Genomic DNA, 45,582 nt, shown 5'->3' with positions numbered 1-45,582 from the left:
TCGGGGAGTGTCCCCTTTCTAAGGTGTCCGTCAAACCCGGGGTAGCTCAGGTCTTTTTTTGTGCGCAAGGACGGAAGACACCCTGTGAACACGTCCGTACGACTGTATCAGATTCAAGGCCCCACCGAAACGCGCCTGCGCCCTACAGATCCCGATCCCCTACAGCCCAGGGCTCGAGGATCACGTGTTTCCGGAGCGCAACCGGATTGTGGCGGGGGTGCGGGAGGTGATGGGGGGTTGAGGGGCAACGCCGGTTCTCCACTGCCCAAATTGTATTGACATTGTATATACATTAATTCATACTTTCGGTATGATCAAGACTCACGATGCCACACCCGAAACCACCCGCTCCGCGACTGGGGCGAAGGGCAGCATCAACCTGCGGATCGAGACCGGCACCCGCCAGCTCATCGACGATGCAGCGGCGGTTCTGGGCAAGACGCGCACGGAGTTCATGGTCGAGAGCGCCCGGCGGCAGGCGGTCGATGTGCTGCTGGATCAACGGCTGTTCGTGCTCGATTCCGGGCGCTACGACGCGTTCCTGCAAGCGCTCGACAATCCGCCCGCGCCGGGACCGAAGCTCAGGTCGCTGCTGCGCCGGACCCCGGCATGGCGGAAATAGACGACGCACCGGATCGTCGCGAACCGCGCCTGTCGGACCCCGCCCCCCTCACGGCCGAGCATGACCTTTCCGTTTTCGACTGCGGCGACCCCGTGCTGAACGACTGGTTGCGCCTTCGGGCCCTGAAGAATGAAAGCCGGTTTTCGCGCACCTACGTCGTATGCGCGGGCAATCGGGTCGTCGCCTATTTCTGCATCTCGGCCGGCGCGGTGGACCGTGCGGCGGCGCCCGGCAGAATGCGGCGCAATGCGCCCGACACGATCCCGGTATCGGTGATCGGGAGACTGGCGGTCAGCCGCGACCATGCGGGCAAGGGGCTCGGCGCGGACCTGCTTTCGGATGCGCTGCGCCGGATCGCGATGGCGTCGCAGAGCATCGGCATCGGTGCGGTTCTGATCCATGCCAGGGACGATGCGGCGAAGCGCTTCTATCTGCACTGCGCGGAGTTCATCGAATATCCCGAGGACAGCCGGACGCTGTTCCTGTCCATCGAAACCGTGGTCGCAGCCTTCAGTTAGGTTAGGGGAGTGAACGATGGGAGAAGCCAATATCCGGGGTCACCAATATCCGGGGTCAGGTCTTTTTTTGTGCGTGGCACTGAACGGAGATCAAGGCTGGGCATTGAGTTTCGGTGCGATGGCGCAACCTGGATTCGGAACGCGGCGCCAAGGAAAGCCGCTGCGATATCACTTTCCGCATGGCAGGATTGTCCCATGGACATCGACACCGACAAGATCGACGAGGCGATACTGGCGTTGCTGTGGCTGACCCTGCATGACGGCAATCGCGCGTGGAAGGGGTTCGACTGGGACGCGCTGGACCGCCTGCACCGCAAGGGCATGATCGGCAATCCGGCCGGGAAGGCGAAGTCGGTTCTGCGCACCGAAGCGGGGCGGCAACGCGCCGAGGACCTGTTCCGCGCGCTGTTCACGCGGACACCGTGAATGGGCTGGACTGCGATTGGCGCTCACTTTTCAAGCGTCCCGCCGTCCCTCCTCATCCCGACCTTCTCCTCCCTGGAGGAGAAGGGGCATAATCTTCTTGGGAGCATATCGCGGCGTCGGCCCCCCGCCCTTCCTCTCTTCCTTCAGGAGGAGAGGATCGAGGTGAGGAGGTGGCTGCCCTTGCCGCCTCGCCACCGTCAAACACAGAGACGAACCTCCTACTCCGCCGCCGCCCCCGCATCCAGCCCGCCCTTTTCCACGATGAACCGGGCGATTTCCTCCACGCCCTGGTTGTCCTTCAGGTTGGCGAACAGGAAGGGGCGGTCGCCGCGCATTCTTTTCGAATCCCGTTCCATCACGCCAAGGTCGGCGCCGACCAGCGGGGCGAGGTCGGTCTTGTTGATGACCAGCAGGTCGGAGCGGGTGATGCCCGGGCCGCCCTTGCGCGGGATCTTGTCGCCGGCCGACACGTCGATGACATAGATCGTGATATCGGCCAGTTCGGGCGAGAAGGTGGCGGCCAGGTTGTCGCCGCCGGACTCGATGAAGATCGCCTCCAGCGCCGGGAAGCGTTCCCACATGTCGCGGACGGCGGCGAGGTTGGCCGAGGCGTCCTCGCGGATCGCCGTGTGCGGGCAGCCGCCGGTTTCCACCCCCATGATCCGGTCGGGCGCGAGCGCGCCGGAGCGGGTGAGGAATTCCGCGTCTTCCCTTGTGTAGATGTCATTGGTGATCGCGGCGATGTCGTAGGTATCGCGCAGGCGCTTGCACAGCCGGTCCAGCAGCGCGGTCTTGCCGGTGCCGACGGGACCGCCGACGCCGATGCGGAGGGGTGATTTCATGATCGGAACAACCTCGTATATTGGGTTTCGTGTTGCATGGAACACCAGTCGACCATCGGCGCGGCGGCGCCGAAATCGTCCGGGTCGCGGGAAAGCGATGCCGCAACGGCGGCAATGATGGCGGGCTCCAGACCGGCCAGCGCGCGCTGCCCGTCGCTCTGCCCCAGCGGCACGATCCGCACCGCCGCCGAAACCAGGTTCGCCGCCAGCGCGTGCAGGAAGGCGGTCAGCGCCGGGCGCAGCGGCACGCGGATCGACGCCGCCGCGACCGCGACGGCCACCGCGTAGGCCGGCCTGCGGTCGATGGCGGACAGGTGCCGCATGGCGTCCAGCACGGCGGGATCCGCCGCCGTGCCCAGCACCGTGTCGAGGAAGGCCGTGCCCTGCGCCGTGCTTTCCAGCGCCATCTCCCGGCTGCCGCGCGTGGCGTTCGCCCGTTCGACGGTCGGCGCCAGATCGCCCGCGCCGGCGACCGCCCGCCAGGTGTCGCGGAACAGGTCGGCATCGATGCGTCCCGCGCCATGGCCGACGATGCCCTCGATCCAGCGCCGCAGCCCCGCGCCGTCGGCGACGAGCCCGGCTTCGATGGCGTATTCGACGCCGTGGGAATAGCCGAACGCACCGACCGGGAAGCCCGGCGACAGCCAGGTCATCAGCCGGTACAGGCCGGATTCGCCGAGCGCGCCGTCAGCGGTCATGGGGGTGATCGTGGCTGTGGGAATGGCCATGATCGTGATCGTGGTCATGGTCATCGGCGTGATCGTGGTCGTGGTCGTGATGGCCATGCCCGCCGGGGGATTCATAGGCGCCGGGTTCGGGCGTGAAGGGCCCGTCCCGTTCCGTCACCGTCGCGCCGATGCCGCGCAGCATGGCGACCAGCACATGGTCGCGCCGGATCCGCACCCGCCCGTCGGGCAGCACCTGGATCGGCGTGTGCCGGTTGCCGAGATGCCAGGCGATGCGCGCCGTCTGCGCCGGGGTGTCGCCGCGGGCGTCGGCGACCGGTTCGTCGGCGGCGCGCACCGCGATGATGCCGCCACCCTCGATCCGCAGCCCGTCGCCGTCGTCCAGCCGCGTCGCATCCGCCAAGTCGAGCAGGAAGGGCGCGCCGGCATCGTCGGTCAGGCGGATGCGGCGGCGGTAGCGGTCGTCGAAATCCAGCGTGACACTCGCCACCGCGTCGTCCCGCGACCACTGCCCCGCCGCCAGTTTTTCGACCGCCCGGCGCATGGTCAGAACAGGAAGTAGCGCTGGGCCATGGCGAGTTCCGTCGCCGGCTCGCAGACCAGCGATACCCCATCGGCCCGCACCTCGTAGGTTTCCGGGTCGACCTCCATCGTCGGCGTATAGTCGTTCAGCACCATGTCCTTCTTGGCGATGCCGCGAATGCCGTGCACCGGCAGGATCATCTTCTGCAGGCCGAGCATCTCCGCCGTGCCGTTGGCGACGGCCGCGGCGGACAGGAAGGTCGCCGAGCTTTGCGTCATCGCGCGGCCGAAGCTGGCGAACATCGGGCGGTAATGCACCGGCTGCGGCGTCGGGATCGAGGCGTTCGGGTCGCCCATCGCGGCGGCGGCGATGGAGCCGCATTTCAGCACCAGGTCGGGCTTCACGCCGAAGAACATCGGCTTCCACAGCACCAGGTCGGCCAGCCTGCCGACCGCGACCGACCCCACATGATCGGCCATGCCGTGGGTCAGCGCCGGATTGATCGTGTATTTCGCGATATAGCGCCGGGCGCGCAGGTTGTCGTTGTCGCCCTTCTCGCCCGGCAGCCGGCCGCGCTGCTTCTTCATCTTGTCGGCGGTCTGCCAGGTGCGCATGATCACCTCGCCGACCCGGCCCATCGCCTGGCTGTCCGAGGCGATAATCGAGAACGCGCCGAGATCGTGCAGGATGTCCTCCGCCGCGATGGTTTCGCGCCGGATGCGGCTTTCGGCGAAGGACACGTCCTCGGGAATCCGCGCATCGAGATGATGGCAGACCATCAGCATGTCGAGATGTTCGTCCACCGTGTTGATCGTGAACGGCCGCGTCGGATTGGTGCTGGACGGCAGCACATTGGCTTCTCCGCACAGCTTGATGATGTCCGGCGCATGGCCGCCGCCCGCGCCCTCGGTGTGGAAGGCATGGATGCTGCGCCCCTTGAAGGCGGCGGTGGTGTTTTCCACGAAGCCGGATTCGTTCAGCGTGTCGGTATGGATCGCGACCTGGACGTCCATGTCCTCGGCCACCGACAGGCAGGTATCGATGGCCGCCGGGGTGGTGCCCCAGTCCTCGTGCAGCTTCAGCCCGCAGGCGCCCGCATTGACCTGTTCGACCAGCGCTTCCGGCCGCGAGGCATTGCCCTTGCCGAAGAAACCGATATTGACCGGCAGCCCCTCCGCCGCCTGCATCATCCGCCCCATATGCCAGGGGCCGGGGGTGCAGGTGGTGGCGTTGGTGCCGTCCGCCGGGCCGGTGCCGCCGCCCAGCATCGTGGTAATGCCGGAATAGAGCGCGTCGTCGACCAGTTGCGGGCAGATCCAGTGGATATGCGCGTCGATCCCGCCGGCGGTGACGATGCGCCCTTCCCCGGCGATGGCTTCGGTGCCGGGGCCGATGACGATGTCCACGCCCGGCTGCGTATCCGGGTTGCCCGCCTTGCCGATACCGACGATGCGGCCGTCGCGGATGCCGATATCGGCCTTGATGACGCCCCAGTGGTCGAGGATCAGCGCGTTGGTGATGACCGTATCGACGGCGCCGCCCGCCCGGCTGACCTGCGACTGGCCCATGCCGTCGCGGATCACCTTGCCGCCGCCGAACTTCACTTCCTCGCCGTAAATGGTGCGGTCTTCCTCGACCTCGATGATCAGGTCCGTATCGGCCAGCCGAACCCTGTCGCCGATGGTCGGCCCGTACATGGCGGCATAGGCGCCGCGTTCGATCCTGTATGGCATCGTCCTATCCTTCCAGCCTGCCCTGAACGGCGGCGTTGAACCCGTATACGATCCGGTCGCCGCCATAGGGGATCAGCGACACCTCACGCGTCTGGCCCGGCTCGAACCGCACCGCCGTGCCCGCCGGGATATCGAGCCGCTGGCCGCGCGCCGCGGCCCGGTCGAATTCCAGCGCGCCGTTGACTTCGAAGAAATGGTAGTGCGAGCCGACCTGCACCGGCCGGTCGCCGGTATTGGCTACTTTCAGGGTGGTGACCGGGCGGCCCGCGTTCAGTTCGATCTCGCCAACGGCGGTGATGATTTCTCCGGGGATCATGTCAGGCCTTTCTCAGCGGATCGGGTCATGGACGGTGACCAGCTTGGTCCCGTCGGGGAAGGTCGCCTCGACCTGGATGTCGTGGATCATCTCGGCGATGCCGTCCATCACCTGGTCGCGGGTCAGCACGGTGCCGCCCGCCTGCATCAGTTCTGCGACGGAGCGGCCGTCGCGCGCGCCCTCGACCACGAAATCGCTGATCAGCGCGATGGCTTCGGGGTAGTTCAGCTTGACCCCGCGTTCCAGCCGGCGGCGCGCGACCATCGCGGCGGTCGCGACCAGCAGCTTGTCCTTTTCTCGTGGCGTCAGATGCACGGCTTCATCCTCCCCTATCGGTTACATATGCCAGAGGCGCGGCAGGGCGGCGGGCAGTCCCGCCGTTTCCTGCCGGAAGGCTGACCAGAAATTACCGAATGCGCGGCGCAATGTGAACGCATCCCGGCCCAGCCAGCGCATAATCAATACCCCGTTCACCAGCGTCGCGCCGCCGCGCAGGCTGTCGCCTTCCGCGCCCAGCGCCGCGCGGGCGAATTCGAGCCGTTCGGCGGCGTCATCGCCGGCGTATACCACCGTCGCGCAGGCGATTGCACCGTCGAACCCGGCCGGATGCGCCAGCACCGCCGCCAGCGGGGTTTGCATGTGCAGCGCATCGGCCCAGACCAGCCTGCCGTCGCGGCGGATTTCCCAGACGTCGCGGACCAGCCCGCCGGTGACGGTTTCGCCGCGCGCGATCCGGCCGAAGACCAGCATTTCCCCGGCCAGCACCCGCGCGCCCGTTACGGTATCGATCCGCGTCCGCCGGCGCATCCGCGTGCCCTCGAACAGGATGGTTTCCTGCGGCAGGTATTCCAGCCAGGACCCCGCATCCGCGCGCAGCGCGACCTCGATCCGGCAATCCGTCCCGGCGGAGCGGTAAACCTTCTCCGCCGCCTGGCCGAGCACCATCGCCAGCGCGTCCGCTTCCAGCGTTACGTCCACATCCAGCCGGTCGCCGCCGACCAGCCCGCCCGACGTGGTCACCAGCACCGCCAGTGGCGGCTCCCCCGGCGCCGGGTTCGGAAAGACGACCCGCAGCGGGTCATGGTGGTAAAGATCGGCAAGGCGCGTCACGCGACCGTCATGGCGGAAGGCGATCCGCGCCGCGCCATGCGACAGGTTGACGGGATCAGACCGTAAGGTAGCGACGGACATCCGCTTCCACCATGTCGTCCTTCCTGCCCGACAGCACGACCTCGCCACGATCCATGACGACGAAGGCGTCGGCGAGATCGCGCGCGAATTCGAAATACTGCTCGACCAGCACGATGGCCATTTCGCCCTGATCGGCGAGAAGGCGGATGATGCGTTCGATATCCTTGATGATCGACGGCTGGATGCCTTCGGTCGGCTCGTCCAGCAGCAACAGGCGCGGCCGGGTCACCAGCGCCCGCGCGATGGCAAGCTGCTGCTGCTGGCCGCCGGACAGGTCCCCGCCACGGCGGCCCAGCATGTCGCGCAGCACCGGGAACAGCTGGTAGATATCGTCGGGGACGTGGCGCAGGGCGCGCGGCACGGCGGCATAGCCGGTTTCCAGGTTTTCCTCGACCGTCAGCAGCGGGAAGATTTCCCGGCCCTGCGGCACATAGGCGATGCCACGGGCGGCGCGGTCATAGGGCGCCAGCGTCGTCACGTCGGATTCCTCCCAGACCATCGACCCGCCGGCGACGCCCTGCTGCCCGGCGATGGCGCGCAGCAGGCTGGTCTTGCCGACGCCGTTGCGACCCATGACGCAGGTGACAGCGCCCTTTTCCGCCGTCAGGTCGACACTGCGCAGCGCCTGGCTGGCGCCGTAGAAGAGATCCAGCCCGGTTACCTGCAACATCGCTCAGCGCCCCAGATACACTTCGACAACCCGTTCATCCTTCTGCACGCTGGCCAGCGAGCCTTCGGCCAGCACCGTCCCTTCATGCAGCACCGTAACCCGGCAGTCCAGCGCGCGCACGAATTCCATGTCGTGCTCGACCACGACGACCGACCGGTCGCCGGCGATATTCTGCAGCAGGATCGCCGTCTGCTCGGTTTCCGCGTCGGTCATGCCGGCGGCCGGTTCGTCGACCAGCAGCAGTTCCGGTTCCTGCATCAGCAGCATGCCGATTTCGAGCCATTGCTTCTGGCCGTGCGACAGGTTCCCCGCGATCATGTCCCGCTGTTCGATCAGCATGATGGTTTCCAGCACCGCGTCGATCCGGTCGCGCTGTTCGCCGTTCAGCCTGAACAGCAGCGAGGCCAGCACCCTGCGATTGCCCGCCAGCGCCAGTTCCAGGTTATCGAAGACGCTCTGGCGTTCAAAGACGGTCGGCTTCTGGAACTTCCGGCCGATCCCCAGATTGGCGATCCTGGCTTCGTCCATCCGGGTCAGGTCGATATTGCCGCGGAAAAACACCTGCCCCTCATCGGGCCGGGTCTTGCCGGTGACCACATCCATCATCGTCGTCTTGCCCGCGCCGTTCGGGCCGATGATGGCGCGCAATTCGCCGGTATCGACATAGAAGCTGAGGCTGTTCAGCGCCTTGAACCCGTCGAAGCTGACCGACACGCCGTCCAGGTAGAGGACGGTATCGGATCGGGAAATATCCGCGACAGGATTCATGCCGTTTTCTCCTCGATGCGGGAATCCCGCGCGACGCGGCCCGGCAGTTTGAAGCTGGGCAACGCGCCCACCAGCCCCTTCGGCAGGAACAGCGTCGAGAGAATGAAGATGCCGCCCAGCATGAACAGCCACAGTTCGGGCAGCGCGCCGGTGAAATAGGTCCGGGCATAATTGATCAGGATCGCGCCAAGCACCGCGCCATACAGCGAGCCGCGCCCGCCGACCGCGACCCAGATGACGATCTCAATCGAATTGGCCGGGGAAAATTCGCTGGGGTTGATGATCCCGACCTGGGGCACGTAGAGCGCGCCTGCGACCCCCGCCAGCATCGCCGACACGGTAAAGACGAACAGCTTGTAGTATTCGACCCTGTAGCCGAGGAAGCGGACCCGGCTTTCCGCATCGCGGATCGCAACCAGCACGCGCCCGGTGCGCGAACAGATGATGAAACGGCAGATCAGGTAGGCGCCGGCGACCGCCATCGCCGACATGACGAACAGCCACAGCCGCGTGCTGTCCGCCTGCAGGTCGAAGCCGAGCACGTCCTTGAAGTCGGTCAGCCCGTTATTGCCGCCGAATCCCATGTCGTTGCGGAAGAACGCCAGCAGCAGCGCATAGGTCATCGCCTGGGTGATGATCGAGAGGTACACGCCGGTCACCCGGGAACGGAAGGCAAACCAGCCGAACAGCAGCGCCAGCAGACCCGGCACCACCATCGCCATGATCGCGGCGAAGGCGAAACTGTCGAAGCCGTACCAGTACCAGGGCAGCTCCTTCCAGTTCAGGAAGACCATGAAATCCGGCAGTTCCGCGTTGCCGTAATTTCCCCGGTCGCCGATTTCCCGCATCATGTGCATGCCCATGGCATAACCGCCCAGCGCGAAGAACGCGCCATGGCCGAGGCTGAGAATGCCGCAATAGCCCCAGATCAGGTCGACGCTGAGCGCCAGCAGCGCGAAGGTCATGTATTTGCCGAGCAGGCTGACGATATAAGTCGGCACATGCACCGCCGACCCTGGATCGGTCATGGTGTTCAGCAACGGCACCGCGACGGCGGCGACGACAAGCAGGGCCAGCATGATCTGTCCGCCGCGATCGCCGCGGATAAAGCCGAATGGCGTATCGTTGCGCATCATGATTCAATCGCCCGGCCACGCAGCGCGAACAGCCCGCGCGGTCGTTTCTGGATGAAGAGGATGATGGCGACCAGCACCAGGATCTTGGCCAGCACCGCGCCCACTTCGGGTTCGAGCAGCTTGTTGACGATGCCCAGCGTGAAGGCGCCGACCAGCGTGCCCCAAAGGTTCCCGACACCGCCGAAGACAACGACCATGAAGGAGTCGATGATGTAAGCCTGCCCCAGGTTGGGGCTGACATTGTCGATCTGGCTGAGCGCCACCCCGGCCATGCCCGCGATGCCGGAGCCAAGCCCGAAGGTCATGGCGTCGGTCATGCCGGTGCGGATGCCCATGGAGGCAGCCATCTCGCGGTTCTGCGTCACCGCGCGGATACGCAGCCCGAAGGTCGTGCGCTTGAGCAGCAGGGCGATAAGCCCCAGCACCAGCAGGCTGAAGACGATGATCCATATCCGGTTATAGGTCAGCAGCAGCCCGTTGGTGATTTCGAGCGAGCCGCTCATCCATGACGGATTGCCGACCTCGCGGTTGGTCGGACCGAAAATCGTCCGCACCGTCTGTTGCAGGACCAGGCTGATCCCCCATGTGGCGAGCAGGGTTTCCAGCGGCCGGCCATAGAGATAGCGGATGACGCCGCGTTCGATTCCAACCCCCGCCAGCGCCGACACCAGGAAGGCGGCGGGAATTGCGACGAGCAGCGAATAGTCGAACAGGCCAGGGAAACTGTTGCGGAAGACTTCCTGCACCGCGAAGGTCGTATAGGCGCCGAGCATGACCAGTTCGCCATGCGCCATGTTGATGACCCCCATGACGCCGAACGTGATCGCCAGCCCGACGGCCGCCAGCAGCAGCACCGAACCGAGGCTGATTCCCTGGAAGATGCCCTCGACGCCATGCAGGAAGGCGAGCCGGCTTTCGAGTTCGTCCAGCGCTTCCACGACAGCCTCGCGAACCGCCGCGTCGGCCTCGACCGGTTTGCCGTCGCCATCGACGGCGGCAATCTGGCTCAACAGCGCGCGCGTATCGGGACCGGCGTCCAGCGCCAGCGTTTTCACCGCGTCGATCCGCACGGCGGAATCCGTGGCATGGGTCAGGTTGACCGCCGCGAGCGCCCGTTCCATCGCGGTCCGGACAGTGGCGTCGCTTTCCCGCGCCAGGGCCTTGTCGAGCATTGGCCCCATTTCCATGGTCCGCGCCTTGAAGACATCGTCAGCCGCCCGCCGCCGGGCCGCAGGGTCGTCGCTCATCAGCACCAGCCCGCCAAGCGCGCCGCGGATGATGCCGCGCAGCCGGTTGTTGACCCGGATTTTGGTAATGTCCTGCGACGACACTTCGGCCACCGGCGCCAGCGTCAGCGGCGCCCGCAGGATATAGACATTGCCCTTGCGCTCGCCAATGACGACGGAATTATCGGATTTGACGGTATAGAGATTACCCTCGACCATTGCCTCCAGGACCGGTCCGGCGCGCTTGTCGCCGCTGGCGCCCAGCGCCTCGATCGCGGATATCTTGTCGTCGAAGCCATTCGCCGCCAGCCCGGCGACAGTCTTTTCCAGCGTCGCCTCATCGGCCGCCAGCGCCGGCAACCCGCCAAATCCGGAAAGGAGCATCGACAGGACAAGGCATATCCTGAGCCTCCCAAGGTACGTGATCATTTTTATGCCGCCAGGATTGCTTCCGTGGATGAGGAAGTCAGAACTCGGTACGGGAAAGTACTTCAAACAGCGCCGTATCGTCCGCCGGGTCACGGGCCTTGTCGTGACCCGGCGGATGATGACGGATCAGCCCTACTGCATCATCATGCCGTATTTCGGCTTCTCGCAGTTGCCGCAGACCCAGGGATAGGTCCAGTCGGCGGTCAGTTTCGCGCTTTCCGGAATGAAATCCGACCAGGCGTCGCCAATGACTTCGCCATCGGTCTTCCAGACCGTATCGAATTGGCCATTGTCCTGGATCTCGCCGATCAGCACCGGCTTGGACAGGTGGTGGTTGGTGTTCATCACCGCGACGCCGCCGGTCAGGTTGGGGACCGTCTGGCCGTACATGGCCTGGCGAACCGCATCCACATCGGTGGTGCCGGCCTGCTTGACCGCCTGCACCCACATCTGGAAGCCGATATAGGTCGCTTCCATCGGATCGTTGGTCACGCGCTTCGGATCCTTGATGAAGGCGTGCCATTTCTTGATGAAGGCCGAATTGGCTTCGCCTTCGACGCTCATGAAGTAGTTCCAGGCGGCGAGATGGCCGACCAGCGGGCCCGTGTCGAGACCGGCGAGTTCTTCCTCACCGACCGAGAAGGCGACGACCGGGATATCCTCGGCCTTGATGCCCTGGTTGCCCAGTTCCTTGTAGAACGGCACGTTGGCATCGCCATTGATAGTCGATACGACGGCGGTCTTCTTGCCGGCGGACGCGAATTTCTTCACATCGGCGACGATGGTCTGCCAGTCGGAATGACCGAACGGGGTGTAGTTTTCCATGATGTCGTCATCGCTGACGCCCTTGGAATGCAGGAATGCCCGCAGGATCTTGTTGGTCGTGCGCGGGTAGACGTAATCCGTGCCGAGCAGGACCCAGCGCTTGGCGGCGCCGCCTTCCTCGCCCATCAGGTATTCCACGGCCGGGATGGCCTGCTGGTTCGGCGCCGCGCCGGTATAGAACACGTTGCGCGAACTTTCCTCGCCTTCATACTGCACCGGATAAAACAGCATGCTGTTCAGTTCCTCGAACACCGGCAGCACGGATTTGCGGGACACGGATGTCCAGCAGCCGAAAACCGCCTGGACCTTCTCCTTTTCGATCAGTTCGCGCGCCTTCTCGGCGAACAGCGGCCAGTTGGATGCGGGATCGACGACAACCGCCTCGACCTTCTTGCCGAGCAGCCCGCCATTCTTGTTGAGGTCGTCGACGAGCATCAGGACGGTGTCCTTCAGGGTCGTTTCACTGATCGCCATGGTTCCCGAAAGCGAGTGCAGGACGCCAACCTTGATCGTGTCCTGCGCCTGCGCGGGCGCCGCAAGCGTTACTCCGGCCAGGGCGCCCGCAATTGTGGCTCCCTTGATATACCGGCTGATTTTCCCCATTGCTTAATCCTCCAAAGGTTATATTCACGGAGCACAGGGTAGCAACGCTCGTGCCAAGCAACGGGCCCGGTTCAAATTTTAAAGTAACGTATTGTTTACAAATACTATTTTATGACCAAAATTGATTTGGCAATCCTCAAAACCTTCATGTCTGCCTAAAAAACAGACATGTGCGCCACCGCACATTTTATGTGCTGCGCCAAACGGGAACGTAAAGCATTGATTGAAATAGCAAATAAAAATTGCATAGTTTTTAACCATTAAAGTTTTTTGCCTGCTTTTTATACAATCAAGCGGCCGAAGACACCTACAATCGATCGTTGCGGTAATCGAAGATGACCGGAATTACATTCGGTCGTCCGATTTTTTCGGCCCGGATCGCCGGTGCGTCCTGCGGCCGTTTCCGGGACCCGTCCGCCGGGAACCACGGAAAGTTGTCATGTTCGACTGATGCGGCGCCGTCAACATCCGATCCGCACAGCAAAAAAAGCGGCAAGTTTATTTACCATTACTGTTATTCGTGCATTCATGTTGAATTACGATTATAGTAATATACGTCGACTAGACTAAAAGGCGGCTAGAGTCAGAGGTTTGGCATGGCGCGCAGTACAAACAGAAGCCTGAGCGGTCCGGAAAAAGCCGCTGTCATGATGCTTGCCCTGGGCGAGGAACGCGCCGGTCCGCTGCTGGAGCGGCTCGACAGCGAGGAAATCCGCGACCTCAGCCAGGCCATGGTCACGCTCGGCACCATTGAATCCAATACGGTCGAACAGATCTTCGTCGAGTTCACCGAGAGCCTGTCCTCCACGGGATCGCTGCACGGCTCCTATGACAGCACCGAACGGCTGCTGACCTCGATCCTGCCTGAAGACAAGGTCAAGGGCATCATGGAGGAAATCCGCGGCCCCGCCGGCCGCACGATGTGGGACAAGCTGGGCAATGTGAACGAATCCGTCCTGGCCAACTACCTGAAGAACGAATACCCGCAAACCGTCGCAGTGGTGCTGACGAAGATCCGCCATGAGCATGCGTCGCGCGTGCTGGGCGCATTGCCGGAATCCTTCGCCATGGAAGTCGTCATGCGGATGCTGCGCATGGAATCGGTGCAGCGCGAAGTCATCGACGATATCGAACGCACCCTGCGCAACGAATTCATGGCCAACCTGTCCGCGACCTCGCAGGCGGACAGTCATGAGATGATGGCGGAAATCTTCAACAGCCTGGACCGGCCGACGGAGAACCGCTTCATGACCCTGCTGGAGGAGCGCAACCGGGATTCGGCGGAGAAGATCAAGGCGCTGATGTTTACCTTCGAGGATCTGGCGCGGCTCGACCCGGGCGGCGTTCAGACGCTGTTGCGCGCCGTCGACAAGGACAAGCTGGGCATCGCCCTGAAGGGCGCATCGGATTCGCTCAAGGACCTGTTCTTCTCCAACATGTCGGAGCGTGCGGCCAAGATCATGCGCGAGGACATGGCCGCGATGGGCCCGGTCCGGCTGTCGGATGTCGACGAGGCTCAGCTGGAGATCGTCAATGCCGCCAAACAGCTTGCCGAACAGGGCGAACTCATCCTCAGCGAGAGCAACGACGAAGACGAACTCGTCTACTGATCTACTGATCCCTGCCGCCCGCGTTACCGCGAGAACCGCCCGATCAGCGGCGCCCCCGTCCACAGCGTCACCGGATGCGCCAGCGCCAGGAAAATGGCGAGCATCGCGGCGAAATGGATGCCCGTATAGGGCACCCATCGTATGACGCCGTCTTCCTTCGGCTGCCGGCCCGCCAGAAGGCAAAGGCAAGGACCGCAACGGCCGCCGCCAGAACCAGGAGGGTCTGCGTCAACCGGCGGCCTGTCCCAGCCAGATCCGGACCGCCTGCGCCGCCGCATCCGCGCCGCGGTCCGAGATTTCCTCATCCGACAGGGTGCTGAGCGGATGCTGGATCACGACCGGCACGAGACCCTCCATGCCCAGCGCGGCGCGCTGGACTTCGGCTTCATGTTTGAATTCGGTCGTCACGACCACCGCGGTCGCCCGGTCCTGGCCTTCGAGGCTGATGGCGTCATGCATACAGCACGACGTACAGGAGCCTCAGTCGCCGATGGCGGTCAGCACAATATCGCTGTCCGCTATGATCTCCCCGAGCAGGTGCGGGTCGGCGTTCTTCGAGAAGCTTTCCTTCTCGTAGAAGGTGACGCTGGCGAATTCCGTATCGGCTTCCAGCGCCTTCACGGTCGCGCGCAGCAGTTTGTTGCCGTTCCATTTGCGATTGCTCAGCACGCCGAGCCGCAAGCCGGCCAGGGTATTGTGGCGGCGGCCGATCGGAATCGCCTCCGCCTCGACCACGCCGCGCGGGTCGAACACGGCAATACCGCTGTTGGGGGTATCGAGTGGCATGGTATCTCCCGTCTGATCGTTACAGGTAACAGGTTCCGTCAACGCATTGCGGTCCGCCGCCCGGCGGCGACTTGCCGTTGATTTCACGCAGCACCGGGCTGGCCATATGGCCCCAGCCGGGAATGAAGGCGGAAAACCGCCCGGCTTCGCCGCCGGCGCAGAAGAGATGGATGTGATCCGGCGTCGGCACCACCGGAATCCGGTCGCCATCGCGGCGGCTGTACCATTTCGGCAGGCTCCGGTTATAGACCTTGCCGTAGCGGTGCTGGAACGCGACATCGCCGAATTTGTTATGCGCCTGGTACCACAGATAATGCCGGATATCGTGGCGTTTCCATTCGTATTTCGCCATCACCCGGGCATGTTCCGGTCCCAGCACGACGGCGCAATGGCCGGAACTGACCGCGTTGTTGTGCGCGATGGTGCTCATCGCCGAAACGATGCTGTCGAGGATGCCCTCGGGATCGTTGGCGACATGGTTGGTGACACTGTGCGGCGGTTCCGCCGGCATCACGAAGACGGTTGAATCCGTTTCCTCGAACCCCTTGTCGACGTGATAGGGCGCGATGCAGCCTACCTCCTCGTTCTCGGCGATGCAGTAAGTGTATTTGCCGGGATGACCCAGGGTGCTCTTGTCCAGTTCACCCGGCCAACCGCCGCCGGCATTCAGCAGGATCATTCGGATCGCCCGGCCGATGGTCGCATTGGCGCGGTTGCCCGAACCGAAGACGTTATGGCCCGAATTCATGCCGATTGCATTGCGGATCGGGCCGTTCACCACCAGCAGCGGCGCCGCCATATGGGTCGTCGCCTGCACCCCGTGCAGGTTGAACGCCTGCGAAGTCAGCGCCAGCATCGCCGCGCGCACCACCGGCGCATAGGACGGCAGGCAGCCGGCCATCACCATATTGACCGCCAGCACCTGCCGGGTCAGCCCGCCCCAGCGCGGCGGCACCCGGCATTCCAGGTAGTCGGGATCGCCGCCCAGCGCTTCCAGCATCGCCTCGACCTTGTCCGGCGTCGGCGGCACGACGGGAAACCCGTCGGAAAAACCCTGCGCATAATACCATTCAACCAGGTCGGTATCGTCGGCGACGCGCCCGTTCGACGGAAACGCCTGTGTGGTGACTGCCGCATCGCTGCTCATGACTTCCATCCCCGGCCGGTTGGTCTGGTAAAATCCGAGGGCGCAGTATGCGTCACGGGATATCTTATTATCAATACTTTATGTATAACGATTATTATTCCATAATTGTTATTAATCTTAATTTCCATCGGAGCCGTCACATGGACTCAGGCCCCCCGGAACTCGGCACCCGCCAGTTGCGCGCCGTCACCACCCTGGCGCAGTTCGGCAGTTTCGTGGCGGCGGCCAGCCATCTGGACATATCGCAACCCGCGCTGACGCGGACGATCAAACAGGTCGAGGCGGCGCTGGGGGTCGACCTGTTCGCCCGCACGACCCGCCATGTGGCGCTGACGGCCGCGGGGCGGGAATTCGTCCCCGTCGCCGAACGCCTGCTCGGCGACCTGACCCTGGGCATCCGCAACATGCAGGACCTGGCGGGGCGGCAGCGCGGCCAGTTGATCGTCGCATCGCTGATGTCGGTCGCCTACAGCGTGCTGCCGCCGGTCATCGCCGCCTACCGGACACGCTATCCCGCCATCCAGATCCAGCTGCGCGAAAACGTCCAGGCGCTGGTGCATGAGGACGTCCGGACCGGAATCGCGGATTTCGGCATCGGCGATGTCGATACCCTGCACGGCGCTGTCGCCGGGGAGTTGCTGCGCAGCGAAACCTTTACCGTCGTCATGCCCCGGAATCACCGGTTGTCCGGTCGGAAAAGCATCGCCATGGCGCAGTTGCGCGGCGAAACGGTGATATCGCTGACCCCGGAGGCGGGCATTCGGCGGATAATCGATACCGCCGCGGTCGCGGCCGAGGTGTCCACCGCCTATGATATCACGGTCAACCAGTTCGCGACGCTGTACCGTTTCATCCGCGAGGGGCTGGGAGTCGCCATCGTCCCGGCCGGCGCGGCCCCGGCGGCGGACGACCCGGCGCTGGGCGCCGCGCCGCTGGCCGAGCCCGGAATCACCCGGCGGGTGGGCCTGCTGACCAGCCGGGACCGCGCCCTGTCGCCGGCCGCGCAGGGATTCCTGGACCTGCTGCGGCCCGCCTTCGCGGGAAAATGAATTGGCGGAAGAGCGTGGGAGTCGAACCCACCAGGCACGTTGAACGCCCCTCAACGGTTTTGAAGACCGAGCGCCCCACCGGGGAACGATGCTCCTCCACCGCTGGTTTTATTGCGTTATATCGAAACAGTCACGCGGCAAAATCGCTTGCCAACCACAAAGGCGCCCCGTCTCCGGAAAAAAGCCGCCCGGTTTTTGCTGAAATACCTGCCGTAGGTGTTCCCTGCCGCCCCATCGGCACCCGGAGCGCGCCCGAGGTCGACGCTTATACCAGACACTTTCTGGTTCCGTTTGACTTCGATTGACACGATGCCCGAAACCGGGGCAGTCTTCCCGTATTAACGGCAGGATGGACAGCTTTTAGAAGCCTGCAGTCTGAACGCAGCATGATACTTGGGGGAGTAACTGAGATGCTCAAGCCGGTTCTTCGTTTCGTATTCGCAACCGTTGCAATCGCCGCTTTACCGGTGACTGCAACCTTCGCGCAAAGCGGCAATGCCATTCCGGACTTGCCCAAGTCGACCTGGAAGCCTGATCGCGCCGTGGAATTTGTCGTCCAGGCAGCGCCTGGCGGCGGCAGCGATCTGTTCGCCCGCACCATGGCCAGCATCTTGGCAAAGGAAGGTCTGGTCGATGTACCGATCAATGTCGTCAACAAACCGGGCGGCAGCGGCGCGGTCGCTTATTCGTATGTGAATACCAAGAAGGGCGATCCGCATGTCATTGCGACCGCGACTAGTTCCTACCTCACGACTCCCATCCAGGGACATTCGCCGGTCAGTTACAAGGATTTCATCAACGTCGCTGTCCTGTGCGTCGAGGATTACGTGGCTGTCGTGCGCACCGAGTCTCCCTACAAGACGCTGAAGGATCTCGTTGAAGCGGCGAAGCAGAAACCGAACGGCATCCGCATCGGCGGCAGCAGCGTCGGTTCATCCGACAATATCATCGAAAATCGCCTGGAAAAGGCCGCGGGAATTCAGCTCAACTATATCGTATTCAACAGCGGCGGCGAAGCGAACGCGGCCCTGCTGGGCGGCAGCGTCGACATGGCAGGCCCGAATCCCAGCGAGGCCGCGCAGTTGGTTGCCGCCGGAAGGCTGCGGCCGCTGGCCATGCTGTCACCGGAACGGCTGGAGAACTGGCCCGATGTGCCGACGGCCCGCGAACAGGGTTACGATGTAACGCTGGAACAGCATCGCGGCGCGATCCTTCCGGCGGGTCTGACAGACCAGCAATCGCTGTTCTGGCAGAATGTCATGGTCGGCCTGTTCAAATCCGAAGGTTTCAAAAAATACATGGACGATAATGGTCTGCGCCCGCTGTTGCGGATCGGCGAGGATGCCGAAAAGTATATCGCCAATCAGCACCAGTATTATACCGAGATTCTCACGGAACTCGGCATCGCCAAGAAGCAGTAGGCAAAATGTCACAGCACAGGGCGCGCGGCGCGGGCATACGTTCATGACTCGCGCCGACGTCATTGCCGGCCTCCTGCTCGGGCTCGGATTCAGTGCCGTCATTTGGGAGGCAAGCAGCTTCCAGTACGGTACCGAGTTCGCGCCCGGGCCCGGCTTCGCGCCGATATGGCTCAGCGTCATCGGCCTGATCCTTACCGCACTGATGGTGGGCGTTGCGTTGACCAGCGCGCGGAAACCACAGCCGGCGGATGAAGGGGAAAATCCGGATGCGCTTGAACCGCATGGCCTGTTGCGCGTGGCGTTGGCTCTGGTCGGCCTTGTCGGATTCCTGATCCTCGTGCCCTGGGTCGGTCTCGCGATAGCACTCTTCTTCTTTCTGTTATTCCTTACGCTCGGCGTACAACGGCTGTCCTACACCGCGGCAATCGGAACAAGCGCGGCCACGGTCTGCTTCGTTTATCTGGTATTCGTCCTGTTTCTGGACGTGCCTGTGCCGAGCGGCCCCCTGGGCTTTTAAACCACCGGGAAGCTGGAATTCGCCATGGATTTGTTTAACGATCTGTTTCTCGGCTTTTCTATTGCGTTTACGCCGACCAACCTGATGTTCGCCTTCGCCGGCGTTTTTTTGGGCACCCTGATCGGCGCCCTGCCCGGAATCGGCCCGTCTGCCGGCGTTGCGGTGCTGCTGCCGGTGACGTTCGGCATGCCACCTGTCACCGCAATGATCATGCTGGCCGGCATCTATTACGGCGCAATGTACGGGGGCACCATAACGTCCGTCCTGATCAACACGCCCGGTGAATCGGCGTCGGTGATGACCACACTGGACGGGTATCAGATGGCGCTGAAAGGACGCGCCGGTGCAGCCCTTGGGATGGCCGCGATCGGTTCGTTCATTGCCGGCACCGTAGGCGTGGTTCTGCTGATGATTGCGGCGCCGCCCCTTGCCGAGTTTGCAATCACCTTCGGTCCACCGGAGTATTTTGCACTCATGCTGCTCGGACTTACGACGCTCGCGAGCCTGACAGGCGGGTCCATGATCAAGGGCCTGCTCATGGCGGTCGTCGGACTGACTCTCGGTACGATCGGCATCGACCTTATGATCGGCGCCCCCCGTTTTACCTTCGACAACGTAAACCTTCTGGACGGGCTTGATTTTCTCCCGGTCGCCGTCGGGCTTTTCGCCGTGGGCGAACTTCTCTTCAATATTTATCGTCCGATCCGTTCAAAGCCGATCAAGGCGAAATTAAGCGGGTTGCTCCCCACGCGGCAGGACTGGCGCGATTCAAGCGGCGCTATTACCCGCGGCACGGCTATCGGTTTCTTCGTGGGCATGCTGCCGGGCGCGGGCGCTACAATCTCCTCGTTCCTTGCCTATGCTACCGAAAAGCGGGTTTCCAAACGGCCCGAGAAGTTCGGTACCGGCGTCATAGAAGGCGTCGCCGCGCCGGAATCCGCGAACAACGCGGCATCCACCGGCGCGCTGATCCCCCTGATGGCGCTCGGCATTCCCGGGTCCGGCACGACCGCGGTAATGCTGGGTGCGCTTACATTATACGGCATGCAGCCCGGACCGCTGCTGATGAGCACCCATCCCGACGTGTTCTGGGGGCTTGTCGCCAGCATGTATATCGGCAACGTGATGTTGCTGATCCTGAACCTGCCGCTGGCCCCGATGTTCGCCAGTATCCTTCGGGTTCCCTACAGCATTCTGATTCCCATCATCATCGGCATTGCACTGTTCGGCGTCTACAGCGTGGAGAACAGTCTCTTCAACGTGGGCGTGACGATCGTCTTCGGCGGTATTGGTTTCGTCATGCGCCTGTACGGCTATCCGCCCGCGCCGCTGGTCCTTGCGCTGGTGCTTGGACCGATGCTTGAAAGAGCGATGCGGCAATCGTTGCAGATGTCGCTGGGCGAACTGGATATATTCGTGACCCGGCCGATCAGCGCCACGATCCTGGCGTTCGCGTTGGCCGCCGTCCTGTTTCCGTTCTTCGTCTGGCTGCGCCGGCTGCGTCGGGAGCGCCGCGGCGACGCGTAATTTGTCACAAGGAAGTATTCCGCCATACTGTCCGCCCGGAATGGCAAAGCCGCGTTCTGAGGCACATTACCTCCCGATGACACCCGACCGGTGGCGTATGCAGCACTCAACAAGTTCAGCAAACGCGACAGGAGCAACCGAACCATGAAAATCTGCATTTTCGGCATGGGCGCCGTCGGCGGGCATTATGCCGCCAAACTGGCCGCGGCCGGTCATGACGTCTCCGCCGTGGCGCGCGGCGCGAACCTCGAAAAGATCAAAAAGAACGACGTCGTGCTGCGCAGCGGCGACGACGTCCTCAGCGGCCCGGTGCGGGCATCGGACAACCCGGCCGACCTGGGCGCCCAGGATGTCGTGATATCGACCCTGAAGGCGAATTCGCTGGGCAGCCTCGCGGCCGGAATCGGTCCCCTGCTGGGGCCGGACACGCCGGTCATTTTCGCCCAGAACGGGATTCCCTGGTGGTACGATATGGGCCTGCCCGGCGATCGGCTGACGCCGCCCGACCTCGGCAGCCTGGACCCCGGCGGCGCGCTGCACAAGGCGGTGGCGCGCGAACGGATCATCGGCGCGGTCATCAATTCGCCGAACGAAATGGTCGAGCCGGGCGTCATCGTCCACACGAATCCGAAGCGCAACGCCCTGCTGCTCGGCGAAGTCGACAACCGCCAGACCGACCGGCTGGCCGAATTGCGCGGCGTGCTGGAAGGGGCAAGGATCGGGTCGCCGGTGGTGCCGGACCTGCGGTTCGAACTATGGTCGAAGCTGATGCTCAACATGACCGGTTCGATCCTGTCGCTGCTCACCGGTCACCAGGTCAGCGTCGTGCGCAAGCAACCGGCCATCGGCGAGGTTTTCCGTCGTCTGGCCGAGGAGGCCAAATCCATCGCCGGCGCCCACGGCGTCGATCTCAGCGGGACGTTCAATCCGGACACATTCATCGAGAATTCGCCGGACCATACCCCGTCGATCCGCCAGGACTACGATCTCGGCCGTCCGATGGAACTGGACGCCATACTGCTGATACCGATGCAGTTTGCCCGCGTCGCCGGCCTGGACACGCCCTGCCTCGATACGATTACGGCGCTCGCCGTACTGCAGGCGCAGGACAAGGGGCTGTACCCGAAACCGGCCTGACCGGCGGCCGCGGTCGCCCGCGAGCATGAACGCGGGTGGCGCGGCTATGCCGCCTGTTCGACGGTTTGCGAGTCGCCGGCGATGGTGGTGCGCCGCATGTCCCGCACCTCGGTCGTGTCGTTGTAGCGCCGCGCGCGGTGCATGACCTGCCGGTTGTCCCACATCACCAGGTCGAACTGCCGCCATTTGTGGCTGAAGACGAATTCGCGCCGGGTCGCATCCTCGTTCAGGTCGCGCAGCAGGATACGCGCCTCCGGCGTCGGCCAGCCGACGATCGCGCCCGCATGGGCGGACAGGTAAATGGACTTGCGGCCGGTCACGGGATGGGTCCGGACGAGCCGCTGGCGGGCCGGACGGAACCCGGCCTTTTCCTGCTCGCTCAATTCGTCGAAGCCGAGCGACCCGCGCGAGTACAGCAGCGAGTGCTCGCAGACCAGATCCTCGATCAGCGCCTTCATGTCGTCGTCCAGCGCGTCGTAGGCCGCGCGCATGTCGGCGAACTCGGTGTTGCCGCCGGTCGCGGGGATGACCCGCGCCGACAGCAGCGAGTACTTCGCCGGCACCACGCGGAACGAGCTGTCCGAATGCCACAGCATGTTGCCGAGGGCGAACAGGCGCCGCCGGTCATCCGCCGCCCGCACCCGGTTTTGCCTGTCGAGGTTCGAGATGTCGGCAATTTCCGGCCCCAGCCGGCCGAGCCCGTCGGCAATGTTGCTGACCGAATCCGGCCGCTCCAGGGGGCCGAAATTACGGCTGAACGCCTGCTGCTGTTCGTCGGTAATGTCCTGCCCGTGAAAGACCAGCACGGCGTATCTGTCCATGCCCGCCTCGATCGCCGCCACGTCTTCGGCTGATAGCGGCCGGCGCAGGTCGACGCCGTCGACTTCGCCGCCCAGGACCGGATGCAATGGCCGAATGGTCACACTCATGATATCGCGCGCTCCCCCGTCGCTTTCCCGTGATCCCGACGGATCAAGTCAAGCATTCCGCGGCGCCGTCCGCAAGACCGGATCAGTCCTGTTCCAGCCACGTCGCCGACCGGCCCTGATCGATCGGCATCACCGCGCCGGTCATGTCGAAGGACGAATCCTGGCACAGGAATACCGCCAGTTTCGCCACCCGATCCGGTTCGATGAATCCCATCGTCTGGCCCCGCATGCGCAGGAATTCCGTGACGGCTTCCTCGCGGGGCAGGCCCGATTCCGCGATGAATTCGGCGATCTTGATTTCCGTATTGGGGGTCAGCACGGAGCCGGGGCAGATCGCATTGCAGGTGACATTCCGGTCCAGCCGGGTTTCGGCGGCAATGGCGCGGGTCAGCCCGATCAGCCCGGTCTTGGCCGTAACGTAATCCGCCCGGCCGGACCGCGCGGCCAGCCCCATCACCGACGCGATGTTGACGATCCGGCCCCAGCCGCCGGCGCGCATGCCGGGCAGAACCCGCTGGATCAGGTAGAACGGCGCGGTAAGGTTGACCGCCAGCGCCTTGCGCCATTCGTCGCGCGGAAAATCCACCGCCGTATGAAAGTGCCGGATCACCGCATTGTTGACCAGGATATCGACCGAACCGAATGCCGCCAGCGTTGCGTCAGCCAGCGCATCGACCTCGTCCTCCCGCGACAGGTCGGCGCCGTGATAGCGCACCCGGACGCCCGTCGCCGCTTCCAGCGCCGCGCGGTCGCGTTCGATTTCGGCCGCATCGCCGAACCCGTTCAGCATCACGTCGCAGCCTTCGCCGGCCAGCGCCCGGGCAATCGCCTGGCCCAGCCCGCGGGTCGATCCCGTCACCAGCGCATGTCTGCCCGTCAGCATCGCTTCGTCCCCCCTATTGCGCCGCTGTGCCGGGCGCGATGAATTCGACCCTCAACCCCGCCCGGGATCGCGCACATCATGTGCCGGAAGGGGATCTCGCCAAGTGGTTCCGGCGCGATTCTCCGGCATCATGGAACGGGCGGCGCCGAGCGGCAAGCTCCGCCGGACCGGTGGCGACGGGCGAGACTCCTTACCGGTTGGTAGGATTTTACATAATTTATATTCAAGTTTTTTAATATGTTTATTCAATTAAATAAGTAATTATATACGATATTTGTTGACGTTACTTATATGCATTGTAATATTTACTTGTTATTTCCTCCTCCATTGAAATGATTCTGCTCTCTCCTGTCTCCTGCCCCGGCGCGCCATCAACTCCCCTCTCCTGATATATCGCGCCGGGGGTTTTTCCGTCCGGAATCACTGAATTGTCATCCTCCGGTCACGGCGGTTTCATGCGCCGGTGGCTTTATCCCCGCGACAAGAACCACTTCGCACGGGATACAGGCATCATGGCATTCATCGACGGATCAACGGATACCTTCAAGGTCTGGGTCGAATTCGACGGGTTCGGCGACCCGCAGCGCGCTGCCTGGGGCGTGCGTCCCCCGGAAAGCAGCGTCATCCAGATCGAAACCCCCGACATGTCGACCGCGCGCCGGGCGACCGCGGCCCTGAAGGCCACCATCCGCCACAGGCACAGCCTGTCGCCGGCGCTCGGCGCCTGCCTCAGCGGCGAATACTGACTACCGGATTGACAAGCCGCGTCCCGCCGGGCTCCCTTATGGCTGACTTTCATCGGGAGACGGACATATGGGTGCTGCATTTGACGAAATCATGGCCGTGCGCGGCCTCGGCATGCCGGAAAGCGGCGAGGTCGAAATTACGGGGGCGGACCCGGTCTATTCCACCAGGTTCAGGATCGGCGAAACCTGCGCCAATGTCGTCGCCGGGGTCGGCGTCGCGGTGAACGATATCTGGGAGCTGAAGACCGGGCGGCGGCAGAAGGCGACGGTTGACACCCGCCACGCCGCCGCCTCGCTGCGCAGCTCGCACAACCTCGTCAGGCAGCAGGACGACGGCAGTTGGACCGCACTGAACAGCCCCTCCATGATCCATATGGCGTCCATCACCCAGCCCTGGGAAACGAAGGACGGCCGCCACTTCCTGCCGCATTTCAACCTGCCGCACCTGCGCGACCGGGTGCAGGCTGTGCTGGGTTGCGAACTGACGCCGGAATCCGTCGCCGCCGCCGTCCGGACCTGGGATGCGATGGACCTGGAAGCCGCCATCGACGAGGCCCGCGCCTGCGGCGGCATGGTGCGCAGCAACGCGGAATGGCTCGATTGCGACCACGGCAGGGTGCTGACCGGCAAACCCATCGTCGAAATCATCAGGATCGGCGACAGCGACCCGGAACCTTTCCCGGAGGGCGGCCGGCCCCTTTCCGGCATCCGGGCGCTGGACCTGACCCGCATCCTGGCCGGCCCGATCGCCGGGCGGACCCTGGCGGAAAATGGCGCAGATGTGCTGATGGTCGCGGCCGGGCACCTGCCCCAGGTGCCGGAACACGTGCTGGATACCAGCCACGGCAAGCGCAGCTGTTTCCTGGACCTGAACGATCCGGACGAGAATGCAAAGCTGAAGCAACTGGCCGGCCAGGCGGACGTGTTTTCACAGGGCTACCGCCCCGGCGTGATGGCGAAATTCGGCTTCTCGCCCGAAGAGCTGGCGGAACGGCGGCCCGGCATCGTCTGCATGTCGGCGAGCTGCTTTGGCGCGGATGGCCCGTTCAGCCACCGCGCGGGCTGGGAACAGGTCGCGCAGACCGTGACCGGAATCTGCATGGAAGGATCGCCGGAACGGCCGAAGCTGCTGCCGGCGGCGGCGAACGACTACACCACCGGCTATCTCGGCGCCTATGGCGTGCTGCTGGCGCTGGCCCGCCGCGCGCGCGAGGGCGGCAGCTACCATGTCCGCGTCTCGCTGTGCCAGTCGGGCATGTTCATCTACCGCCAGGGCAAGGTTGATTTCGACCGGCCCGACATGGACCTATCCCCCGAAGAGCTGGATGGATTGCGGACAAGGTCCGAACCGAAGCAGGGCCCGGTGAAGCACCTGCGTCCGGTGCTGCAACTCTCCGAAACCCAGCCCTATTGGGAACGGCCGACGCCGGTGCTGGGGGGTGATGCGCCGGAATGGCTGAATTAGGTCGGGCCTGCCGCTGCGATACCGGCAGCGGAAAGCCCGGACGTTAGGCCTTTTCGCCCCTGGAAACGGCCAAAGAACCCAGGTCTGTTCCTGCCTATGATGCCATAATCCTGGGTGTCTCCGGGTTCCTCGCCAACGGTACGATCGAAGGAGACCCGAGCACTTTCCGGAAATAGTCGATCGTTTTCTCCAGTCCGATGTCCAAACTTATCGATGCGCCCCATGTCAACCTTTCACGTGCCAAGTCGACATTCGGGCGACGCCGGCAGGGATCGTCTTCCGGAAGCGGCAGGAATTCGATCGTTGAACGGGAGCCGGTTATTTCGATCACTTTTTCCGCCAGTTCCAGGACGGTGTTTTCGAAAGGACTGCCCAGGTTCAGCGGTCCGGGACCAGCGCCGGGCGTCTCCATGAATTTCACCAGGCCTTCTATCAAATCATCCACATAGCAAAACGATCTGGTCTGACTGCCGCTGCCAAAGATGGTAATTGGCTCTCCACGAAGCGCCTGCAATATAAAATTGGAAACTACGCGCCCGTCGTCAGGATCCATGCGCGGTCCATAGGTATTGAATATCCGCGCGACCCGGACATCAAGGCCGTGCTGCCGCCGATAATCGAAAAACAGGGTTTCGGCACAGCGCTTGCCTTCGTCGTAGCAGGATCGAATGCCGATCGGATTGACATGTCCCCAGTATTGTTCCGACTGGGGATGCATTTCAGGGTCTCCGTACACTTCGCTGGTCGATGCCTGAAGGACCGGCACCTTCAAACGCTTTGCCAGTCCGAGAATATTAATCGCGCCATTTACGCTGGTTTTTGTCGTCTGTACCGGGTCGCGCTGGTAATGGACGGGAGAAGCCGGGCAGGCGAGATTATATATTTTGTCGACCTCGACATAGAGTGGAAATGTCACGTCATGACGAATCACCTCGAAGAAAGGATTTGATAGCAGATGCGCTATATTTTCTTTCGAACCCGTAAAATAATTGTCGACGCAAATGACTTCATTGCCCTGCGCCAGCAGGAATTCGCATAAGTGGGAACCAAGAAACCCGGCGCCACCTGTTACAAGAACACGAGATTTCATTCCTCACTCTCCCTGGTTTTCAGATGAAGGCACAATTATTTTCGATTGGATACTTTCTGAACGGGTTTTTCTGATCGTGTTTCGTTGATAACGAGCGAATTTCGAAAAGGTTCCTGCTGCTGAAGGCGTTGATGCAGTCGGCATTGGCGCAGAAGGAATCGGGACCGGAAAATCCGACCGCACGTGTCGCGAATGGTAACCAGCGCGTCTGGCGCGGCGAAATTTCATTCTTCACGACTTGCCATCGGCCATTCGAAAGCGGCAACCCTGCAATCCGAAATTTCGTGGAACCTTTTGCGGTTACATCCCGTTTCAGCAAGGGACCGACGCAGTCGGCATTAGCGTCCGTTGTCTTGTGCAACGTTGTGAGAGGATATTTCGGGATGACGGGACCGCGCTATCTCATTACCGGCGGCGCCGGTTTCATCGGCCGGCACCTGGCTGGCGAACTCCTCGCATCCGGCGCCGAAGTCCGAGTTCTGGACAGCCTGCTGGAACAGGTACACGGCCGCGGACCAGTCTCACTGTCCCGACCGCTGGACGGGGTGGAATTCATCCGCGGCGATGTGCGTGATGCGACCGTCGTGCAGAAGGCCCTGTCACAGGTCGACGGCGTGTTTCATCTGGCAGCTGAAGTCGGCGTCGGCCAAAGTATGTATCAGGTCGACCGCTATACATCCGTCAACGACCTCGGGACCGCTGTTCTTTTCCAGCAACTGATCGAAAGGCCTGTCAAAAGGGTCGTCGTGGCGTCGTCGATGAGCATCTACGGTGAGGGGCTTTACGAAACCAGCGACGGCCGTCCCGCCGTATCAAGGGGGCGCGCACGAGAAGGATGGGATCCCGTTGACGACGCCGGAAACCGCCTTCGGGCCGTGCCTACACCGGAGACCAAACCGCCACAACTGGCGTCTGTCTACGCGCTGAACAAATACGTCCAGGAACGCATGACGCTGATGCTTTGTGAAACGTATTACATGGAAAGTTGCGCGTTACGCCTGTTTAATGTTTACGGTCCCGGCCAGGCGCTTTCCAATCCCTACACCGGCGTGCTGGCCATCTTCGCATCGCGGCTGTTGAACGGCCAGCGACCGATGGTATTCGAAGACGGCCACCAGCGCCGGGATTTCGTCCATGTGAAGGACGTGGCGCACGCATTCAGGCTTGCCATGGAAAAGCCGGAAGCAAACGGAGAAGTGATTAACATCGGAAGCGGCCGCTCAATCTCCATCACGGAAACCGCAGAGCAACTGGCGGCGGCGATGGGGCGCACAGATATCCGCCCGCTAATTACAAACAAGTCCAGGCAGGGCGATATCCGCCATTGCTTTGCCGATACATCCAAAGCCGCACGCCTTCTGGATTTTAAGGCACAGCGCGGTTTCAGTGAATCTCTGCCTGAACTGGCGGACTGGGTCGCGACTCAGGAGGCATTTGATGGCGTTGATGCCGCCCGTGCCGAACTCGAAGTCCGGGGGCTGGTTTCGTGACGGTCCACAGTGGGAGCGGTGAGCCGCTAGGCGTTGTCGAATGGTTCCGTGTCGGCGACAGGGATCGCGTGGACCAGTCAATCGAAAGGATGCAGCGGATCGGCATCCGGCGTCTGCGGACGCATCTTTCCTGGGCGGATTTCCACACAGAAAACGGTGACTGGTATGACTGGCTGATACCGCATGTTGCCGCAAAGGCCGACGTTCTTCCCTGTATCCACTACACGCCGCCGAGCCTTTCCCGGACAGGACGTACGTCGGGACCGCCACGCCGTCCGCTCGATTACGCCGACTTTATTGACCTGGTCCTCGACCGCTACGGACAGTATTTCGAATGGATCGAACTCTGGAACGAACCGAATAATCTGAACGACTGGGACTGGCGGGCGGATCCCGACTGGAACATTTATTGCCAGATGATCGGCGCGGCGGCCCATTGGGCGCAGCAGCGCGGATGGAAGACGTTGCTCGGCGGCCCCTGCCCGACAGACCTCAATTGGCTAAAGACGATCGGGGAACGTGGTGTCCTCGCAAAGTGCGACGCCATCGGATTACACGGCTTTCCCGGAACATGGGAATCGGCGGAAACACTTTGGCAGCCGTGGCGCGAGCAGGTAACCGCCGTTCGCGCCCTGTTGCAGGATCTGGACATTCAGGCGGAAATCTGGCTCACCGAAGTCGGCTATTCCTCCTGGCGCAACGACCCGGCCCCGTACGCCCATTGTTTTCTTGACGCCATGGAAGCGCCCGTAACCAGAGTCTACTGGTACATGCTGGAGGACATTCATCCGGCCGTACCGACCCAGGACGGACTCCGCTTCGATCCGCGTCATTATCATTTCGGTCTGTATGACGCCGACGGCGTACCTAAACTTACCGCCCGCCTGTTGGAGAAAGACGGGCTGGAAGCCGTGAAGGATGTGAAGCGGCTTATGAGCGCCCCCGCCATCGTGGGCAAAACCCGGCCGGTCGTGATCACAGGCGGCGCCGGATTTATCGGCAGCAATCTCGCCGATTCGCTGGCCGCGGATGGCCAGGACGTGCTCGTGTTCGATGCACTTTCCCGCCCCGGCGTCGAAGAAAACCTTGAATGGCTCCGGCGTCGCCATCCGCGGAAAGTCGCCGCCGCCATCGCGGACGTGCGGGACAAGACTGCTGTCGATGCGGCAGTCGGTTCGGCAAGCGCGGTGTATCATTTTGCCGCGCAGGTTGCCGTGACGACCAGTCTCTCGTTGCCGGAAAGTGACTTCGATATTAATGCGAAGGGCACGTTAAACGTGCTCGAAGCCGTGCGCAATCGGCCGGCCCCGCCACCGGTCATTTTTGCAAGCACGAACAAGGTGTATGGCGACCTGTCCCGGCATGAATTCATCCTGGTCGATGGCCGATGGGGGCCGGTCGATACCGCCACGCGCACGCATGGCGTCTCCGAGGCGCAGCCACTCGATTTCTGCACGCCGTATGGCTGCTCGAAAGGTGCTGCCGATCAGTACGTTCTGGATTATGCGCAGACTTTCGATATTCCCGCGACAGTACTGCGTATGAGCTGCATTTACGGTCCCCGGCAGTTCGGCACCGAGGATCAGGGATGGATCGCACATTTCCTGATACGCGCGCGGGCCGATGAGGCGCTGACTATTTTCGGCGATGGGCGGCAGGTAAGAGATGTGCTCCACGTCGCCGACGCCGTCACCGCATATCGCAAGGCGCTGACGAACATCGATACGCTGCGGGGGCAGCCCTTCAACCTGGGCGGGGGGGCGGCCAATGCCGTAAGCCTGCTCCAGGTTCTCGATGAGATGGAAAGCCTGCTCGGCAGACCCGTCAGGATCGCGTTCAGCGCGGAGCGGACAGGTGATCAGCTTTATTATGTCAGCGATACTTCCGCGTTCATCGCGGCCACAGGCTGGAAAGCACAGGTCCGCTGGCGTGACGGCCTGCGGAACCTGGACGCCTGGTTGAACGAGACCGCGTTGCCGACTGCGGGCCGGCATAAAGCGAGGGTCGCATGAGAGTCGCGCTCGTCAATCCGCCCTGGACATTTGACGGCAGCATCTATTTTGGCTGCAGGGAACCGCATCTGCCTATCGAACTGGGCGCCGCGCAAGTCCTCCTCGAGGCAGCCTGTCATGAAGCGCAAATGTTCGACGGGGCGCTCGACGGCATGGACATGCCCGCAATCGTCGAGGCCATTGCGGCCTATGGTCCGGACCTGACCGTCGTGACCACTGCCCCTACTTATCTGTTCTGGCGATGTACGCAACCGGAAGTCACGGTCCCGCGCCGTTTCCTGCATCTGCTCGGGGAAGGCGGCGGCCGGACCGTCGCCATCGGTCCGCATGGCTCTGCTACGCCGCGGGCGGCCCTCCGGAAACTCGGCTGCGACGTGCTCGTCTGCGGCGAAAGCGAAGAAGCCATCGTGACGCTGGCGGACGGCCGGCCACCCCTCGAGATTCCGGGCCTCGCTGTCCGGGCGGACGGCGATGTCATTGTAACCGGGCCGCCGCTGAAAACCCGCTTCACGGACTTACCGGCGCTGCACTGGCCGAACCGGTGGCTCCGGAACCACCGCCACCATCACCACCGTTTCGACCAGGAGCCGACGGGCCCCGGCGCGGAAATTGAGGCATCCCGCGGTTGCCCGTACGCCTGCAGCTTTTGCGCCAAGCTGGATTTCCGCGATGCATACAGACGACGTGATTTGGCAATCCTCGCCGAGGAGATAGACCGGCTTTTGCAGCAGGATGTGACGTACCTGTATTTTATCGATGAAATTTTTCTGCCCTGGAAGGAACTGCTCGAACTGCTCGAACGGCGAAAGGTCGAGTTTGGCATACAGACCCGCATAGACCTGTGGAAGCCGGACATGATCGAATTGCTGGGCCGCGCGGGTTGCGTTTCCGTGGAGGCCGGAGTCGAGAGCATCACGGAGTCAGGCCGTGAATCGTTAAACAAGCGCTGCCGGATGACAACATCCCAACTGACCGAGCGGTTGCTCCATACGAAACGTCACGTGCCGTTCGTCCAGGCGAACCTGATCGAAGTCGTTACCGACGACACGGAAGAGGTCGAACGCTGGCGCGACCTTATGCGAGACGCGGGAATCTGGGCAAACGATCCGGTACCGCTTTATCCCTACCCCAGTTCTCCCGACTACGGAAAGCTGTGGGGAACGCCGGATGATCATGCCTGGGAAAGGGCGCATGCTCATTACCTTGCTCAATTTTCGCAGCTCAGCGACGTACAGGACGAACGGCCGCTTCCGCTTGAAATGCTCGAATGCGACGAGGTGGCATAGCGGTGCGCCTGTTCCTGACGACAGATTCTATTGGCGGCGTTTGGCATTATTCGGTGATGCTTGCGGAACAGTTAACGGCTTGCGGGGCCGCCGTGCGTCTTGGCGTCATCGGCCGAGCTCCCTCTCCCATACAGATCGCGGAACTTTCCGCGCTTGAGAATATCGACAGCGTCCCGGTCAACGCGCCATTCGACTGGCTGGCGGGTAGCGAGGCTTCACTGGCTGCCACCCGCCGTGAAATCCGGGCCAGCGCGGCCGAATGGGGCGCCGACCTCATACAGATCAACCAGCCGGCATTCGCCGGAGAGCGGTATTCCATACCGTCCATAGCCATGGCGCACAGTTGCGTCGAAACGTGGTGGCGGGAGACTAAAGGCGCGCCTGCGCCTGACAACTGGTCATGGCACCGTAACGCTGTCCGTAACGGGTTGCGCGGGGCCGATGCCACGGTCGCCCCCAGTGCGGCTTTCGCCGCGCATTTACAGAAGACCTACGGGCTGCCGAAATCGCCACAGGTGATCCGCAATGGCGTTCGGAAGCCTCGTTATCGAGGTATCAAACAACCGCATGTTCTTTCTGCCGGACGCGCATGGGACGAGTCGAAAAATCTGGCGCTACTGGACAGGGCGGCCCCGCTTATAGACTGGCCTGTATATGTTGCCGGTGCGCGAATTCGCCCCGAGGACGGCTGGCAAGCCCAATTCAACAACGTCCGGTGCCTGGGCGAACTGGGCAGCATGGCAATGGCGCGGGAGTATGCGATTGCACCGATTTTTATTTCGCCCTCGCTATACGAACCTTTCGGTCTCGCCATTGCGGAAGCGGCGCACGCCGGAGCGGCGCTCGTTCTTTCCGATATCGCGACATTCCGCGAACTCTGGTCCGATGCGGCGTTGTTTTTCGATCCCGGGAATCCTGCCGACGCCGCGCGGCAGACGAACAGGCTGATCCGCGACGAAGCCTTGCTTGCGCGCCAGTCGAGGGCGGCCCGACAGCGCGTCGAACAATACACCATCGACAGGACGGCGAACGAGATGCACGCGCTGTATCGCTGCATACTCGCCGGCCGCCACCCCGAAAAGGTGCCGGCGTGATGCGCTTCGCATACTTCACCCATTCCCTCGTCTCCGACTGGAACCATGGCAACGCGCACTTCCTTCGTGGCATTCTTCGTGAACTGGCCGCCCGCGGCCACGAGGCGACGGCGTGGGAGCCGAAAGACAGCTGGAGTCGAAGCCATCTTCGAAACGAATCGCCGCGCGCGGAAGCGGATTTCAGGATCCGTTTTCCATCCCTGCGATCGCGGCTCTACGGCTCGGTGGAGGATATCGACGCCGCGCTGTGCGGCATGGATGTCGTCATTGTCCATGAATGGACGGATCCGAAGGTCGTGTCCCACATCGGGCGCCGCAGAAGATATTCACCCTTCACCCTGCTTTTTCACGATACCCATCATCGAATGGTCTCGGCGCCGGACGAAATGATACGTCTCGACCTTTCTTCCTTCGATGGCGTGCTCGCCTTCGGCGCCGCGTTACGTGAAGCGTATCTGTTGCAGGGCTGGGGCCGTCGTGTCTGGACGTGGCACGAAGCGGCGGACACGCACCTTTTCCATCCGATGCCGGAGATCGAACCGGACAGCGAAATTGTCTGGATCGGCAACTGGGGCGACGGCGAACGCACCGGAGAACTCGACGAATTCCTGTTTGAACCCTCAGCCGCAACAGGGCAGTCGCCGGATGTATACGGGGTCCGCTACCCCAAGGAGGCCTTGAAACGCCTGGACCGCTCGGGGGCGCGCTACCACGGGTGGTTGCCGAACGCCCGTGTCCCGGAAATTTTTGCGCGTCATCGCATGACGGTGCATGTGCCGCGCCGCTTCTACGTGGATATGCTGCCCGGGGTACCGACGATCCGCGTCTTTGAGGCGCTTGCCTGTGGCATTCCCCTCATTTGCGCCCCATGGGACGATTGCGAATCCTTGTTTCGCCCTGGTCGCGATTTCGCCATGGTTCGCAACCGGGCGGACGCCGAACGGCAAATGCTGCTTTTCAGGAACGAGCCCGCCGCTGCCCGATCCTACGCGGCCCGGGGCCTTGAGACAATTGCAAAGCGCCACACGGTCGCCCACAGAGTCGATGAACTCGTGGCGATCCTGCATGAACTTGATGTTCCTTCGGCACGAAGACCGGAGATGTCCTTGTGAAAATAGCATTCTACGGGTCCAGCCTTTTGTCGTCGTACTGGAACGGCGCTGCGACTTACTACCGTGGCCTCATTCGGGCGCTGGCCTGTCGGGGGCATGACCTGGCATTTTTCGAGCCGCGCGCATTCGATCGACAGCTAAACGCCGACATGGAGCCGCCGGAGTGGTGCGAGGTCGTTGTCTATGAGCCGGATTCCGACGGATTGCGCCACGTTCTGGCGAAAGCGCGTTGCTTCGACGTCGTGGTCAAGACAAGTGGCGTCGGTGTGCTGGACACCGAACTGCTGGAAGGGCTGCAACGAGGCATCGCGCCGCATGCGCTCTATATATTCTGGGACGTGGACGCGCCAGCCACGCAGGCTGAAATAGCGAATGAGCAGGACCACCCGTTGCGCCGGATTCTGCCCAAGCTGGACATGGTCGTGACCTATGGCGGCGGTCCCCCCGTTGAAAGGCGGTATCGAGAATTTGGCGCCTGCCGTTGTAATGCCATTTATAACGGGCTCGATCCCGAAACCCATCATCCGGCCGCTCCGGCACAAGCCTTTGCAGCGGACCTCTCATTCCTCGGCAATCGGTTACCGGATCGGGAAGCGCGAGTGGACGCGTTTTTCTTCGATGCGGCCCGCTCCGCACCGGAAAAAAATTTTCTGATCGGAGGTTCCGGCTGGAACGGCAAGTCCGTTCCGCCGAATGTGCGCTGGATCGGACATGTTTCGACCCGGGATCACAATGTATTCAATGCCACGCCGCGCGCCGTGCTCAATATTGCCCGTGAGAGCATGGCGCTCGTCGGCTACTCCCCGGCCACGCGTGTCTTCGAGGCGGCCGGTGCGGGCGCGTGCCTTGTCAGCGACCAATGGGACGGCATGGAACTGTTCCTCAAGCCGGAAGAAGAAGTACTGCTTGCACGGGATGGTCAAGACGTTGCCGAAATCGTCCGCCACCTGACGGCGGAGCGCGCCCATGAAATCGGTCAGGCGGCGCTTCGGCGGGTCCTCGCCGACCATACCTACGACAAAAGGGCGGAGACTGTTGAGAAACTGCTCGTTTCAGCCTATGCGGCGCGGCAGGTCGCATGATGGACGGCTTGAACCTCGTCGTTGTCGGCCTTACGCTTTCCTCCTCCTGGGGAAATGGACATGCGACGACCTATCGGGCGTTGTTAAGGGGACTGTCGGCCCGAGGAAGCAGCGTTACGTTCCTGGAACAGGAAGCGCCCTGGTATCGCGATAATCGTGATTTGCCCTCTCCGGAGTTTGCAACGCTGGAATTCTATTCCGACGTCTGCGATCTGAGATCACGGTTCACCGGCCCGGTACGCAACGCGGACGCCGTGCTCGTCGGCTCTTTCGTCTCCGACGGCGTAAAGGTGATCGACTGGGTGCTGGAAACCGCAACCGGGCCGGTCGTGTTCTACGACATTGACACACCGTTAACACTGTCGCGCCTGAAGCGAAATGAAGAGTCATACCTGGCACAGCGGCAGATACGGCATTTTGCGGCATATCTGTCATTTGCCGGCGGCCCAACCCTCGACGTCCTTCGCCGAAGCTACGGAGCGCGGCGGCCGTATGCATTTTATTGCACGGTGGATGCCGACCGCTACCGGCCGGACAAGGGCAATCCCGCCGAGTGGGCGCTCGGTTATCTCGGAACCTACAGCGACGACCGCCAGCCTTCCGTTCAGCGATTGCTCCTGGATACGGCTGCAGCCAGACGCGATGCGCAATTCATCGTCGCCGGACCGCAGTACCCGGAAGAAATAAACTGGCCCCGTAACGTGGCGCGGGTGGAACACCTGCCGCCGGCGAAGCATCCGTCCTTCTACAATGCCCAATCGCTCACGTTGAACGTGACGCGCGCCGATATGATTGCGGCGGGCTGGTCGCCGAGCGTGCGGCTGTTCGAGGCCGCTGCATGCGCTACGCCGGTAATTTCCGATCGATGGAATGGCCTGGACGAGTTGTTCCCGATCGGGGAAGCCGTCCTGGTGGCCGACACGACGGACGATGTGCGCGACTATCTCGACATGGATGAGACGCAAAGGCGCGGGATCGGGGAAATGGCGCGCGACATTGTATTGGAGCAGCACCGCGCGGAAGTGCGCGCCGGGCAACTGGAACAGATTCTCACTAACGTCAGAACCGGGTAGGAAGGATGTCCCTAACGCAACAGCAACAGGACGATGCGGTCAGGGAGATCGCCGCCCTGGGCCCCTGGTTTCACAATCTGCATCTTCCGAACGGGCTGCGCACGGCGCCCGATCACCGCTTCGGGGATTTTCCGCACTGCAAATGGCAGGAATTGAAGCCATATCTGCCCGAGTCGCTGGACGGTCGACGGGTTCTGGATATCGGCTGCAATGCCGGATTCTACACATTCGCGCTCGCGAAAATGGGCGCTTCCGTCGTCGGCATAGATGACGATCCGCATTACCTGCGCCAGGCCGAGTGGGCACGGAACCATATCGGGGCCGAAAGGGTCAGATTCCGGCGGCAACAGGTTTATGACCTCGCGCGGACAACAGAACACTTCGATGTCGTTGTCTTCATGGGGGTCTTCTATCATCTCCGGTATCCTCTCCTCGCCCTCGACATCATCGCCGGATTGCGGCCGGATATGCTGATATTCCAGACCCTGACGGCGGACGTCGGCGACATTGGCGCCGACCCCAAGCAACCGCTGGACTTTGACAATCGCAAACAATTAACCGAGCGCGACTGGCCCTTCATGGCGTTCATAGAAGGCGATTTCGCCGGTGACCCAACCAACTGGTGGGCGCCGAACCATGCGGCGGTCTGCGCCCTGCTGCGCGCTGTCGGTTACAGGGTAACCGCCCGCCCCGGTCACGAAATATACGTTTGTCGCCGCGACAGCGCCTTCTCTTTGCATGCCGCCAACCTTCGGCAATACCAATCGGCTACGGCAAAAAGGACTGAATCATGGCGAATCTGAAAGTAATCGCATTGAACTGTTCGCTGAAAGGTTCCGACAAAGAGTCTTCTACCGGTCTGCTTCTGGCGCAGATCGCCAAGGAGTTCAGGAAATTCGGGTCCAGCTGCAAAATCGTCAGGGTAGCCGATCTCGATATAAAGCCGGGGGTCAGCTCCGATGAAGGCGATGGAGATGAATGGCCCGGCGTGAGACGCGGCATCGTTGCCTCCGACATACTGGTCGTTGGCACCCCGATATGGCTCGGTAAACCATCCAGCATCTGCCAGAAAGTCCTGGAACGGCTGGATGCCTTTTTGGGCGAAACAGATGCGCGTCACAGGATGCCGTCATACGGCAAGATCGCCTGTGTTGCCGTCGTCGGGAACGAAGACGGCGCCCATCATGTTTCGGCGGAACTCTATCAGGCCTTGAACGACGTCGGATTCACTATTCCCGCAAATGCCGTAAGCTACTGGGTCGGCGAAGCAATGGGTGGGACCGATTACAAGGACCTGGAAAAAACGCCGAAGCAGGTCGCCAGCGCAACTGCCATGCTGGTGCGCAATGCCGTCCATCTGGCCGGAATGCTGAAAGCCGACCAGTACCCCGGATTGCCCGAATAAAAGGCTGCACAAAAATTTGCCGCCGTTGTGCGTTCCGGCGTTACTCCGCTCACAGCATCAGCCGCCCGCCTGTTACCGGGAGCAGCGCGCCTGTCACGTAACTCGCATCGTCTGAAGCGAGATAGACATAGGCTGCCGCCAGTTCGGCCGGTTGACCGGCGCGTCCGAGCGGTGTCGACTTCCCGAAATTCTCAACCTTTTCCTCCGGCATGGTGGAAGGAATGAGAGGAGTCCAGATGGGACCCGGAGCGACGGCGTTCACGCGAATGCCCTTGTCGGCCAGCAGACCCGACAGCCCGCCGGAAAAGTTGGCGATTGCTCCCTTTGTCATCGCATAGGGAAGCAGTCCCGGGCTCGGATCGGTGGCATTGATCGACGATGTGTTGATGATGGAGCTGCCCGGCTTCATGTGTGGAATCGCCGCCTTGCACAGAAAGAACATGCCCGACAGGTTAGTTCGCAGCGTAATATCCCATTCTTCGGCGGTGATATCCTCTATGCTGTCGAATGTGGCCTGATGCGCGGCGTTATTTACGAGGATGTCCACCTTCCCGAACTCATCCAGGGCGCGCGTGACTATACTTTTGCACTGCGATTCCTCTTTAATATCGCACTTCACCAGAACGGCTCGCCGCCCCGCCTTTTCAACCCATTTCTTGGTTTCTTCGGCGTCTTCGTCTTCTGAATAATACGCCACCAGTACGTCGGCGCCTTCGCGTGCATATGCAATTGCTACGGCGCGACCGATGCCGGAATCCGCCCCGGTGATGATCGCGGCGCAATCTTTCAGTTTCCCACTGCCCTGGTAACTTTCTTCGCCGTGGTCCGGCTCATCTTCCATCTTCGCCGTAAATCCCGGCATGGGCTGATGTTGCGGGGGCTGCGGCGGTCTTGGATAACGATTGCGAGGGTCTCTTGGCATATCGACGATTCCTCCTGTATCCCAGCCATCCCTATTTTCGGCCAGGCTCCGCCCTGCGCCGATGCAACTGCGCCAGGACAGTCTCGGGCACGAGGCCTGCGAAGGTCGTCTCGACCTTGTTCATGAAGCCGCTGACGATGCCCGATTCGCCGTTTTTCATCGCCTCATAGCCATCTCTGGCCACTTTCGCAGGATCTGTCTTGTCGTCGTCCTGGCCGACGCGCGTGTCTTCCATGTGGGCCCGATCAAAAAACTCGGTCTCCGTGGGGCCGGGCATCAGACATGTAACGGTGACGTTGCTGTCCTTCAGTTCGTTACCGAGTGCATAGGAAAAACTGTCGAGGAAGGCTTTCGTTCCGTTATAGACTGCCTGGAAACTGCCCGGCACAAAGCCGGCGATCGACCCCGTGACAAGAATGCGTCCCCTGTTCCGGTCGCGCATGCCACGGCCGATCTTTTGGATAAGGCTGATTGTCCCGGTGATATTGAGGTCGATAACGCCCTTTGCCTCACCCAGATCCTGATCCAGGAAGCCATGGCCCAACCCGACGCCGGCATTGGCCAGCAGGGCGTCGACTTCCCGATCGCCGATCCACGCACACAGCCTGTCCACACCGTTCTCGGTCGCAAGGTCTGCCTGTACAGCCTCGACCTGCCGCGCCCCGGCGTCGCGCAACTTTCTCGCGGCATACTCGATTCGGGGCTCTTCCGCGCAGATGATCAGATCGTAACCGTCTTCCGCGCAACACCGTGCAAGTTCGTACCCGATTCCGGTCGAAGCCCCGGTTACGACGGCGAGAGGTGTCGAAGCTATCACATCCCTACTCCCACTGATTTATGCGGCAGGCTTGAGAACCACCTTGGTCCACTCATCCTGGTTTTCATTGAAGTTGCGATAACCTTCCGGCGCCTCCTCCAAAGGGAGGCGATGGCTGATCAGGAAGGTTGTGTCGATCTCGCCCTCCTGGATACGGCGCAGCAGGTCAGCGCTATAGCGCTGTACATGCGTTTGGCCTGTCCTGAGTTGCAGGCCCTTTTCCATCAGCGCGCCGAGCGGAAACTTGTCGAGCATGCCGCCATATACCGCCGGCATGGAGATCCGGCCGCCTTTCCGGCAGGACATGATCGCCTGCCGGAGCGCATGGCCCCGGTCGGTGCCGATGCCGACTTTCTGCTTGATCGTGTCCACGACGTTGTCGAGGGAAAATCCGTGGGCCTCCGTTCCCACCGCATCGATCACGGCGTCCGGGCCGATTCCACCGGTCATTTCGGTCAGCGCCTCGCGCACGTCGGTCTGGACGAAATCGATAATTTCGGCACCCAATTGGCGAGCAAGTGCAAGCCGGTTAGGATAGTGGTCGATGGCGATCACCTGATGCGCGCCCATGAACAGGGCGCACTGAATCGTAAAGAGCCCGACGGGTCCGCAGCCCCAGACGGCGACTGTGTCGCCCTCTTCTATCTGGGCATTCTCCGCGGCCATCCAGCCGGTGGGCAGGATATCCGACAGGAACAGCACCTGTTCATCCTCAAGGCCGTCCGGGACAACAATGGGTCCTGTATCGGAGAACGGCACGCGCACGAGTTCGGCCTGGCCGCCCGGATAGCCGCCGGTCAGATGCGAATAGCCGAACAGCGCACTCATGGGATAACCGTACAATGTTTCCGTGACATCCTGCTTGTCCACCGGGTTGGAGTTGTCGCAAGCCGAATACTGATGTTTGTCACAGAAAAAGCAGTTTCCGCAGGCGATAACGAACGGCACGACAACGCGCTGCCCTTTCTCCAGCGTGCTATCCCTGCCAACATCCACCACCTCTCCCATGAATTCATGGCCAAGGATATCGCCTGCCACCATCCCGGGTATCACTCCGTTGTAGAGGTGCAGGTCCGAACCGCAAATGGCGGTCGACGTGACCTTTACTATCGCGTCTCTCGGATTGACGATTTCAGGATCGGGAACGTTATCTACTCTGACGTCGTGCGTTCCGTGCCACGTGAGTGCACGCATTTCATAATCTCCTTCATGCCGCCTTGCGGCGATTCTCGGAGCGGGCGACTTCTCCGGTTTCCATGAGCATCTTGAAACGCTTCAGTTCGTGCCGCCCCTGTATCCCGGGCTCGCGCCGGAACAGCGCCGAGATAATGCGTCCGAGTTCGCCTGCGGGCGGCTTGTAGGCGATAATCGCCTCGGTTTGGGTTCCGCGGCCATTGGGCGCTTCGCGAAACGTGACGCGGCCCTCCGTTTCGATTTCAGAGCCTTCCACCGACCGCCAGGCGATGAGTTCATTTTCGCGTTCGTCGACAATCCGGGTCTTGACGGTTACCGTACGATTCATTGGCGCGGCAATTGTCCACACCGTCAGGTCTCCCTCAATCTGCACGGATTCGACATTCTCCATGAAGTCCGGCAGGTTGTTAAAGTCGCGCCAGAAACGGTACAATTCGCTCCGTGGCCTGTTGATCGTTACCGTGCGTCCAACCACGGCGAAGCCACCGAAGCGGTCGGTCCTTGCCGTCCGGCCCGGCGCACTGTCTGGCGGCCGCCCCGCGCGGGCGCCCTTCGCTCCCAGCACTACGACCGCTGCGAGTGTCGCAACGGCCGCGATGCCCACGCCCAACCACAGCTTTCCCCCGCGGCGGTTGTGATGTGTCCTACCGGTTATCCTGCTATCGTCAGCCATGGCGTCAGCCTCACCCGGTTGTCATGAAATCCTCAGAGCGAATCCTGCAGTTCCTTCTTGCGGGATTCCATACGGGATCCAAGTTCCTCCAGTTGTTTCTTTGTGAGCGCCTTCTTGGCCTTCGGAAACATCTCTTCTTCCTCATCCTTTGCGTGATGCTCGACCAGTTCCCGCAGAACTTTTGCACAACCGGAAAATTCAGCGCTTTTCCTGTCGGCATCTTCAGTGTCAGGAATAACCATGTCTTCCACGATGTGATGCTCCTCCATGGACTCATGATAAAGTTCCCCGTGGGCTTTCTCGTCGGCTTCCCGGAAGGCAGGATAAAAAATTTCCTCCTCCAGCCGCGTGTGGATATGCAGTTCGTTTCTGATTTTCTTCAGAAGTTCGTCGCGTTCCTTCTGGTCTCCGTTGTCGCTGTCAGTCAGTTTCTTGAGAAGGCCACGGACCTTGTCGTGGTCTTCTTCGAGAAGCTCAATGGCGTTGGGCATGGTGGTTAATCCTCCTTCGCTTATCGGTGGCATCGGCATTGGAAGCTGTACATAAACAGTCATGCGGTCTTTGGCGCAGTTCCCTGAGGCCCTTCCGCAGTACAACGAGTAACAGCGCGACACGACCAAGGTTCCAACAAATCGCAAATAAACTGGTGCAAAGCGATGCAGCAGATTCTGGCAGTCGAGCGCCTGCCGTCCAGAGTCGCCAGGGCGGGGCCCGCAGCCTGCGGGATGGCCACCCCCGTGCCGTTTGCAATTCCGCTCCCGTAGCGGACCGGAAAACGAAATCCGCCGCCTCCAGCCAAAACCAGAAGCTTTTCAATGGCCGACTCGGCGCCTTTTGGCTGGAGGCGAGCGGGACGCAATGACGGCGATGTCCCCTGCCTGAAGGAACCAGCGGGTACGTTGCCCCGTTTAAAAATGAAAGGCTTGAAGGATATACAGAAAGCAGAAATTCCCGTGGCCCGTCTGACGGCGGAAGGAAGGATCATGATGACGGTGGAAGGAGGAATCATGGCGAGACAGCATGAATCGCTATACCGGGAACTGGTCGGCCTGTTTCATGAGGCTGAAGATCTGGAACAGGCGATCAGCAAACTGACAAGTTCCGGCTGGGATCACGCGGAGCTGAGTCTGCTCGCGCAGGGAGGGCTTTTGTCGCCCGACCATGTCGTCGAGGATACGCACGACATTGCCGAAAATTCGGGAGTCGAACGGCAATCCCCGGTATCCGAGACCGACGTAAGGCAGGGACGCACCCTTATGACCGGGATGGCGGGCGTCGCCGCGGCATTCCTTGCCAGCGGCGCCACCATCATGACGGGCGGCGGTGCACTGGCTGCCATTGTCGGCGCCGCCGCTGCGGGCGGTGGCGCGGCAGCGGTTACCGAAGCACTGGGATGGCGCGTCGGATCCGGGCGCGCCGCGTTTCTTCAGGAACAGATCGAGCAGGGCGGTATCCTTCTGTGGGTCAAGATCCGGGCGCCCGAGGAAGAACAGTTGGCCGCCAACATCCTAGCAGATTGCGGTGGAACGGAAATTCATGTCCATGAAATGGACGCGGATGAAACATAAAAGGTTGTCCATTTCGTTCAGTTTCCCGCCGTCCCCTTCCGTGCTTTCCTGGCGTCCGCACCACACGAAGGGGTTCCCGTAACCGGTACTCAGTCTTCCAATTTTTTCTCCTGCTTTTCAACGGCATGAATCCCCTGATCGCCCTGGGTAATCGGAGCGTTCCTTCCGCCGGCGACGGCGCCTTCCCATTGTGACCTGCTTGTGGCATGTTTTGTGGCGTGCCCCTCGGCCTGCCGGGAAGTATACGTTTGTTAACACTACGTTATTGCGTAAATAATCAGCATATTGTAACTGATACAGGTTTTGCCGGCTGGCTTCGTCCGGGTCAGCCACCGAGCCTTTTTTTATGCGAAAAATGGATGAAAAACAGTGAGAGCATATAATTTCACCACGATTTTGGTGGCCGCCGTCATTGCCGCAACATTGTGGCCCGGAACGAATGCATTTGCCTTGGACAACTTTCGATTGTTGGAAAAATTCGGGAAACAAGTCAAATGGGGTGATCCGGCGATAGGTTCAGGCGCCAAAGTCACATATGCATACGTCGTAAAACCTGTCGAACATCCAGCGACATTAAACTGCAGCCGGATGACTTCGCTCGACGGTTTGCTGGCAACTTCTGGTATTTCGGCGGATGTGTTACGTGAGGAAGTGAACGCCGCCTTTGCAGCATGGGAAAATGCCGCAAATATTTCTTTTGTGGAAACAGAAGATCAGGCCACAGCGCAGATACAGATTGGAGCCCAATCGACGCCCCGACGGTTCGCCTTTGCCAATGTTGACTCCAGCGAAGCGCAGGGCGCAGGTATCGGCACAATTCACAGGTCGCTGATCTGCCTCAATCCTCTGATAAAATGGAAAGTCGGATTCGATGGCGACCTTACGGTCTATGATCTGCGCTATACTTTTATTCATGAAATAGGACACGCCATTGGGCTCGATCATGCCGGCGCATCCGGCCAGATGATGTCGTTCACCTATCGCGAATCCTTCCGTGACCTGCAACCGGGCGATATTTCAGGAATTGAAGCACTGTACGGAGCCAGACCTGAAAAAATAGACTTGGCGGCGTCCGATACCGCGCCATCGCCTGCGCCTGTCGAACAGTCGCCGCATACGGCAGTGCGTCCGTAGCGTTCTTTTTCGATCGGGAAATCGAAGATTGATTTACCGGATCGGCAAGGGAGCCTTGCCGCCGGCCATGCGTTTTGCAACACCGCCAGGGCGGTCGGACGCAACTCGCGCTGATAAAAGGCGCAATCGGGCATTTTGCATCCGGTATGCCTCGACGCAGCGTAACCTGTCGGGATGCGCCGCCAAATACGCTTCGGCCAGGGCTCGCCGGCCGGAAGACAGCTCGTCGTCGACGTAGGCGTGAATATCACGCTCTACAATGATGTGACCTATATTGGACGTCGTATGTGTCATTTGGCTTCCGTAGTCTGGCTCCCTGCGAGAAACCTAGCGGGCCAGATGGATATTCGGGTCGACGCTGCCTTCCATACTCTTTCGCAACGCCTCGCGACCGCGCGACAGGCGGGACATAACTGTTCCAATCGGAATATCGAGTGATTTCGCGACGTCCCTGTAGCTCATGCCTTCAACGCCGATCATAATAACGACCTGACGCTGGTCTTGCCGCAGGTCCATCAGGCCGCGTTCCAGATCTCGCAAGACAATCGGATCGGGCTGTTGTTCCGGACACTGTAAATGCCATTCCACGTCCTCCATCGGGACCTGTCGTCCGCGCCGCGACACCATTCCGGCGCGATCAAGGTGAAGGTTGTGCAGCATTGTAAAGAGGTATGCCTTGATATTTCGGACACTGTCCCAAACATGGCGCTTTCGCAGGGCATGGCACAGTGTTTCCTGGACGAGATCGTCCACCTCCGTCGAACTCCCCAATAGCACCCTCGCATACCGCCGCATTTCAGGAATGTAACGCGGTAACTGTTGGCCAAACCTGTCCAGCATTTTTATCGTCTCCTTGTGAGATCACGAAACGTCGCCTTCCGTGACGATGATCTGGACACGTAACGCTGCCTGTTTAAGGTCCTGCTCTACTTGCTCATTTTCTTGACATGCCCCGAACACGCCGCACCACTTTCCCCTCTTCCTGGGACATTCAGAACCGCAAGGCGCGGCTGACCTGTATCGACTAAAACGGCTCTTATCGGCACCGCTGCGACGGTTGATTCCAGAATGCGGGCAGTTTCACGCTGTGATTATTCCATGGCCGGAGATTTTCCATCCTGCGGTGGCGAATAAATAAAGCCGCTAGACGTCAGTGATGATGAGTGGACTGCTGCTTCGGTCAATCCGGCCCCAAAACGACTGCGCTGCAATACGGCAGGAACGACGAGGCCGGGGCGTTACCAGGAATGTCGAAACGACTTTGAAAGGATATCAGACCATGGGTACGAACAAGCGCAACGATGCGAAAAACGTACTGGCAGCCGGCCTTGCCGCGCTGGCGCTGGCGGTATCACCCGCCATTGCCCAGGAGGCACAGCCGGGTGCGGAGGCGCTGCCGGGTGTGGAGGCGCAGCCGGGCGCAGGCGTTACCGCACCGACTCCTCAGGCCACGACGATAAATGAAAGCCTGGTGGGCGCAGATGTCTATACGGTTGACGGCAACAACATCGGCGAAGTCGAAACAATCATGCGCGACGGCAATCAGGAAATTGTCGCGCTCAACCTGTCCATCGGCGGGATTCTGGGACTGGGCGCAAAGCAAGTCATGATTCGACCCGAAGAGGCGCAGGTTCAGAACGACGAAGGGAAACCTGCCGTTTACCTTGAAGTTACCGAAACGGAACTGCAGAAAAGAATCCAGGAACAAGGTGCCACAGGCAGCGCGCCGAACAACGGTATTCGTTGAACCGAAACCTGAAGCCGGGCGGAAGGTTCATATGGGTGCCGCGCAATTATCGCGAACCACGCCTGTCGCCCGGCTGAGGGTCACAACAGTCTTGGCGGTAAGCGGTCTGGCTTTTCCTCCCTGAGCCAATGCCGTTCGCCGCCGGGGATGCC

The 45,582-nt window shown here is 61.7% G+C and carries 48 protein-coding genes and 1 tRNA gene; 23 read left to right on the top strand and 26 right to left on the bottom strand.

Annotated features, from left to right (window positions below):
* Positions 1 to 310 precede the first annotated feature (310 nt).
* The 3 genes from WD767_05545 (at position 311) to WD767_05535 (ending at position 1,566) form a co-directional block, all read left to right on the top strand.
* Positions 311 to 622 (top strand): DUF1778 domain-containing protein, encoded by a 312-nt coding sequence (locus tag WD767_05545; GenBank protein MEX2615539.1) that lies wholly within the window; start codon positions 311 to 313, stop codon positions 620 to 622.
* Positions 610 to 1,140, top strand: coding sequence for a GNAT family N-acetyltransferase (locus tag WD767_05540; GenBank protein ID MEX2615538.1), 531 nt, complete (start codon positions 610 to 612; stop codon positions 1,138 to 1,140). The genes WD767_05545 and WD767_05540 overlap by 13 nt, the downstream gene beginning before the upstream one ends.
* 195 nt (positions 1,141 to 1,335) lie before the next feature.
* A complete protein-coding gene (locus WD767_05535; protein MEX2615537.1) occupies positions 1,336 to 1,566 on the top strand; it encodes a DUF6429 family protein in 231 nt (76 codons plus the stop codon).
* 218 nt (positions 1,567 to 1,784) lie between these two features.
* Here the strand turns inward: WD767_05535 and ureG are convergent, their stop codons facing one another.
* From ureG to urtA, 12 genes are all read right to left on the bottom strand, one after another.
* Positions 1,785 to 2,408 carry an urease accessory protein UreG gene (gene ureG / locus WD767_05530; GenBank protein MEX2615536.1) on the bottom strand — a complete coding sequence of 208 codons (624 nt, stop codon included), beginning with the start codon at positions 2,406 to 2,408 and terminating at the stop codon, positions 1,785 to 1,787.
* Complete coding sequence (locus WD767_05525) at positions 2,405 to 3,193, bottom strand: urease accessory protein UreF (protein MEX2615535.1); 789 nt, start codon at positions 3,191 to 3,193, stop codon at positions 2,405 to 2,407. The genes ureG and WD767_05525 overlap by 4 nt, the downstream gene beginning before the upstream one ends.
* Entirely contained in the window at positions 3,096 to 3,638 is a 543-nt protein-coding gene (locus WD767_05520) for an urease accessory protein UreE (protein MEX2615534.1), read from the bottom strand. Before WD767_05520 ends, WD767_05525 begins: the two co-directional genes overlap by 98 nt.
* A gap of 2 nt (positions 3,639 to 3,640) precedes the next feature.
* Positions 3,641 to 5,350 carry an urease subunit alpha gene (gene ureC, locus WD767_05515; GenBank protein MEX2615533.1) on the bottom strand — a complete coding sequence of 570 codons (1,710 nt, stop codon included), beginning with the start codon at positions 5,348 to 5,350 and terminating at the stop codon, positions 3,641 to 3,643.
* Positions 5,351 to 5,354: 4 nt separating this feature from the next.
* Positions 5,355 to 5,666, bottom strand: coding sequence for an urease subunit beta (locus tag WD767_05510; GenBank protein ID MEX2615532.1), 312 nt, complete (start codon positions 5,664 to 5,666; stop codon positions 5,355 to 5,357).
* 12 nt (positions 5,667 to 5,678) lie between these two features.
* On the bottom strand, positions 5,679 to 5,981 hold the full coding sequence (locus tag WD767_05505) for an urease subunit gamma (protein ID MEX2615531.1): 303 nt from the start codon (positions 5,979 to 5,981) through the stop codon (positions 5,679 to 5,681).
* Positions 5,982 to 6,002: 21 nt separating this feature from the next.
* Positions 6,003 to 6,857, bottom strand: a complete 855-nt coding sequence (locus tag WD767_05500; protein ID MEX2615530.1) for an urease accessory protein UreD — start codon at positions 6,855 to 6,857, stop codon at positions 6,003 to 6,005.
* A complete protein-coding gene (gene urtE / locus WD767_05495; protein ID MEX2615529.1) occupies positions 6,832 to 7,527 on the bottom strand; it encodes an urea ABC transporter ATP-binding subunit UrtE in 696 nt (231 codons plus the stop codon). The genes WD767_05500 and urtE overlap by 26 nt, the downstream gene beginning before the upstream one ends.
* A 3-nt stretch (positions 7,528 to 7,530) precedes the next feature.
* Positions 7,531 to 8,295 (bottom strand): urea ABC transporter ATP-binding protein UrtD, encoded by a 765-nt coding sequence (gene urtD, locus WD767_05490; GenBank protein ID MEX2615528.1) that lies wholly within the window; start codon positions 8,293 to 8,295, stop codon positions 7,531 to 7,533.
* The gene (gene urtC / locus WD767_05485; protein ID MEX2615527.1) at positions 8,292 to 9,428 is read right to left on the bottom strand and encodes an urea ABC transporter permease subunit UrtC; all 1,137 of its coding nucleotides are present in this window, start codon (positions 9,426 to 9,428) and stop codon (positions 8,292 to 8,294) included. Before urtC ends, urtD begins: the two co-directional genes overlap by 4 nt.
* A complete protein-coding gene (gene urtB, locus WD767_05480; protein ID MEX2615526.1) occupies positions 9,428 to 11,086 on the bottom strand; it encodes an urea ABC transporter permease subunit UrtB in 1,659 nt (552 codons plus the stop codon). Before urtB ends, urtC begins: the two co-directional genes overlap by 1 nt.
* Before the next feature lie 132 nt (positions 11,087 to 11,218).
* A complete protein-coding gene (urtA, locus tag WD767_05475) occupies positions 11,219 to 12,514 on the bottom strand; it encodes an urea ABC transporter substrate-binding protein (GenBank protein MEX2615525.1) in 1,296 nt (431 codons plus the stop codon).
* A 596-nt stretch (positions 12,515 to 13,110) separates the two neighbouring features.
* On the opposite strand from urtA, the gene fliG reads away from it, so the two are divergent.
* Complete coding sequence (gene fliG / locus WD767_05470; protein MEX2615524.1) at positions 13,111 to 14,124, top strand: flagellar motor switch protein FliG; 1,014 nt, start codon at positions 13,111 to 13,113, stop codon at positions 14,122 to 14,124.
* A 228-nt stretch (positions 14,125 to 14,352) separates the two neighbouring features.
* On the opposite strand, the gene WD767_05465 is transcribed toward fliG, so the two are convergent.
* The 3 genes from WD767_05465 to WD767_05455 are packed head-to-tail and all read right to left on the bottom strand — an operon-like array spanning position 14,353 to position 16,057.
* Complete coding sequence (locus tag WD767_05465; protein MEX2615523.1) at positions 14,353 to 14,583, bottom strand: hypothetical protein; 231 nt, start codon at positions 14,581 to 14,583, stop codon at positions 14,353 to 14,355.
* A gap of 21 nt (positions 14,584 to 14,604) precedes the next feature.
* Positions 14,605 to 14,910, bottom strand: coding sequence for a hypothetical protein (locus tag WD767_05460; GenBank protein MEX2615522.1), 306 nt, complete (start codon positions 14,908 to 14,910; stop codon positions 14,605 to 14,607).
* 19 nt (positions 14,911 to 14,929) lie between these two features.
* Positions 14,930 to 16,057: a hypothetical protein gene (locus tag WD767_05455; GenBank protein MEX2615521.1), complete on the bottom strand. Its 1,128-nt coding sequence runs from the start codon at positions 16,055 to 16,057 to the stop codon at positions 14,930 to 14,932.
* Positions 16,058 to 16,197: 140 nt separating this feature from the next.
* Here WD767_05455 and WD767_05450 point away from each other — a divergent pair, with 140 nt between their 5' ends.
* Positions 16,198 to 17,106: a LysR substrate-binding domain-containing protein gene (locus WD767_05450; protein MEX2615520.1), complete on the top strand. Its 909-nt coding sequence runs from the start codon at positions 16,198 to 16,200 to the stop codon at positions 17,104 to 17,106.
* A gap of 2 nt (positions 17,107 to 17,108) precedes the next feature.
* Here the strand turns inward: WD767_05450 and WD767_05445 are convergent.
* Positions 17,109 to 17,204 (bottom strand) — tRNA-Sec (locus WD767_05445).
* Between the two features lie 312 nt (positions 17,205 to 17,516).
* Between WD767_05445 and WD767_05440 the strand changes: the two genes are divergently transcribed.
* The 4 genes from WD767_05440 to WD767_05425 all read left to right on the top strand — a co-directional run bounded on the left by WD767_05440 (position 17,517) and on the right by WD767_05425 (position 21,708).
* A complete protein-coding gene (locus WD767_05440; GenBank protein ID MEX2615519.1) occupies positions 17,517 to 18,527 on the top strand; it encodes a tripartite tricarboxylate transporter substrate-binding protein in 1,011 nt (336 codons plus the stop codon).
* Between the two features lie 43 nt (positions 18,528 to 18,570).
* Positions 18,571 to 19,044, top strand: coding sequence for a tripartite tricarboxylate transporter TctB family protein (locus tag WD767_05435; protein MEX2615518.1), 474 nt, complete (start codon positions 18,571 to 18,573; stop codon positions 19,042 to 19,044).
* 24 nt (positions 19,045 to 19,068) lie between these two features.
* A complete protein-coding gene (locus WD767_05430) occupies positions 19,069 to 20,571 on the top strand; it encodes a tripartite tricarboxylate transporter permease (protein MEX2615517.1) in 1,503 nt (500 codons plus the stop codon).
* Positions 20,572 to 20,715: 144 nt separating this feature from the next.
* Complete coding sequence (locus tag WD767_05425) at positions 20,716 to 21,708, top strand: 2-dehydropantoate 2-reductase (GenBank protein MEX2615516.1); 993 nt, start codon at positions 20,716 to 20,718, stop codon at positions 21,706 to 21,708.
* A gap of 44 nt (positions 21,709 to 21,752) precedes the next feature.
* On the opposite strand, the gene WD767_05420 is transcribed toward WD767_05425, so the two are convergent.
* Together WD767_05420 and WD767_05415 are read right to left on the bottom strand one after the other, a co-directional pair.
* Positions 21,753 to 22,637 carry a TauD/TfdA family dioxygenase gene (locus WD767_05420; GenBank protein ID MEX2615515.1) on the bottom strand — a complete coding sequence of 295 codons (885 nt, stop codon included), beginning with the start codon at positions 22,635 to 22,637 and terminating at the stop codon, positions 21,753 to 21,755.
* A gap of 82 nt (positions 22,638 to 22,719) precedes the next feature.
* Positions 22,720 to 23,520 (bottom strand): SDR family NAD(P)-dependent oxidoreductase, encoded by an 801-nt coding sequence (locus WD767_05415; protein MEX2615514.1) that lies wholly within the window; start codon positions 23,518 to 23,520, stop codon positions 22,720 to 22,722.
* 512 nt (positions 23,521 to 24,032) lie between these two features.
* Between WD767_05415 and WD767_05410 the strand changes: the two genes are divergently transcribed.
* A complete protein-coding gene (locus WD767_05410; GenBank protein MEX2615513.1) occupies positions 24,033 to 24,266 on the top strand; it encodes a hypothetical protein in 234 nt (77 codons plus the stop codon).
* Positions 24,267 to 24,333: 67 nt separating this feature from the next.
* A complete protein-coding gene (locus WD767_05405; GenBank protein MEX2615512.1) occupies positions 24,334 to 25,731 on the top strand; it encodes a CoA transferase in 1,398 nt (465 codons plus the stop codon).
* Positions 25,732 to 25,825: 94 nt separating this feature from the next.
* Here the strand turns inward: WD767_05405 and WD767_05400 are convergent, their stop codons facing one another.
* Entirely contained in the window at positions 25,826 to 26,821 is a 996-nt protein-coding gene (locus WD767_05400; protein ID MEX2615511.1) for a UDP-glucuronic acid decarboxylase family protein, read from the bottom strand.
* Positions 26,822 to 27,204: 383 nt separating this feature from the next.
* Here WD767_05400 and WD767_05395 point away from each other — a divergent pair, with 383 nt between their 5' ends.
* From WD767_05395 to WD767_05355, 9 genes are read left to right on the top strand one after another with little or no spacing between them, the layout of a single operon-like run.
* The gene (locus WD767_05395) at positions 27,205 to 28,311 is read left to right on the top strand and encodes an NAD-dependent epimerase/dehydratase family protein (GenBank protein MEX2615510.1); all 1,107 of its coding nucleotides are present in this window, start codon (positions 27,205 to 27,207) and stop codon (positions 28,309 to 28,311) included.
* A complete protein-coding gene (locus WD767_05390; GenBank protein ID MEX2615509.1) occupies positions 28,308 to 30,323 on the top strand; it encodes an NAD-dependent epimerase/dehydratase family protein in 2,016 nt (671 codons plus the stop codon). Before WD767_05395 ends, WD767_05390 begins: the two co-directional genes overlap by 4 nt.
* A complete protein-coding gene (locus WD767_05385; protein MEX2615508.1) occupies positions 30,320 to 31,609 on the top strand; it encodes a TIGR04295 family B12-binding domain-containing radical SAM protein in 1,290 nt (429 codons plus the stop codon). The genes WD767_05390 and WD767_05385 overlap by 4 nt, the downstream gene beginning before the upstream one ends.
* Complete coding sequence (locus tag WD767_05380) at positions 31,591 to 32,703, top strand: glycosyltransferase family 4 protein (GenBank protein MEX2615507.1); 1,113 nt, start codon at positions 31,591 to 31,593, stop codon at positions 32,701 to 32,703. Before WD767_05385 ends, WD767_05380 begins: the two co-directional genes overlap by 19 nt.
* Positions 32,703 to 33,815 (top strand): glycosyltransferase, encoded by a 1,113-nt coding sequence (locus WD767_05375; GenBank protein MEX2615506.1) that lies wholly within the window; start codon positions 32,703 to 32,705, stop codon positions 33,813 to 33,815. The genes WD767_05380 and WD767_05375 overlap by 1 nt, the downstream gene beginning before the upstream one ends.
* A complete protein-coding gene (locus WD767_05370; GenBank protein MEX2615505.1) occupies positions 33,812 to 34,897 on the top strand; it encodes a glycosyltransferase in 1,086 nt (361 codons plus the stop codon). The genes WD767_05375 and WD767_05370 overlap by 4 nt, the downstream gene beginning before the upstream one ends.
* Complete coding sequence (locus tag WD767_05365; GenBank protein ID MEX2615504.1) at positions 34,894 to 35,970, top strand: glycosyltransferase; 1,077 nt, start codon at positions 34,894 to 34,896, stop codon at positions 35,968 to 35,970. Before WD767_05370 ends, WD767_05365 begins: the two co-directional genes overlap by 4 nt.
* Positions 35,971 to 35,975: 5 nt before the next feature.
* Entirely contained in the window at positions 35,976 to 36,773 is a 798-nt protein-coding gene (locus WD767_05360) for a TIGR04290 family methyltransferase (GenBank protein MEX2615503.1), read from the top strand.
* The gene (locus WD767_05355; GenBank protein MEX2615502.1) at positions 36,761 to 37,375 is read left to right on the top strand and encodes an NAD(P)H-dependent oxidoreductase; all 615 of its coding nucleotides are present in this window, start codon (positions 36,761 to 36,763) and stop codon (positions 37,373 to 37,375) included. The genes WD767_05360 and WD767_05355 overlap by 13 nt, the downstream gene beginning before the upstream one ends.
* Positions 37,376 to 37,424: 49 nt before the next feature.
* Here the strand turns inward: WD767_05355 and WD767_05350 are convergent, their stop codons facing one another.
* From WD767_05350 to WD767_05330, 5 genes are all read right to left on the bottom strand, one after another.
* Positions 37,425 to 38,297, bottom strand: coding sequence for a glucose 1-dehydrogenase (locus WD767_05350; GenBank protein MEX2615501.1), 873 nt, complete (start codon positions 38,295 to 38,297; stop codon positions 37,425 to 37,427).
* Positions 38,298 to 38,328: 31 nt separating this feature from the next.
* A complete protein-coding gene (locus WD767_05345) occupies positions 38,329 to 39,111 on the bottom strand; it encodes an SDR family NAD(P)-dependent oxidoreductase (protein ID MEX2615500.1) in 783 nt (260 codons plus the stop codon).
* Between the two features lie 21 nt (positions 39,112 to 39,132).
* Complete coding sequence (locus WD767_05340) at positions 39,133 to 40,308, bottom strand: zinc-dependent alcohol dehydrogenase (protein ID MEX2615499.1); 1,176 nt, start codon at positions 40,306 to 40,308, stop codon at positions 39,133 to 39,135.
* A 13-nt stretch (positions 40,309 to 40,321) separates the two neighbouring features.
* On the bottom strand, positions 40,322 to 40,918 hold the full coding sequence (locus WD767_05335; protein ID MEX2615498.1) for an SRPBCC family protein: 597 nt from the start codon (positions 40,916 to 40,918) through the stop codon (positions 40,322 to 40,324).
* A 95-nt stretch (positions 40,919 to 41,013) separates the two neighbouring features.
* Positions 41,014 to 41,472, bottom strand: a complete 459-nt coding sequence (locus tag WD767_05330; GenBank protein ID MEX2615497.1) for a hemerythrin domain-containing protein — start codon at positions 41,470 to 41,472, stop codon at positions 41,014 to 41,016.
* 462 nt (positions 41,473 to 41,934) lie between these two features.
* Between WD767_05330 and WD767_05325 the strand changes: the two genes are divergently transcribed.
* Both WD767_05325 and WD767_05320 read left to right on the top strand, forming a co-directional pair.
* Positions 41,935 to 42,549: a hypothetical protein gene (locus WD767_05325; protein MEX2615496.1), complete on the top strand. Its 615-nt coding sequence runs from the start codon at positions 41,935 to 41,937 to the stop codon at positions 42,547 to 42,549.
* 369 nt (positions 42,550 to 42,918) lie between these two features.
* Positions 42,919 to 43,683: a matrixin family metalloprotease gene (locus tag WD767_05320; protein MEX2615495.1), complete on the top strand. Its 765-nt coding sequence runs from the start codon at positions 42,919 to 42,921 to the stop codon at positions 43,681 to 43,683.
* 33 nt (positions 43,684 to 43,716) lie between these two features.
* Here the strand turns inward: WD767_05320 and WD767_05315 are convergent, their stop codons facing one another.
* Both WD767_05315 and WD767_05310 read right to left on the bottom strand, forming a co-directional pair.
* Positions 43,717 to 43,977 (bottom strand): hypothetical protein, encoded by a 261-nt coding sequence (locus tag WD767_05315; GenBank protein ID MEX2615494.1) that lies wholly within the window; start codon positions 43,975 to 43,977, stop codon positions 43,717 to 43,719.
* 33 nt (positions 43,978 to 44,010) lie between these two features.
* The gene (locus WD767_05310; protein MEX2615493.1) at positions 44,011 to 44,523 is read right to left on the bottom strand and encodes an RNA polymerase sigma factor; all 513 of its coding nucleotides are present in this window, start codon (positions 44,521 to 44,523) and stop codon (positions 44,011 to 44,013) included.
* Between the two features lie 439 nt (positions 44,524 to 44,962).
* Here WD767_05310 and WD767_05305 point away from each other — a divergent pair, with 439 nt between their 5' ends.
* Positions 44,963 to 45,430, top strand: coding sequence for a PRC-barrel domain-containing protein (locus WD767_05305; protein ID MEX2615492.1), 468 nt, complete (start codon positions 44,963 to 44,965; stop codon positions 45,428 to 45,430).
* The last annotated feature ends 152 nt before the right edge of the window (positions 45,431 to 45,582 follow it).

The sequence above is a fragment of the Alphaproteobacteria bacterium genome, assembly GCA_040905865.1.
In the GTDB taxonomy this organism is placed as follows: domain Bacteria; phylum Pseudomonadota; class Alphaproteobacteria; order UBA8366.
The sequence above is the reverse complement of the archived record's forward strand: the minus strand, read 5'-3'. Positions and strand labels throughout refer to the sequence as shown.

Coding starts and splice junctions, on each gene's coding strand:
- WD767_05545 (MEX2615539.1), top strand. CDS start 311: ATGATCAAGACTCACGATGCCACACCCGAAACCACCCGCTCCGCGACT.
- WD767_05540 (MEX2615538.1), top strand. CDS start 610: ATGGCGGAAATAGACGACGCACCGGATCGTCGCGAACCGCGCCTGTCG.
- WD767_05535 (MEX2615537.1), top strand. CDS start 1,336: ATGGACATCGACACCGACAAGATCGACGAGGCGATACTGGCGTTGCTG.
- ureG (MEX2615536.1), bottom strand. CDS start 2,408: ATGAAATCACCCCTCCGCATCGGCGTCGGCGGTCCCGTCGGCACCGGC.
- WD767_05525 (MEX2615535.1), bottom strand. CDS start 3,193: ATGGCCATCACGACCACGACCACGATCACGCCGATGACCATGACCACG.
- WD767_05520 (MEX2615534.1), bottom strand. CDS start 3,638: ATGCGCCGGGCGGTCGAAAAACTGGCGGCGGGGCAGTGGTCGCGGGAC.
- ureC (MEX2615533.1), bottom strand. CDS start 5,350: ATGCCATACAGGATCGAACGCGGCGCCTATGCCGCCATGTACGGGCCG.
- WD767_05510 (MEX2615532.1), bottom strand. CDS start 5,666: ATGATCCCCGGAGAAATCATCACCGCCGTTGGCGAGATCGAACTGAAC.
- WD767_05500 (MEX2615530.1), bottom strand. CDS start 6,857: ATGTCCGTCGCTACCTTACGGTCTGATCCCGTCAACCTGTCGCATGGC.
- urtE (MEX2615529.1), bottom strand. CDS start 7,527: ATGTTGCAGGTAACCGGGCTGGATCTCTTCTACGGCGCCAGCCAGGCG.
- urtD (MEX2615528.1), bottom strand. CDS start 8,295: ATGAATCCTGTCGCGGATATTTCCCGATCCGATACCGTCCTCTACCTG.
- urtC (MEX2615527.1), bottom strand. CDS start 9,428: ATGCGCAACGATACGCCATTCGGCTTTATCCGCGGCGATCGCGGCGGA.
- urtB (MEX2615526.1), bottom strand. CDS start 11,086: ATGATCACGTACCTTGGGAGGCTCAGGATATGCCTTGTCCTGTCGATG.
- urtA (MEX2615525.1), bottom strand. CDS start 12,514: ATGGGGAAAATCAGCCGGTATATCAAGGGAGCCACAATTGCGGGCGCC.
- fliG (MEX2615524.1), top strand. CDS start 13,111: ATGGCGCGCAGTACAAACAGAAGCCTGAGCGGTCCGGAAAAAGCCGCT.
- WD767_05465 (MEX2615523.1), bottom strand. CDS start 14,583: ATGCATGACGCCATCAGCCTCGAAGGCCAGGACCGGGCGACCGCGGTG.
- WD767_05460 (MEX2615522.1), bottom strand. CDS start 14,910: ATGCCACTCGATACCCCCAACAGCGGTATTGCCGTGTTCGACCCGCGC.
- WD767_05455 (MEX2615521.1), bottom strand. CDS start 16,057: ATGAGCAGCGATGCGGCAGTCACCACACAGGCGTTTCCGTCGAACGGG.
- WD767_05450 (MEX2615520.1), top strand. CDS start 16,198: ATGGACTCAGGCCCCCCGGAACTCGGCACCCGCCAGTTGCGCGCCGTC.
- WD767_05440 (MEX2615519.1), top strand. CDS start 17,517: ATGCTCAAGCCGGTTCTTCGTTTCGTATTCGCAACCGTTGCAATCGCC.
- WD767_05435 (MEX2615518.1), top strand. CDS start 18,571: ATGACTCGCGCCGACGTCATTGCCGGCCTCCTGCTCGGGCTCGGATTC.
- WD767_05430 (MEX2615517.1), top strand. CDS start 19,069: ATGGATTTGTTTAACGATCTGTTTCTCGGCTTTTCTATTGCGTTTACG.
- WD767_05425 (MEX2615516.1), top strand. CDS start 20,716: ATGAAAATCTGCATTTTCGGCATGGGCGCCGTCGGCGGGCATTATGCC.
- WD767_05420 (MEX2615515.1), bottom strand. CDS start 22,637: ATGAGTGTGACCATTCGGCCATTGCATCCGGTCCTGGGCGGCGAAGTC.
- WD767_05415 (MEX2615514.1), bottom strand. CDS start 23,520: ATGCTGACGGGCAGACATGCGCTGGTGACGGGATCGACCCGCGGGCTG.
- WD767_05410 (MEX2615513.1), top strand. CDS start 24,033: ATGGCATTCATCGACGGATCAACGGATACCTTCAAGGTCTGGGTCGAA.
- WD767_05405 (MEX2615512.1), top strand. CDS start 24,334: ATGGGTGCTGCATTTGACGAAATCATGGCCGTGCGCGGCCTCGGCATG.
- WD767_05400 (MEX2615511.1), bottom strand. CDS start 26,821: ATGAAATCTCGTGTTCTTGTAACAGGTGGCGCCGGGTTTCTTGGTTCC.
- WD767_05395 (MEX2615510.1), top strand. CDS start 27,205: ATGACGGGACCGCGCTATCTCATTACCGGCGGCGCCGGTTTCATCGGC.
- WD767_05385 (MEX2615508.1), top strand. CDS start 30,320: ATGAGAGTCGCGCTCGTCAATCCGCCCTGGACATTTGACGGCAGCATC.
- WD767_05380 (MEX2615507.1), top strand. CDS start 31,591: ATGCGACGAGGTGGCATAGCGGTGCGCCTGTTCCTGACGACAGATTCT.
- WD767_05375 (MEX2615506.1), top strand. CDS start 32,703: ATGCGCTTCGCATACTTCACCCATTCCCTCGTCTCCGACTGGAACCAT.
- WD767_05365 (MEX2615504.1), top strand. CDS start 34,894: ATGATGGACGGCTTGAACCTCGTCGTTGTCGGCCTTACGCTTTCCTCC.
- WD767_05360 (MEX2615503.1), top strand. CDS start 35,976: ATGTCCCTAACGCAACAGCAACAGGACGATGCGGTCAGGGAGATCGCC.
- WD767_05355 (MEX2615502.1), top strand. CDS start 36,761: ATGGCGAATCTGAAAGTAATCGCATTGAACTGTTCGCTGAAAGGTTCC.
- WD767_05350 (MEX2615501.1), bottom strand. CDS start 38,297: ATGCCAAGAGACCCTCGCAATCGTTATCCAAGACCGCCGCAGCCCCCG.
- WD767_05340 (MEX2615499.1), bottom strand. CDS start 40,308: ATGCGTGCACTCACGTGGCACGGAACGCACGACGTCAGAGTAGATAAC.
- WD767_05330 (MEX2615497.1), bottom strand. CDS start 41,472: ATGCCCAACGCCATTGAGCTTCTCGAAGAAGACCACGACAAGGTCCGT.
- WD767_05315 (MEX2615494.1), bottom strand. CDS start 43,977: ATGACACATACGACGTCCAATATAGGTCACATCATTGTAGAGCGTGAT.
- WD767_05310 (MEX2615493.1), bottom strand. CDS start 44,523: ATGCTGGACAGGTTTGGCCAACAGTTACCGCGTTACATTCCTGAAATG.
- WD767_05305 (MEX2615492.1), top strand. CDS start 44,963: ATGGGTACGAACAAGCGCAACGATGCGAAAAACGTACTGGCAGCCGGC.